Annotated in this window: 51 protein-coding genes and 1 tRNA gene (1 of these 52 running past the window's edge); 24 read left to right on the top strand and 28 right to left on the bottom strand. The window is 61.5% G+C overall.

The window, feature by feature from the left end:
* The first annotated feature begins 288 nt into the window (after positions 1-288).
* Complete coding sequence (locus F1609_RS26315) at positions 289-2,118, top strand: hypothetical protein (RefSeq protein ID WP_167079605.1); 1,830 nt, start codon at positions 289-291, stop codon at positions 2,116-2,118.
* Entirely contained in the window at positions 2,115-2,585 is a 471-nt protein-coding gene (locus tag F1609_RS26320) for a hypothetical protein (protein WP_167079606.1), read from the top strand. The genes F1609_RS26315 and F1609_RS26320 overlap by 4 nt, the downstream gene beginning before the upstream one ends.
* 56 nt (positions 2,586-2,641) lie before the next feature.
* Here F1609_RS26320 and F1609_RS26325 read toward each other — a convergent pair whose 3' ends face one another.
* The 4 genes from F1609_RS26325 to F1609_RS26340 form a co-directional block, all read right to left on the bottom strand.
* Entirely contained in the window at positions 2,642-3,157 is a 516-nt protein-coding gene (locus F1609_RS26325; RefSeq protein ID WP_167079607.1) for an HAD domain-containing protein, read from the bottom strand.
* A gap of 575 nt (positions 3,158-3,732) precedes the next feature.
* Positions 3,733-4,317 (bottom strand): RNA 2'-phosphotransferase, encoded by a 585-nt coding sequence (locus F1609_RS26330; protein WP_308609580.1) that lies wholly within the window; start codon positions 4,315-4,317, stop codon positions 3,733-3,735.
* Positions 4,318-5,073: 756 nt separating this feature from the next.
* A complete protein-coding gene (locus F1609_RS26335) occupies positions 5,074-5,649 on the bottom strand; it encodes a hypothetical protein (protein ID WP_167079608.1) in 576 nt (191 codons plus the stop codon).
* Positions 5,646-6,335: a hypothetical protein gene (locus tag F1609_RS26340; protein ID WP_167079609.1), complete on the bottom strand. Its 690-nt coding sequence runs from the start codon at positions 6,333-6,335 to the stop codon at positions 5,646-5,648. Before F1609_RS26340 ends, F1609_RS26335 begins: the two co-directional genes overlap by 4 nt.
* 226 nt (positions 6,336-6,561) lie before the next feature.
* Here F1609_RS26340 and F1609_RS35430 point away from each other — a divergent pair, with 226 nt between their 5' ends.
* From F1609_RS35430 to F1609_RS26370, 6 genes are all read left to right on the top strand, one after another.
* Positions 6,562-6,789, top strand: coding sequence for a helix-turn-helix domain-containing protein (locus F1609_RS35430; protein WP_167079610.1), 228 nt, complete (start codon positions 6,562-6,564; stop codon positions 6,787-6,789).
* Positions 6,790-8,257: 1,468 nt separating this feature from the next.
* Positions 8,258-8,587 carry a Mu transposase domain-containing protein gene (locus tag F1609_RS26350; protein ID WP_441294933.1) on the top strand — a complete coding sequence of 110 codons (330 nt, stop codon included), beginning with the start codon at positions 8,258-8,260 and terminating at the stop codon, positions 8,585-8,587.
* A 535-nt stretch (positions 8,588-9,122) separates the two neighbouring features.
* Positions 9,123-9,920: a hypothetical protein gene (locus F1609_RS26355; RefSeq protein ID WP_167079612.1), complete on the top strand. Its 798-nt coding sequence runs from the start codon at positions 9,123-9,125 to the stop codon at positions 9,918-9,920.
* A 344-nt stretch (positions 9,921-10,264) separates the two neighbouring features.
* Positions 10,265-11,272: a hypothetical protein gene (locus F1609_RS26360; protein ID WP_167079613.1), complete on the top strand. Its 1,008-nt coding sequence runs from the start codon at positions 10,265-10,267 to the stop codon at positions 11,270-11,272.
* 82 nt (positions 11,273-11,354) lie between these two features.
* The gene (locus F1609_RS26365; RefSeq protein WP_167079614.1) at positions 11,355-11,774 is read left to right on the top strand and encodes a hypothetical protein; all 420 of its coding nucleotides are present in this window, start codon (positions 11,355-11,357) and stop codon (positions 11,772-11,774) included.
* Positions 11,775-11,985: 211 nt separating this feature from the next.
* Positions 11,986-13,692 (top strand): hypothetical protein, encoded by a 1,707-nt coding sequence (locus F1609_RS26370; RefSeq protein ID WP_167079616.1) that lies wholly within the window; start codon positions 11,986-11,988, stop codon positions 13,690-13,692.
* 782 nt (positions 13,693-14,474) lie between these two features.
* Here the strand turns inward: F1609_RS26370 and F1609_RS35435 are convergent.
* Positions 14,475-15,005 carry an HAD domain-containing protein gene (locus F1609_RS35435; protein ID WP_370661678.1) on the bottom strand — a complete coding sequence of 177 codons (531 nt, stop codon included), beginning with the start codon at positions 15,003-15,005 and terminating at the stop codon, positions 14,475-14,477.
* Positions 15,006-15,406: 401 nt separating this feature from the next.
* Between F1609_RS35435 and F1609_RS26380 the strand changes: the two genes are divergently transcribed.
* On the top strand, positions 15,407-15,592 hold the full coding sequence (locus tag F1609_RS26380; RefSeq protein ID WP_167079620.1) for a helix-turn-helix transcriptional regulator: 186 nt from the start codon (positions 15,407-15,409) through the stop codon (positions 15,590-15,592).
* Between the two features lie 159 nt (positions 15,593-15,751).
* On the opposite strand, the gene F1609_RS26385 is transcribed toward F1609_RS26380, so the two are convergent.
* Positions 15,752-17,515: an ATP-dependent helicase gene (locus tag F1609_RS26385; protein WP_370661679.1), complete on the bottom strand. Its 1,764-nt coding sequence runs from the start codon at positions 17,513-17,515 to the stop codon at positions 15,752-15,754.
* Between the two features lie 470 nt (positions 17,516-17,985).
* Positions 17,986-18,213, bottom strand: coding sequence for a hypothetical protein (locus F1609_RS26390; RefSeq protein WP_229422083.1), 228 nt, complete (start codon positions 18,211-18,213; stop codon positions 17,986-17,988).
* 243 nt (positions 18,214-18,456) lie between these two features.
* On the opposite strand from F1609_RS26390, the gene F1609_RS26395 reads away from it, so the two are divergent.
* The 4 genes from F1609_RS26395 (at position 18,457) to fghA (ending at position 20,782) form a co-directional block, all read left to right on the top strand.
* Complete coding sequence (locus F1609_RS26395) at positions 18,457-18,648, top strand: hypothetical protein (RefSeq protein WP_167079622.1); 192 nt, start codon at positions 18,457-18,459, stop codon at positions 18,646-18,648.
* Between the two features lie 41 nt (positions 18,649-18,689).
* Positions 18,690-19,265 carry a chromate transporter gene (locus F1609_RS26400; protein WP_167079624.1) on the top strand — a complete coding sequence of 192 codons (576 nt, stop codon included), beginning with the start codon at positions 18,690-18,692 and terminating at the stop codon, positions 19,263-19,265.
* The gene (locus F1609_RS26405) at positions 19,262-19,855 is read left to right on the top strand and encodes a chromate transporter (protein WP_167079626.1); all 594 of its coding nucleotides are present in this window, start codon (positions 19,262-19,264) and stop codon (positions 19,853-19,855) included. Before F1609_RS26400 ends, F1609_RS26405 begins: the two co-directional genes overlap by 4 nt.
* Positions 19,856-19,942: 87 nt before the next feature.
* On the top strand, positions 19,943-20,782 hold the full coding sequence (gene fghA, locus F1609_RS26410; RefSeq protein ID WP_167079628.1) for an S-formylglutathione hydrolase: 840 nt from the start codon (positions 19,943-19,945) through the stop codon (positions 20,780-20,782).
* Between the two features lie 51 nt (positions 20,783-20,833).
* Here fghA and F1609_RS26415 read toward each other — a convergent pair whose 3' ends face one another.
* The gene (locus F1609_RS26415) at positions 20,834-21,412 is read right to left on the bottom strand and encodes an HdeD family acid-resistance protein (RefSeq protein ID WP_167079630.1); all 579 of its coding nucleotides are present in this window, start codon (positions 21,410-21,412) and stop codon (positions 20,834-20,836) included.
* Positions 21,413-21,608: 196 nt separating this feature from the next.
* Between F1609_RS26415 and F1609_RS26420 the strand changes: the two genes are divergently transcribed.
* Positions 21,609-22,349: a phosphoribosyltransferase gene (locus F1609_RS26420; protein ID WP_167079632.1), complete on the top strand. Its 741-nt coding sequence runs from the start codon at positions 21,609-21,611 to the stop codon at positions 22,347-22,349.
* Positions 22,312-23,301 (top strand): SRPBCC family protein, encoded by a 990-nt coding sequence (locus F1609_RS26425; RefSeq protein WP_167079634.1) that lies wholly within the window; start codon positions 22,312-22,314, stop codon positions 23,299-23,301. Before F1609_RS26420 ends, F1609_RS26425 begins: the two co-directional genes overlap by 38 nt.
* A 100-nt stretch (positions 23,302-23,401) precedes the next feature.
* Here F1609_RS26425 and F1609_RS26430 read toward each other — a convergent pair whose 3' ends face one another.
* The 3 genes from F1609_RS26430 to F1609_RS26440 form a co-directional block, all read right to left on the bottom strand.
* The gene (locus F1609_RS26430) at positions 23,402-23,758 is read right to left on the bottom strand and encodes a hypothetical protein (RefSeq protein WP_167079636.1); all 357 of its coding nucleotides are present in this window, start codon (positions 23,756-23,758) and stop codon (positions 23,402-23,404) included.
* Positions 23,759-23,814: 56 nt separating this feature from the next.
* Positions 23,815-26,787 (bottom strand): putative bifunctional diguanylate cyclase/phosphodiesterase, encoded by a 2,973-nt coding sequence (locus tag F1609_RS26435; RefSeq protein WP_229422084.1) that lies wholly within the window; start codon positions 26,785-26,787, stop codon positions 23,815-23,817.
* Positions 26,788-26,890: 103 nt separating this feature from the next.
* Positions 26,891-27,688, bottom strand: coding sequence for a hypothetical protein (locus F1609_RS26440; RefSeq protein WP_167079638.1), 798 nt, complete (start codon positions 27,686-27,688; stop codon positions 26,891-26,893).
* A gap of 201 nt (positions 27,689-27,889) precedes the next feature.
* Here F1609_RS26440 and F1609_RS26445 point away from each other — a divergent pair, with 201 nt between their 5' ends.
* Entirely contained in the window at positions 27,890-28,234 is a 345-nt protein-coding gene (locus F1609_RS26445; protein WP_166876897.1) for a zinc ribbon domain-containing protein YjdM, read from the top strand.
* 53 nt (positions 28,235-28,287) lie between these two features.
* On the opposite strand, the gene F1609_RS26450 is transcribed toward F1609_RS26445, so the two are convergent.
* From F1609_RS26450 to F1609_RS26490, 9 genes are all read right to left on the bottom strand, one after another.
* Positions 28,288-28,527, bottom strand: a complete 240-nt coding sequence (locus tag F1609_RS26450) for a hypothetical protein (RefSeq protein WP_167079640.1) — start codon at positions 28,525-28,527, stop codon at positions 28,288-28,290.
* Complete coding sequence (locus tag F1609_RS26455; protein WP_167079642.1) at positions 28,524-29,552, bottom strand: DUF3667 domain-containing protein; 1,029 nt, start codon at positions 29,550-29,552, stop codon at positions 28,524-28,526. Before F1609_RS26455 ends, F1609_RS26450 begins: the two co-directional genes overlap by 4 nt.
* Positions 29,553-29,626: 74 nt before the next feature.
* Complete coding sequence (locus tag F1609_RS26460; RefSeq protein ID WP_167079644.1) at positions 29,627-32,329, bottom strand: nitrate reductase; 2,703 nt, start codon at positions 32,327-32,329, stop codon at positions 29,627-29,629.
* 13 nt (positions 32,330-32,342) lie between these two features.
* Positions 32,343-33,584, bottom strand: coding sequence for an NAD(P)/FAD-dependent oxidoreductase (locus F1609_RS26465; RefSeq protein ID WP_195826141.1), 1,242 nt, complete (start codon positions 33,582-33,584; stop codon positions 32,343-32,345).
* On the bottom strand, positions 33,581-33,928 hold the full coding sequence (gene nirD, locus F1609_RS26470; RefSeq protein ID WP_167079648.1) for a nitrite reductase small subunit NirD: 348 nt from the start codon (positions 33,926-33,928) through the stop codon (positions 33,581-33,583). Before nirD ends, F1609_RS26465 begins: the two co-directional genes overlap by 4 nt.
* Before the next feature lie 10 nt (positions 33,929-33,938).
* Positions 33,939-36,473, bottom strand: coding sequence for a nitrite reductase large subunit NirB (gene nirB / locus F1609_RS26475; protein ID WP_167079650.1), 2,535 nt, complete (start codon positions 36,471-36,473; stop codon positions 33,939-33,941).
* A gap of 12 nt (positions 36,474-36,485) precedes the next feature.
* A complete protein-coding gene (locus F1609_RS26480) occupies positions 36,486-37,790 on the bottom strand; it encodes an MFS transporter (protein WP_167079652.1) in 1,305 nt (434 codons plus the stop codon).
* A 266-nt stretch (positions 37,791-38,056) separates the two neighbouring features.
* Complete coding sequence (locus tag F1609_RS26485) at positions 38,057-39,199, bottom strand: CmpA/NrtA family ABC transporter substrate-binding protein (RefSeq protein ID WP_167079654.1); 1,143 nt, start codon at positions 39,197-39,199, stop codon at positions 38,057-38,059.
* A gap of 30 nt (positions 39,200-39,229) precedes the next feature.
* Positions 39,230-39,877 carry an ANTAR domain-containing response regulator gene (locus tag F1609_RS26490; RefSeq protein WP_167079656.1) on the bottom strand — a complete coding sequence of 216 codons (648 nt, stop codon included), beginning with the start codon at positions 39,875-39,877 and terminating at the stop codon, positions 39,230-39,232.
* A gap of 178 nt (positions 39,878-40,055) precedes the next feature.
* Between F1609_RS26490 and F1609_RS26495 the strand changes: the two genes are divergently transcribed.
* The gene (locus F1609_RS26495) at positions 40,056-40,556 is read left to right on the top strand and encodes a SixA phosphatase family protein (protein WP_229422085.1); all 501 of its coding nucleotides are present in this window, start codon (positions 40,056-40,058) and stop codon (positions 40,554-40,556) included.
* Positions 40,557-40,584: 28 nt separating this feature from the next.
* On the opposite strand, the gene F1609_RS26500 is transcribed toward F1609_RS26495, so the two are convergent.
* The 4 genes from F1609_RS26500 to F1609_RS26515 all read right to left on the bottom strand — a co-directional run bounded on the left by F1609_RS26500 (position 40,585) and on the right by F1609_RS26515 (position 44,037).
* A complete protein-coding gene (locus F1609_RS26500) occupies positions 40,585-41,514 on the bottom strand; it encodes a hypothetical protein (protein ID WP_167079658.1) in 930 nt (309 codons plus the stop codon).
* Positions 41,511-42,035, bottom strand: a complete 525-nt coding sequence (locus tag F1609_RS26505; protein ID WP_167079660.1) for a DUF4365 domain-containing protein — start codon at positions 42,033-42,035, stop codon at positions 41,511-41,513. Before F1609_RS26505 ends, F1609_RS26500 begins: the two co-directional genes overlap by 4 nt.
* Before the next feature lie 73 nt (positions 42,036-42,108).
* Positions 42,109-43,041 (bottom strand): AraC family transcriptional regulator, encoded by a 933-nt coding sequence (locus F1609_RS26510; RefSeq protein ID WP_167079662.1) that lies wholly within the window; start codon positions 43,039-43,041, stop codon positions 42,109-42,111.
* A gap of 138 nt (positions 43,042-43,179) precedes the next feature.
* The gene (locus tag F1609_RS26515; RefSeq protein WP_167079664.1) at positions 43,180-44,037 is read right to left on the bottom strand and encodes a universal stress protein; all 858 of its coding nucleotides are present in this window, start codon (positions 44,035-44,037) and stop codon (positions 43,180-43,182) included.
* A 258-nt stretch (positions 44,038-44,295) separates the two neighbouring features.
* Between F1609_RS26515 and F1609_RS26520 the strand changes: the two genes are divergently transcribed.
* From F1609_RS26520 to eutC, 4 genes are all read left to right on the top strand, one after another.
* Entirely contained in the window at positions 44,296-45,003 is a 708-nt protein-coding gene (locus tag F1609_RS26520; RefSeq protein WP_167079665.1) for a DUF2059 domain-containing protein, read from the top strand.
* A 60-nt stretch (positions 45,004-45,063) separates the two neighbouring features.
* Positions 45,064-46,281, top strand: coding sequence for a metal-dependent hydrolase (locus F1609_RS26525; RefSeq protein WP_167079667.1), 1,218 nt, complete (start codon positions 45,064-45,066; stop codon positions 46,279-46,281).
* 182 nt (positions 46,282-46,463) lie between these two features.
* Positions 46,464-47,834 carry an ethanolamine ammonia-lyase subunit EutB gene (locus F1609_RS26530; RefSeq protein ID WP_167079763.1) on the top strand — a complete coding sequence of 457 codons (1,371 nt, stop codon included), beginning with the start codon at positions 46,464-46,466 and terminating at the stop codon, positions 47,832-47,834.
* Positions 47,831-48,637 carry an ethanolamine ammonia-lyase subunit EutC gene (gene eutC / locus F1609_RS26535; protein WP_167079669.1) on the top strand — a complete coding sequence of 269 codons (807 nt, stop codon included), beginning with the start codon at positions 47,831-47,833 and terminating at the stop codon, positions 48,635-48,637. Before F1609_RS26530 ends, eutC begins: the two co-directional genes overlap by 4 nt.
* Positions 48,638-48,748: 111 nt before the next feature.
* Here the strand turns inward: eutC and F1609_RS26540 are convergent, their stop codons facing one another.
* Together F1609_RS26540 and F1609_RS26545 are read right to left on the bottom strand one after the other, a co-directional pair.
* A complete protein-coding gene (locus tag F1609_RS26540; RefSeq protein ID WP_167079671.1) occupies positions 48,749-50,089 on the bottom strand; it encodes a trypsin-like peptidase domain-containing protein in 1,341 nt (446 codons plus the stop codon).
* Between the two features lie 126 nt (positions 50,090-50,215).
* Positions 50,216-52,639, bottom strand: coding sequence for a penicillin-binding protein 1A (locus F1609_RS26545; RefSeq protein ID WP_370661680.1), 2,424 nt, complete (start codon positions 52,637-52,639; stop codon positions 50,216-50,218).
* A gap of 270 nt (positions 52,640-52,909) precedes the next feature.
* On the opposite strand from F1609_RS26545, the gene F1609_RS26550 reads away from it, so the two are divergent.
* Together F1609_RS26550 and F1609_RS26555 are read left to right on the top strand one after the other, a co-directional pair.
* On the top strand, positions 52,910-53,410 hold the full coding sequence (locus F1609_RS26550) for a hemerythrin domain-containing protein (RefSeq protein WP_370661681.1): 501 nt from the start codon (positions 52,910-52,912) through the stop codon (positions 53,408-53,410).
* Between the two features lie 250 nt (positions 53,411-53,660).
* Positions 53,661-53,731, top strand: a tRNA-Glu gene (locus F1609_RS26555).
* A gap of 96 nt (positions 53,732-53,827) precedes the next feature.
* On the opposite strand, the gene F1609_RS26560 is transcribed toward F1609_RS26555, so the two are convergent.
* The gene (locus F1609_RS26560) at positions 53,828-55,924 is read right to left on the bottom strand and encodes a carbohydrate-binding protein (protein WP_229422086.1); all 2,097 of its coding nucleotides are present in this window, start codon (positions 55,922-55,924) and stop codon (positions 53,828-53,830) included.
* Positions 55,925-56,343: 419 nt separating this feature from the next.
* On the opposite strand from F1609_RS26560, the gene F1609_RS26565 reads away from it, so the two are divergent.
* Positions 56,344-56,871 (top strand): KGG domain-containing protein, encoded by a 528-nt coding sequence (locus tag F1609_RS26565; RefSeq protein WP_167079673.1) that lies wholly within the window; start codon positions 56,344-56,346, stop codon positions 56,869-56,871.
* 153 nt (positions 56,872-57,024) lie between these two features.
* Here F1609_RS26565 and F1609_RS26570 read toward each other — a convergent pair whose 3' ends face one another.
* Positions 57,025-57,671: the final stretch of a helicase-related protein gene (locus F1609_RS26570; RefSeq protein ID WP_167079676.1), read on the bottom strand. It continues 1,330 nt past the right edge of the window; only the last 647 of its 1,977 coding nucleotides appear in the window; its start codon lies off the right edge, out of view — the gene reads right to left on this strand; the stop codon is at positions 57,025-57,027.

A 57,671-nucleotide genomic window follows, 5' to 3' on the forward strand; every position in this document is an offset into this window, starting at 1 on the left:
ATCGTCGGCTTCTACAACTGCAAACGCATCAATTCAGCATTGGGCAATCTGTCGCCCGCCGTCTACGAACGGAAAATGGCAGTACGCGAACCTATCGTGGTGTCCGAAATTACTTGACCACAGCATGTCGATGGCATGGCTTCCCAAGAACATGCATGGGACCTGCGAAAACTGAACGGGCACCCCAAAAAACACGCGACATGGTTCAAGGACTTCAGCGTTGACCGAGAACTGCGCCAAGCAGCATTAGACCGGGGAGTGCCGGAGTCTAGGCTCCCGACGGCATCTATGATGACTTCCGCCTGGCGGGACTTTGCCAAGTGTGTGGTGGTGTACAAATGCAGGGTTGAGCAGCGTACGCCTGTCGCAGCGTCCGAGGTTCACCGGGCAGTCCGTGCGCTAGCAAGTATTACGTCCAAGGAGCCTTGGGACTTAACAGCAGATGAATTGCGCCTCGGGCTTTCACTAGCTCCGCAACGGTCTAGAAAGTTCAAAGCTATCTGCGGCTACTTCGATGAAAATTTTTTAGGAAAAGTGATTACGCTGCGCGACGGGGTGATGGCAACGCGGACGCAGCTGCCCAACATACTGCACACTCTTTCCGAACGAAAATCAGCGGAAAAATTGCCCGACCGTGAAGCTCTTTACGAGCTAACTCGAATCATTTGGCGTGAAGTGCCTCGAGGTCATTTCGATGCTATGCGGTTTTACGCGTTGAGGCTGTTGTTACTCACAGGTCTGCGCGTCTACGAGGTGACGAACCTGCCGGTGGACTGTCTGCGAGAAGAAGGGTTGACCCTCTCAACCAGCGCTGACTTGGTTGAGGAAATGGGCGGCGCCAAGACCGTCATGTACTTGCGCTATTTCGCGGAGAAGACGTCCAGCCGACTATCGGCAATGCACTTGCACGAAAAAAGACAATATATCCCGGTTAGGTTTCAGGGGATTGTTCGCGAAACCGTGGGGCTCATCCAGGCAGCGACAGATGAGCTGCGCCGTACGCTCCGCAACCAGTTTTCCGCAGGATGCCGCCATATTTGGCAGTACGCACCGAACGATGAAGTTCCACTCACTGAAGCATGCGAGCTCCTTGGCTTGAATTGGCCAAATGACCAGTCAATTTCCCCGCAAACCTTGCTCGGTAAGGCGTTGCACATCCCTGCAAGCGAGGTTTCCGCCACCCTTACGGCAGAACGCCTGGAACGCTATTTTAGTGAACAGCTCGGGAAAAAGTCGGATTTCCGCCAATTTCGCTTGCCCGATGACACCGATATGCCGGCCTCTGAGCTCTTGTTCCTCGTACCTGCAAAACGGTCAAACTATCGAGATGCTGACTTGAACATGTACGCAGCAATAAATACATTCAGCCCCCAACAGGTCAGCGTCGCCCTTGGACTGTTAGGCAGCGGCAAAAGCCTTTTCGGTCGATATGGCGCAACCGAAGCAGTACACGCTTACAGGCTGAATGCGCACATGTTTAGACATCTACTCAACACTGAGCTGTTTCGCCAAGCAGTCGCTGACACGATAATCACCCATCACTTCGGACGGGAAAGCGTAGCTCAATCCTATGAATATGACCATCGAAGCCTTCTAGAAAAACTAGACTTCATCGACTTACCTCAGGTAGGTCAAGACCTCTTGGGCGGTAGCCCGGCCGAGCTCATCGGTAAGATGGTGATTGGTGGTCTTGCGCCTGAGAGCCACATCGCCAGGTCATTCAAGAAGGTCCAGCGTGAACAGGGCGACATCACGGCTTTCGAGTACCTGAAGGCTAATGCTGATGGCTTCCACGTGACGCCGTATGGCTTCTGCGCTAACTCATTTTCGCTAAACCCATGCGCGCGTCATCTGAAGTGCTTCGACAACTGTGGTCACTTTGTTGCATCCGAGAAGAAGGAGCACCGATTCAGCCTGGAAGCCTTAAAGGCGAGCTTAGTCGCGACACGCGAACGAGCAAATGCTAAGCCCATCAAATCAGTGGGCCGTACCAATCAGATTGAACATGCCACCAAGCTAATCGCAGGCGTGGAGTCCGCATTGGCTGCCATGCCTGGAGCCGCAGTTTTCGTCAACGGGGTCGACCATTCGTCCCAACCTGTAGGAGTATTTGAATGAAATTGAGAACCGACCCGCACAACCACGAACTAATCGCAGTGCTTGAACGACTGCTTGCCGAGGACGAAACCATCTCCGTTAGAGCCGCAGCACGATTGCATCCCTCCTTGAAGAACGCCTCAGCATTCACGCGAGACCTAGAGCGCACGAGAGTTATAAACGGGTTTCAGGAAAAACAGCGTGAGTTCCGGTCTATACGGGCGGGGGTCATGGATAAAACCGAACTTGTGACAAAAGGCGCCCTCGCTACCGCGTTGCAGCGAGTGGAAGAACTTGAGGCATTCGTCAAAACGTTGGTAGCCGCGCATGTAGGGATGATTACTGCAGTTACTCGAGCCGGCGGCATGAGCGCCCTCGAGACGTTCTGGCGGGACTACCGTGACATCTCGCGGGCCACAGGCGCTCTGCAAGCTATTCCGCCAATGGGCCTGGTCATACCCTTAAGGCCTACCCCGGCGACCTCCTAACGCCCGATACCGCCCCTCGCTTAGGAGATGAACGGGGGCGCTTCGGCGATAGTTGGTCAGAGCGAAACTAGGAGCTTGCGAATAGCTTCCTGCACACTGTTATCGCTTAATCCAAGGTGGTCTTCAGTTTTGATGAGACGGTCCCGACACCAGCTCGGCCAGCCTCGCTCATCATTGTCAATCGCGAACCAATTTGCGGGCTTGCGACGCTCGACGTCCCTCCACACCTGAAGACCTCTGGGCATCAGGTCGAAATCTAGCTTTTGCGTAACGCGATTGTCAAAGGTCGCGCCAATCACCTTTGCCTGTAGCTTCGGCGGAAGCTGAGCCTTCGCAAATTCAAGATTTTTAAGGCGGACCCAGGACGTGCTCAGCACAATTTTAACTTCGGGAAAGGGTTGTAGCAGAAGTTCCAGAATTGGCGCCCATTCGAACAGTTTTGGGCCTGGTACCGCCATGTGAATCCCGCGATTAGGATTTACATAGACCGAGTCAAAATGGGTCACTCCATCGTAGTCGAGGTAGCAAAGTAGCGAACGCCTCTCATTGGTACTTAGCGACCTGTGTTGCATAGCGGTTCCTTGGTAACGCAACAATCGCGGCCAAGAGAGAAAGCAACGCACCTGGCCAACGAATGCACAGCTTCCCTATGACAGCTTCAGCAACGGTTAGCAATAACTACATAGTTCATCGAAATCACAGTAGCAGACCCAGAGCGCCTCGGGACCTACGTTTTCACTGTCGCGCATCTGTTGCATTTGGCAGCCCCGGTAATGCAGCACGAGCCCGGCATTTCAAAGCCAACGCCCTTGGCGGACGCGACGGTGTCTCCCTCTGCGACAAATGGAACGCTACGGTAATGCTGCATAGTCCGTCAAAATCACAATAGCAGACCCAGAGCGACCCTTGACCCATGCTTTCACTGTCACGCATCTGTTGCCCCTTGCGGCCCGGTAACGCAACAATAGTTCGTATTCCGGTTCTCGCCATGGTTGCAATTGTTCATTTCTCATTGGTACAGCTCTTTTGAGATGACTCGGTATGCCCTCGGAACTCGGTTGACTATTGCTGCCGCCTTTTCCGCTACAGGTCGCAGCCTGCCGCTCGAATCCTGTTGGACAGAACCATCCAAGAGCTCCCTCTGATTTCATGTATCTGGAAACCGAAGGTACTTCGAAGGGACGCTCGGAATCAGCCACACGCCGTTTTCCGAACGCCTAAACTGATATCCGTCTCGCAGCAGTGGGTGTGTCTCGACGACGAGTATGACTGCGGCACCCCTTCGTGCCCCGACCTCTGCTGCAGTCTCCTTCGTCGCAGACAGGTGTACGTCCCGACGCGTTCCTGGCAACAGTCCTTGCCGGTGAATCGAAGCAATGAACTTTTGTACTGTACCGTGAAAAAGTACTGGGGGTGGCGTTTTGACGGGAAGCTTCAGGTCGACGTCGACAGAGTGCCCCTGTGCCGCGCGGATACGCGTCCGGTCCACATTCAACGAGAACCGCTGTTTATCGTTGTCAACCACTATTTGCACTAGCTCGTCTTGAGTGAGTGCGATGCCGGCGCCCGCCGATTTCAAAAGCAATTCGGCAACGTCAACCCATCCGTGTTTATCGATTTCGAGTCCGATAGCGTCTGGCCGGTGTCTAAGCCAGCGAGACAGCAACTTACTCTTCTGTTCCAAAGTTGACATTTGATTTCTCGCTTTCAATTCAAAAAATGCAGCGTGCATTATTCAGAATTCACTTGACGCGCTGCGACTACCGCCCAGGAAACAGTCGTCCGTGCAGCGGTTGGCATCGGCTCCGCCGATAATAAACCGCGAACTGAGGTGCAAGGACGTGAGGCTCGAACTGCTGTGGCAGAGTACAAGACGGCGCTACCGGACGGCTAAATAACCTCGCCACGCCGTGCTCGAGCCTGTCGGAGTATCTCCTCGACTCTGGCATCCTCCTCAAGTGCGCGGAAGACCTCCTCCTCTGTGACGTTGGGCAAAGCAAAAAGGGAATCTACTGTCGAAGTTGACCCCATGACGCTTGTTACCGCATCAAGGCGAACTTCAGCGCACAGCGCTTCGAGCATTATCGCCAGGGTTGCGGTGACGCCAGGCTCAACGAGCGCCAAGTCTGGTTTGGTTGGCGCAACCAACTGATGCAGGCGCTCTACCGGCCACGCGAAGTGGTCGTCATTAAGTGCTAACTAATGCGTAAGCCCCCGTTGCTCCTCATCGAAAGATATGGTGCCAAACCGAGTTGGCGCTGGAAACGTCGCGGCACCAATCACGCGCTTTTGAAGTGCGGACGATAGCCGCTTTAACGCGTTTTCATACCCGAACACGCGTACCCAATCCCTGCGTTCGGATTGCAGCCGCACCGCTCCTGAAAGCTCGCTTAGAATGGGAGGCTGCTGCGTATCCACGGCTAGCATCCGTCCGGTTTCCAGTCCCATTTTCCACTGCTGGGGTCGTGGCAATATGGTGCTTTAAACCTCAGCGTGCAGCCGTTTTCAAACGTACGTACGCAGTCGCCGTTATTGCACTGGTAGATAGACCGAACTGTTCGCCCTGGTGGCGGCCCGCACTGCGGTTTGGCTCCCGTTTCGTGTCATTGCGCTGGCCATATCCAGCCTCGTCCCACCAACTAATGATGTCAGTAGTTCGACAATTCTCCATTTTTTGTTGCTCGCATTGGCGAAATGCCCGGTCCACGGCATCTTGTTGCGTATCGACGCCTGTGCTGAGATTGCTGCCCGCCGCGCCGCATACTATCGCGCCGCCCCCGAACCCTTTTTGCCTATGCATGACGGCGCACGTTGCCGCCTTTTTAGTGAGGCCGCGTTGTTTTGCTGCGGCTCTACATCCTTTTACAGCGGCTAAGTCAGCTTCTTTTTGAGTTTGGTAACTCCACGCCGCGTAAAGCGTACCGTGTGGTGTCCCGTCGACCTGCGCAATGGCGGTGTGAGCGTGACTGACCAGCGGCGTGAGGGCGGCAACTACTAGCAGCAGATGCCGCCACGCTCGCTTAACGAACGTGTAATTAGAGTGAGCTTCGTCATACAGTGTCATAGCTTTAACCTCAGTTTAGGTGCCCGCTTTCGGAACTCCTTTACAGCCAGTAGCACACGTTCAAGCACATGTTCGCGGTTTACGGCGCCACCGTGTCGCGCTGTAGCCGCTAGCATTTTTAACGGTGTCTGGTTGTCCAAGTCTGGGTGTTCGGTCGTAAAAAAGCGAAATTTACGAATTCCATCAATGCCAAGCAACGCTTCTGAGATAGCAGTAAGACAAGTCCAGTCGTAGTGCGATTCAGCGAAAAAAGCAGGGTAATAGTCCTCGCCAAAGACACCCTCAACCCAGTGCGGCATCGTGAAGATTTTTCGTTCACGTACCAACTTGAGTAAGTGACCTTCAGCGGTGCCGGTGCGAAGGCAAAGCTCACTTGCGGTGATTAAGGTTCCATCGTCGATTAACTCACGTCCACTTCTCGCCATGGCCCGGTCGAGACGGAATTCTGTGGCGTATGCCTGGGTTCGGTTACTTTCAACGCAATCTGGCTGCGCGGATATCCAATGTAAGTACTCGGTCACGTGCACCAAATCTGCCTGTGCCAGCCCCTTGGTGGCTTCCCTGAACGCTTTCGCCACGGCCTTGCTATCGGCATCGGTTCGGCCTGGGGACAGAAGCCCTCCGCGGAATGCGGCCACTGCAGCTGAAAAAATACAGTAGGAAGAAAGGAATTGGGCTGAAGTCATTTCGTAGTTAAAAATTGCGTTGGTCTAAACGCCATGTGGATGCGTTCTGCTAGTCAATGCGAAGGAGCAGAACCGCGCCAGGCTTCCTTACCCCTATTGATGGCAGTAAAAAACAGCGACTAGAGGTACGCGGAAGCACATGGCAAGCCATTTTTGCCGCATTGTGAAATATTGTATCGTATACTTTATAGACCGAGCAAGGTATATCACTCATGCTACGACTGTCATGAGCCGCCCTTATACAGTCAAAACAGCACGAGAACGACTCGCACATAATCTAAAGGATTGGCGTGCAAAAAGAGGTATGAGCCAGGATGTTCTGGCTGAGCATTCGGGTCTTTCCCGCGTGTTTCTTTCTCGCCTCGAGGGAGCTCTCGAGACCGTGTCTCTCGACAATATTGAGAAATTGGCCGACGTGCTGAGGGTTGATATCGTAGATTTGCTGCAGCATTAGCACCCTCACAAAAGCGCTTCTTCCCCCTATGCCGTCATTGCGGATGCACCTACAACAGCGGATTCAAGTTTTTGTGCCGGCACCGGCATCAGCTTAGCCGCGGCGTTTCGGTCATCACACTTCGAACTTCCGAATGTCATATAGGCTGTCCGGCGCGATGCTCGACGCCGAGAACGGTCCCCGATAGCTGCTCACTTTCTATTTGCCTTGCAATAGCGCAACTAAAAGAAAAATCCGTACACACGAACCTTGTCAGGTCGTCTTTGATACCCATGGGGCAGAGGTCAACAAGGGCCCGACTGTGTATTCCACGCCATCTGGACACATTGGGCGCAATGGCGCGGGGTTGAGGTTGTTTTTTACTCCGGAAGTTTCGAGCTTATCAATTTAGCCCGTTTTTACCGCAGCGAATCACCTTTCGATGTGAGGCGGTTTGCGTGGTCGACCACGGCCTTCCCCCAATCGTCCATCACGAGCACGCCTGTCGTGGCCAACTGCTTGAGCAGTTTCATGTAGCGCCCCCTCGGCTTTGTCCTTGGGCCGGTGCGTGCGCCGGCAGAGCTGCCGCGCCATAATGCGGGGCCGAGTCGTGGTAGATAGGGTTGATGTCTGGCTCGAAGCTCGAAGCCTTCGACACGTCGCTATGCAGGCTGTCGGGAACCTAGAACTCGGTACAGCATCCGAAGACCGCGAACGTGCGCACGTGGGTATACGTTCTACACGCGGGCCATCGCTCCCTGATGATGGCGTATCCGCCATTTCATTCGTACTTAGGACGACAGTGAACGTTGCCCCATTACCATGGAAATGCTGACCGACCTTGAGGACCTTGGTCTATGCCGGAATCACTCGCGCCCAAAAGCGAGTCATTATTGTTGGTGGCGGAGCTGTTGCCTAGGTGTATGGCATCCAAATGAATCGGGGGTTGGGCCGCAGCGTCCATATACACAACAGGGCTGGCGTCTAGTTTGTGCACAAATGCGGCTCGACAGCTCGCGAAATTGTGATGCCCCCCGCGTTATGCCAACCGAGGTTGCTTTTGGTTTTACAATGTTCTTCCTGAGTAATCTGAACCTGGAACCATCTAGCCTTGGTAACTAGGCAAACATTTGAGAACGTGCCTATACTGTTGAAGGGCGGCACCTGCCAACTCTTCGGACCTCGTGTGAGCCTCAGACACTCGCGGGGTTGACAAAGTGCCGATTGTTTGCCAATATGGGTGGTGAAGTTGTGGCGGAGAGACGACCCCACGTTAATAACATAAGCGCCTGAAGTACGAAAGTTTGTGGCGGAGAGACGACCCCACGTTAATAACATAAGCGCCTGAAGTACGAAAGTTTGTGGCGGAAGACGGCCCCACGTTAATAAGAAAGCGCGAAAAATTCTAAAAGCTCCTAAATGCAGGGGCTTTTTTTTGCTTAAAATTTTTACGCGGAGAGCATATGGAAATAAAAAATCTTAACGCTCCGTGCCGTGCCAGCACGCGCGCGCCCAAGTCAGGGTGCGCATGACGCGCACGACGGTCGAGGTGTTTCAGCGTGGCCAGCGCATTGCCAGTCACGTCCAGTGCGCCTTCAAGGGCCTCCAAACGACCATAGCCGTGCATATGCCGCCGGCGCACCGCGAGGTGGCAGGCTGGAATGCGCAGACGCTCACCGCGCGGGCCGAAACCATCGGTCCGCGCTGCGTGGTGCTCGTGGAGCGGCTACTGTGCCAGCGGCAGCATCCATACAAGGCCGGCACCGCGTCAAAGCTAAATTGCCGACGTGGATATTTTTCGACTAAGTTGGTCGATTGAGCGCTAGGGAATAGGCATTAAGGCTCGCCATTATTAAACGCAACATCTCTTCAGGAGGCACAGTCCCCTCCATACTTTCGAGCTCTTGTATACTCGCTTTCAACGAGGCGGAAAGTCTGGCGTCCGTCCGCGACGGTCCCATGCCCTTAGGCGTCGCCCACCACTTGTGCATATTATTGGCAACAAAATCAAGCTCCGTGCGCCGGAAAATTTACTTGCATTTGCTCGCGCGTCAGGTAGTTTGACCACGACGAACTGATGACATACTGCGGCCAGAATTCGCTATGCAGCGCCGCCAAGTTAGTGCGCGCCTCGGCAAACATTAGGCCTGCCCAAAGCTCTGGCCAATAGTCGAGGTCACTTGATTTGAGGTTGTCATGACCTGAGAGCTGGTGTACTCGCGACTGATTGCGAGCACGTCGTCGATGTCACATGCGCACCTTCTGTAGTGTTGCGTTTAAAACGAGGAACTATACAAGCGTAACTCCACTAACGTTGCGTTTCAATGCTCCTAACTCTACCCGCGCCACCTGGCTTGCTCATCGTCGAACCGCACCGAATGTTGCCCCGCTTTTGGGCTACGGTGTGGGCATTCAGCCTTGTAAATCAATCGGCCAGCCTGAACACCCGCAAGTTGAAGCTGCGGCACCTCGCCATCTTCTATGCATTTTGCGATGAGAAATACGGTCTGGACTCCCTCGACGACGCAATTAGTCGTCGGGACGCGGGAGCCGTTCAGTGCATGTTGGAGGCCTTCTATTTGCACGTGACCGCGACCGAAGACCGCACCACTGGCGACGTCCAACGATGGGATGTGGTGCGCCAGTTCCTTCAGGTGCACGCTAGGCACCTGGCTACGGGAAGTGACGAGTGGAGCCGGCTATCCTCGCTGCTGTACAGTATGGGTAAAATGCCGCGTCCCCGTCGCGGGAGTTTTCGTTTCAGGCGCGCGTTGCCCGCTGCGACATTGCGCGACCTGATGGAGGTAGCGAACCCTGCGAGCCCCAAGGCCGCTTTTCGAGTCGAAAGTGTGAGGTGGCGCAATTGGGTCATCGTGAATCTGTTGCTTCTCTGCGGACTCCGGCGCGGCGAGGCAATGCTGCTTCAGTGCTACTCGTTGAAGAGCGAGGTCGACCACGACACGGGAGAAGTCGTCAACTGGCTTGACGTGACCACTTGCTACGATTTTGACCTACGTTCAACCGCCCCCGGGATTAAGACTGAGTCTTCTCACAGGCAGGTACCCGTTTCTCAGGGCCTTGCCGACCTCTACCTTCTCTACCTTAGTGACCACCGAGTCGGGGGCGCCGACCATCCATACCTGCTGACGTAGCAGGCTGGTCGGCCGCTGTCTGCCGAATCCATCACAAAGCTCTTCGACAAGCTGTCGTGTGCTCTCTCCGATGATGCTCGGACCGCCTATTTTGACCGCTCGGGCGGGAAGGAGCACGTCTCGCCGCATGACATGCGACACACGTGTGCAACAGCTCGGTGGGTGCATTTTATGGCGGCGGACAAGAACCGCGAGCTGTCGCTGCAACGCGTGCGAGCCTTCTTCGGGTGGTCCGTTACGTCGAGCATGCCTGAGCACTATGCGCGAGCGGCAATTTAGGACGACTTGATGAAGGGCTGGGCCGACATATTCGACTCTCGCATGAACGTACTCTGGAGCGCAACTTGATGACCATCGCGTCGCACAATTTTGATAGCGTCTCCCCAAGCCCTGTCGCGCAACCGGCCTGGGGAGAACCAACGACCTGGCGCTGGCCAGTAGCTCCAGCTGTTCTGTCCATCTACGACAAGTACTCCAAGGTCGAATCCGTTTTCCGAGCGGACGCTGCCAGTTGGGTCATCGTCGCTGCGGGGGGCCGATATTTCATCGACTTTGCGCCAGGCTCAGTAGGCCAATTACAGCGGCAGTTGGCCCTTTCCCTTAAGAAGAATGGCTCCGCAAAGGAACTGAGGACGTTCGCGAATACTCTTGTTCTTCATTGGCCACTGGATATGCGACTACTATCTGCGGACGAAACGACACTACGCACCACGTGGCGCGACAGTGTCGTTGGCGGACGCAATGTCGTGTCCTCGATGAAGACATTGCTTCGATATGCGTGCACGGCGGAGGTTGGCCCTTGGCGTGCCAAACATTTGCCCGTCATCAACTCGTTGACGACCGGGTACAGCGAGCCCGCCAAGAAGAAGTTCGCAGAGATTGACTCGAGAACCCGTATTATCTCCGCTCAACAGCAGGCGCAACTTGTTCGAGTCCTTGACGCAGCAGCTAAGGCTGACGACTTATCAGTGGATGAGGTCGAAGGCGCGACAGCGCTGGCCCTGACGTTTCAACACGGCGTGCGCCTAGTTCAAGTCGTCTGCCTGGACCTCCATCATGTTCAGTTCTTTAACGATGCGAGTGGAGACTTGACCTGTGTCGTATCGTTTCACGCTGCGAAGCAAAAGGACGGGTACGAATTCGAACTTTTGAGACAGGTTAAACCGGAGTGGGTCTCCATTCTTGCTCGACAACATGCTATCGCAGCGTCGAAAGGCAGGACTCGTCTCTGCGTCTCTGTAGGGGCACAGCGAATTTGGCTCCTCGTCGCCCGACTTGCTAAGCGATTTGGCGTGGCCCCTCTGTGCCACGCGAAAAACCTTCGTCACACCGGTGCGCAGATGCTTGCCTGACGCGGGGCAGAGTCGGGCAAGTATTCAGAACTTTCTGGGGCACACATGCATAAGAACCGCTGCGGCCTATGTCGAGGCCAGCATGCAGCAAGCAGAGCTCATCAACACTGCCCTCGGCGCCTCCAAGCTTTATACGACACTCTTGTCGTTGGCTAACCGCGAATTTGTTTCGGTCGAGGATGTTGCCGCTGCGTCCGAGCATCAGCAGATTGGCGCCGTGGTGGGAGACCGTCTGGTTGCGGGCGTCGGAATCTGCAAGTCCGGCCAGGACAGTTGCACGTATAACCCGGTCACCTCCTGCTATGGGTGCCCCAAATTCATGCCTTCACTAGACAGCAATTCGCATAAAGATGCGGTCGAGGGCATGAGGTCGCAGGTAGCGGTCTATTTGCGTCGCGGTATCGGCAGTGAGAACGCGGCCTACCGGCAGTTAACCCGTGCGCTGGCCGGCGCTCAAGAGGCGTTGGCTTGCATTGATGCTGTTGAACGGAAACCTAAATGAAACTAGCTCAGCTCCCTCGCGAATCCTACGGACCTCCACCAGGCGCTTACACCGCCTTCATTGAGGAAAAGCAAAGCGTTGCCGCTCAGTGTGGTCTATCTTGGAATCTGGATGTAGAGATAAATGGCCGAATTCTTCGAAAGAACGACTGGGACCTACGGAATTGAACGGAAGTCACAGGTCTCATGGCGGGGGCTGCACCACCTTTGCCGTGGAAGTCGACACGCGCGAAAACATGCGTTCCTACGGAGTACCGGCTGCCGTACTCCCGCTAGGCGAGAAACTCTCAGATGCCTGCCAGGATTTCGTCAAAGCCGTGCTGGTCCACCGCTGTACGTCTGGTGTATCTCTCGCTACGGCTCAGGCATCCGCCAAGGCATGCCGACGGTTGTTTTCCTTGACGCGAAGGCCGCCTTGGGCACTCCGAGAAGATGATTTTGCCCAGCTCATCGCCGCGCATACGTGGACCAACAAGGCTCAGCGCGACTTACGCTGCATTGCGCAGATTCTCGACCAGCGTCTCATGTCCGTGAATTGTCCCGTTAGCCCCCAGTTGACGAAACAAAGGGCATCTGAACTGCCGACGGGCCTGAATGAGCGTGTTCGGAATGAAAAACTCCCTGAGCGCGATGCGCTTCTGGAACTGACGCGAATCGTCTTTCAGGAAGAGCCGCAGCACCACAACGACCGCATTTGGTTCTGTGCGGTTCGCCTTATGATTCTCACTGGACTGCGGCTGAACGAGATTTGCATGTTGCCATATGACTGCCTCGACTGGCATGAGCACATGGACGTCGTAACTGGGAAGTCGGCGGGCGACGTCGGCGGCATTGGAAAGTCCTTGCGGCTTCGCTACTTTGCGGAGAAGCATTCCGACGGAGGGCCCGACATGCTGGTTGAGGCATTTCAGTGGGTACCAGGGCGGTTTGAGGGGGCAGTTGTGAAGGCCGTCGAGGAAGCTCAACCTGCAACCACTCAGCTACGAACGACTCTAGCGGGTCAGTGGAGCGATAAAGCTTCTTTTCCGGAGTCTGATTTCCGTACGTTCAAGACTACGTCGGGCACGACAATTAAAGTGACCGATTTCTTGCTGCTGTGCACTCCGTTACGGAAGAAATTTCGGTTCGACGACGCCAGGCGGGCCCGAATAGCCGTTCGCCTGACAACTGACCAGTCAGTTGCAACCTGTCTCGGTCAACGCAAGGGAAACAGCTTTTTCACGAAGTACAGCCGAAGCCCGGAACTGAGGGCGCTAGCACTAAGGTCTCATTCGCTGAGGCACCTGATGAATACGGAATTCTTTCGTCAAAACGTACCAGACACGGCCATCACGCATCAGTTCGGTCGCAAAACTGTGGCCCAGAGCTACCAGTACGACCACCGCACCTTGGCTGAGCGTCTTCAATTCGTGAGCCTGCCGGAAGCTTCCCAGGGACTGGTACAAAAGGGAACCACACAAGAGCTTGTAGCGAAAATGGTCGTTTCCGGTATCGCCAGCACAAGCCATGTCGGGAAGTCGTTCGCCCGAATTCAACGAGAGCATGGCGACCGTGCAGCATTCAGCTACCTCGCGGCGAATTCAGACGGATTCCACGTCACACCCTATGGCTTCTGCACGAATAGCTTCTCCGTCAATCCGTGCGCGAGGCACTTGAAATGCTTCGATGAATGTAAACACTTTGCCCCCAGCGGTCAGGTCGAGCACATTGTAAAGCTTCAGGAGCTTCGCGAGAATTTGCTCGCCATGCGTAACTCTGCGGCTGCAAAGCCGGCTGTGACCGTTGGCAGACGGAATCAAATTTCGCACGCCGAGCGCTTGGTGCAAGGCGTAGACGCTGCCTTAGCAGCGCAGCCGGGCGTGCCTGTCCTCCCCCACGGAACTGACCACTCAACCCCGCGACCGGACCTTTTCAAATGAGACCTCTACTTGACCCTCAAAATGCCGAACTTTCAGCGGTTCTGGATTCGCTGATAGTGGAGAACATCGACGTGACTGTCAGAGAAGTTGCGCGTCGACACCAGACACTAAAAAACGCGTCAGCGTTCACACGGAGCGATGAGCGAATAGCGCTCATTTCCAGCGCACAACAGCGTCAGAGAATGCACGTCGCGTCTCGGTCGCGCCAATTTACCGAGAAGAACAACAAACTAGGTGAAAGGCTAGTCAAATCGCAAGGTGAAGTGGAACAATTGGAGCAAACGGTGCGAGTTGTGAACGGGCTTTGAAAAGCGCGTAAATTTGGGCTTTGCACGCGGTTTTTGTTAAATTCCCCGCCGTGCCCGGGACGGGGTAGCTTGACTATTTCGCGATGTGTGCATCAAGCCCGCTGGGGAACGCTCTTCCCCCAGTGGGAGCCCGCGGCAGGCGTCTACGGCCGCGCGCATGGCGAAAAGCCACGCGCAATGGCACCCAGATTTGCGCGCTTTTACAAGCCCGCTAACACGAGTTCTTGCCGCGGGCCATGCTAGCCTTATCCGGGCTGTTCAGCTGGCCGGGGGCATAGCGTCGTTGGAGAGATTTTGGAAGGAGTACAAGCAAGTCGCCGACGGCTTACATCGGGCAAATGCAACCCTAGCCGGAGCAAAAGTGTTGCACCTGGCGGACACCAGTAAAGAGGCCATTTGAATCGTCGATGGCGAGCGCTTTTGGCGCTGGACGTTATTACGCTTGACGTATGCCTTAATCAGAATTGGCGCTAGCTAGCGAAGAGCTGTTCCAAGTGCCCACCGGATGCGCTCTGAATGCGTAGGCAGCAGTCCAATGTCAATCTGGCACATCACAAGGCGTCCGGCACGGTCATGTTTTGAGCCAGCAAGCCCTGTTCCGCTCAGCGAGTCATCGAGGATGACGTATGGCTCTCCATTGTGATGGTTGGCTAGCCAATCATCTACCGCATCGAGCCTGGTCTTACCAGACGCTTGCAATGCCTCTCCGTTCGGATGAAAGCCATTGGCAAGCCATGGCACACCGGATGCGCGAAATAGTGCCTCTATGCTGGGCAGAAGCATTAGACGCAGCCACGATGACGTTATAACTATCTGAGGATTGAATTCGAGCACCAGGGGCTCAAGAACGTCTAGCGCTGGGCGATGCCAAAGTAGTGACAAAAGGTCGCTGGGCCACTCCTTTTGAGCCACGTCGTAGCCGCCATAAGGGCGGTTCAGACACAAGATATCGTCTATGTCCAATAGCAAAAGTGGGCGCATCGGGTTAGCGTATGTCATTGGCATAGCGCCTCTTGAAGAAATAGCTCGGCGGTTTTTTCAAAAGCAACACAGTGCTCGTCAGGTGCGCCTGTTCCTGTTGACGACCTTTGGTACAAGCGCAACACGGTGCACTTTTCAAACGCAACAGGTAGCCTGGGCCTTGCAGGTAACCCAAACGCAACGGGCGGGAGGGTGCACTTTCGAAGTCGAGAAACACTATGGTCTGCATGGTGCATAATTTCTAAGGTGGAAAGCTGGCATTGTCGGGCAGGATGCTAGTAGTGTCGGTCTGATGGGCCCTGACCTTTCAACTATCGCACATCATCTCTCGCAGCAAAAGGTCTTACCCCTGGAGTATAAGGACGAGGCTCATAAATACGTTTGCTATATCCCAGACTACAGACTAAAAGAACGGGAAGCAGGACGTGACGAAATATCTCGACATCGAAGAACTGGCAGCATTGATAGGACTCCCGCCCTCGACAATTCGCCGATACATGGCAAAACAACCATTTAACCTGCCGCCCAAGAAGCACATTCCGGGCTCAAAAATGATGCCGTGGCGTAAATTTGACGTCGAAAAATGGCTGTACGAACATGGCACGAGCTGAAGTCAGGCGTTTGAAACCCGGCTTTTCCCGCAGACGCTATCTGCACTGTGTGCCCGCTCGCTGCCCTATCGCACGCTGCAGCGCAGTTCTGGCTGTAGACAGTCCCTCGGAATATGTGCACAAGCCATTGACAACGAAAATCCGTCGCTATCAGCTTGTTCACATTCTGCGCACAGCATTCTCGTCAAGCCCCCTCACGGGGCCACAAACTCGTTGGAGAGGGATGGGATTACTGACACTGGTGCCACCGGCCGCGTACACAGCGAACTGGTTACTCCAGCACGAGGTAAGCCGGCCCTTTAGACTAAATTCTGACTGGCCAGCGGCTACTATCGCAGCTAGTGAACAAAGTCCGTGTCGCATAAGAATGGGCAGGTACCAGTTCTTGACCAGCTCGATATCGGCGGGCCAGCGCAGGCCGGGCGCGCGCAGGGCGCGAAACAGGGCAACGAACTGTTCCCAGTCGCCGCCGCTCCTGGCGGGCGCGGCAAATTGCTCGACCGCCAGGAGCGGCTCGGCCGACGCGGCCACCGCGTCCAGCAGGCGGGTGGCGGTGGCGGCGCCGATCCCCGGCACCAGTTGCAGCACGCGAAAACCGGCCACCCTGCCGCTCGGATTCTGGGCAAAGCGCAACACTGACAGTACATCCTTGATGTGGGACGCTTCGAGGAACTTGAGGCCGCCGAACTTGACGAAGGGTATGTTGCGGCGCATGAGTTCGAGTTCCAGCGCGGCGCTGTGGCTGGCGGTGCGGAACAGCACCGCCTGCGCCTTGAGCGCCATGCCCGTTTCGCGGTGCTCCAGGATGCGCTTGCAGACCCAGCGCGCCTGTTCGGCCTCGTCGGGAATGAGCACCAGTTGCGGCAGGACGGTCGAGACCTTGTCGGTCCACAAGGTTTTGGCGTGGCGTTCGAGGGCGGCGCCGATCACGGCGTTGGAGGCATCCAGGATCGGCTGGGTCGAGCGGTAGTTGCGGTCGAGGGTGACGATGCGCGCTTCCTGCGCGAACTGTTTAGGGAAATCGAGAATATTGCGCACCGTGGCGCCGCGGAAGGAATAGATCGACTGGGCATCGTCGCCAACCACCATCACACCCTCGCCGCCCGGCTTCATGCCCATCAGAATCGCCGCCTGCAGGCGGTTGGTATCCTGGTATTCATCGACCAGCACGTGGTCGAACAGGCCGCCGATGTGCTTGCCCAATTCCTCATCGGCCGCCATTTCCGCCCAAAACAGCAACAGATCATCGTAATCGAGCACGTTTTGCTCTTGCTTGGCGTCCACGTAGGCACCGAACAGGGTCTTGAGCTCGGCGTCCCACTCGCTGCACCACGGAAAGGTACTCTGGAGTACCAGCGCCAGCGTCTCGCGGCTGTTGACCACACGCGAGTAAATGGCCAGGCAGGTGCCCTTGAGGGGAAAGCGTTTCTCGGTCCGGGTCAGGCCGATCTCGTGGCGCACCATGCCCATCAGGTCTTCGGAATCGCCACGGTCGTGGATGGTGAACGATTCGTCCAGGCCGATGCGGCCGGCATAATCGCGCAGCAGGCGTGCGCCGATGCTGTGGAAGGTTCCCGCCCACGGCAGCGTGGCCGGCGCCTGGCCGCCACGCAGGCCCATGATCTTGTGCAGCACATTGCCGGCGCGCTGGGTCATCTCGTTGGCGGCGCGCCGTGAAAAGGTGAGCAGCAGGATGCGCTGGGGGTCGGCGCCGCTGGTGATCAGGCGCGCCACGCGGTGCGCCAGAGTATTGGTCTTGCCGGAACCGGCGCCGGCAATCACCAGCAAAGGCCGCGCATCGGCAGGCGCCACTCCGATATCATGCTCGACGGCGGCGCGCTGGGCGGGATTGAGACTGGCAAAGGGATCGTCGACGCCGTCGGCATGGGCGTCAAGGGGAACAGCGCTAGTCATATCGGACATTCAAACTGGAATTGACACGACTGTACATTTATACAGTATTATTACGCAAGTTAAACCGTCATCCCTTTTTTGCCTGAGCCGTCGCACGGCGCCCGCGCCCGGTGTGAAAGCGATGGTCAACAATCTCCATGCTTGCGCTAAGTAGCCGTTTCTAAAGTACTTTTTGGGATATCCACAATCGCTGTGGATAACTTTGTGGATAATCCCCCCTTGACAGTCCGCAAGCGTGTAACGATGCGGGTTTCAACAAAATGCTCATTCGTGAGGCAGAAATAATTCCTATATAAATCAAGCACTTGCAAAGTCAATGGAGAAGGCGGTAAAAAATAATAAGAAATTTCCTACAAGATTTTTTTGTGCATAACCGCCTGTTTTGCACGCAGCTGGAGAGGGGTGGTTCGATAACATTCTGATATGCGTACAGCATCCGGCGCGCGCCGCATTGCTCGCGCCGCCCCACCCTGCGCCGCTCAATGGTGGAGCGTGCTCCGCCGGCGCTGCGGTTCCAGCAAGACCCGCTCGATCACGTCGGGATGGATGTCCTGCGATTTCAGGTACTCGATGGCGGACATGGTATTGCTGCTTTCCTGCACCAGGATCGCATGGTTGACGATGTCGCGCTGGCGCAGGTCCTGGCGCTGGTAATCCGGTTCGGCCAGGGCGAGGCCGCCGCTGGCGTGGCTGTGCTGTCGATTCATGTTGTGATTTCCTTACAGGGCATGGCGAGAACGTCGAAGGGAACCCGATGTTGCCTAACGAGTATCCATCAATAAATATCAAAGTCAATGTCAAGGTTCCATCGAAACAGTAAAAAATATGCTGCCGGCATAGTTTTTTGCGCCATCGTGGCCTTCGGCAACGCAGCGCCTGAGCTTCTCGCGCGCTTTTAAAATGGCAGGTCGCGCCAGTGCGCATCCCCATCATTCATTGCCGAGGACGTCATGACAATCCCAACTGAAACGGTCACTACCGAACCCACCCTCAACCCCGGTGATGAAGCGGCACCCGGCACGCCCGGCGCCGCCGAGGACATTTGCGACGTCTGCAGCGGCAAGGGCAAGCTGGGCGACGGCCGCGCCTGCGCCGAATGCGGCGGCAGCGGACGCGTGATGCGCGGCATCGGCGGCGGCTGAGCTTGCATGGACAGGGGGACGGGCCGGCGCGATAATGCGGCATGACCGACCCGTCCTTTACCGCACGTCCGCGCCCGCAATCGCTGACCGACCTGTTCGTTTCCTTCACCCTGCTGGCGCTGCAAGGCTTCGGCGGCGTGCTGGCTGTCGTGCAACGCGAAATCGTTGAACGCAAGCAATGGCTGACCCATGAGGAATTCCTGGAAGACTGGGCCGTTGCCCAGATCCTGCCGGGGCCGAACGTGGTCAACCTGTCGCTGATGATCGGCGGACGCTATTTTGGCCTGGCCGGCGCCCTGGCGGCGCTGGCCGGCATGCTGGCCCTGCCGCTGGTGCTGGTACTGCTGCTGGCGCTGGTGCATGCGCGCTTTATCGACCATCCGGGCGTGGCCGGCGCCTTGCGCGGCATGGCGGCGGTGTCGGCCGGCATGATCGGCGCCACCGGCCTGAAGCTGTCGCTGGCGTTGTCCAAAAACCCGATGCCGCAACTGTGGTGCTGGACCCTGTGCGCCATCGGCTTCGTGCTGGTGGCGCTGCTGCGGGTGCCGCTGATGTATGTGCTGTCCGGCGTGGGCGGGCTGGCCTGTTTTCTGACCTATCGCCGGATCCGGCCATGAGCGCGCCGGAGATCGTGCCGCAGATCGTGCTCAGCTGGAGCGACTGGCTCAGCCTGTTCGGACACTACCTGATGCTCTCGCTGATGTCGGTCGGCGGCGCCATCTCGACCACGTCCGAAATGCATCGCTACCTGGTGGAACAGCATCACTGGCTGACCCAGGCGCAATTCAACAATGCCATTGCCCTGGCCCAGGCCGCGCCGGGACCGAACGTCCTGTTCGTCGCCCTGATGGGCTGGCAGGTCGGCATGAACGCCGGCAGCACCGGCGCCGCCTTCCTGGGGGTGGCGGTGACCATGTGCGGCATCTTGCTGCCCTCAACCGTGCTGACCTGGTACGCCGCCCAATGGGGCCACCGCAACCGCGAATTGCGGGCCGTGCGCGCCTTCAAGCAGGGCATGGCGCCGGTCGTCATCGCGCTGTTGCTGTCGACCAGCTGGATTCTCGGCAGCGCCAGCCAGCGCTTCGCCACCGACTGGCCGCTGTGGCTGCTCACGGTGGCAAGCGGACTGCTGATCTGGCGCACCAGGCTGCACTTGCTATGGATACTGGCAGGCGGGGCCGTGCTCGGCTGGCTGCAACTGGTGTAAAGACTTCCGGGAACGGGGGCCGCCGGGGCGACGGACTTGCCCGCAACAAGGCATACTTGCGCCATCATTCACCACTTGGACGGACCGATGCTCGAACTTTTATCAGAACACGCCTGTTTTGGCGGCGTACAACGCTTTTACCGCCACGAATCGACGGCGACCGGCCTGCCGATGCGCTTTTCCGCCTTCATTCCGGCGGCACCAAGCGGCCAGAAACTGCCGGCCCTGTTTTACCTGGCCGGCCTCACCTGCACCGAAGAGACCTTTGCGACCAAGGCCGGCGCCCAGCGCGTGGCCGCGCAGGAAGGCCTGATCCTGATCGGCCCCGACACCAGTCCGCGCGGCGCCAACATTGCCGGCGAAACCGAGGCATGGGACTTCGGGGCCGGCGCAGGCTTTTACCTTGACGCCACCGAAGCGCCGTGGAGCAAGCATTACCGCATGTTCAGCTACCTGCTCGAACTGCACGCGCTGGTGATCGCCGAACTGCCAGTCAACGCCGCCAAGATCGGCATCTTCGGGCATTCGATGGGCGGCCACGGCGCCCTGGTCACGGCGCTGAAACGCCCCGACCTGTTCCGTTCGGTCTCGGCATTCGCACCGATTGCCGCCCCCACCCTCTGCCCATGGGGCGAGAAAGCCTTCAGCGGCTACCTCGGCGCCGACCGCGACAGCTGGAAGCAGTACGACGCCAGCGAGCTGATGCTGGCGATGGACGCGCCCTTCCCCGGCGGCATTCTGATCGACCAGGGCCTGGCCGACAAATTCCTGGAACAGCAGCTGCACCCGGAAGCCTTTGAAGCAGCCTGCGCCAAGGCACGCCAGCCGCTCGACCTGCGCCGGCACGACGGCTACGACCATGGCTACTACTTCATTTCCACCTTCATGGAAGACCATCTGCGCTTCCATCGGGCGCAGTTGGGCTAAACGCCACCAGCAGCACAGGCATTGCGCGTCATGCCTGTGCTGCGCACTTCATTAAACCGTCCCCGCCGCCGGGCTGCTGCGTCCGGCATTGATGCGCGACCAGGTACGCACGCGCACCGACAGCGCGACCAGCAACACACCGGTAAAGATCGCATATACACCGATCATGGTGGCCAGCATGACGGCGCCGGCACCGAGCGGAAACAGCAAGACGATCAGGCCGAACACGATCGACACCACGCCGCTGAGCAGCAACAGCCACTCGCCGCGCATGTATTTGCGCACGCGGATGGCGATGACGATATCGATCACCCCGCTGATCACCGCATTCGCGCCCATCAGGAGGATCAGCGTGAGCAAGGTAATGGCCGGGTTGAACGTGGCCAGCACGCCGACGGCCAGGCTGACGACGCCAAGCAGCATCAGCATCCACCATTGCCGGTCGTCGCTGCGGTATCGGATGGCGGCAAATATCCAGACCGCGCCGCCCAGCAACGCAAATGCGGCGAACAGGGCTGCCAGGGTCAGCAACGTGAGCGCTGGCCACGCAATCGCAAGTACGCCGAACACAATGGCAATGGCGCCGCGCACAGCGAGCAGCCACCAGTTGCGCAGTAAGGTGTCGTTCATGAGATCTCTCCTCCCTGATCGTTCAGACAGCGGGTACGCGGTTTTGATCGACGCAAAATGGCATGCCTTGCGCCAGATCAATCGTGCGCCATAAAGACACGGGAAATACGCACGGCAGACGTCGCCGTCCTTAAAAAAAACATCCTCATTTGGCGAAATTCGTGCAACCGAAACGCCGGCCATCTGTCGAAGAGGTATGGCTACCTTCCAACGCTTCAAAAACCGCATGCAGGCCGGCAAGCTTCTGTCCCAGGCCTTGATCCGTCACGCCGCTTGCGACGACGCGCTGGTGCTGGCCTTGCCGCGCGGCGGGGTTCCGGTCGGCTTCGCCATCGCGCGAGCGCTCGGCCTGGCGCTCGACGTGCTGCTGGTGCGCAAGCTCGGCCTCCCCGGCCACGAAGAATATGCCATGGGGGCGGTCGCCAGCGGCGGCATCCGTGTCCTCAATATGGCGGCCATCCGCGCGCACCGGATCGGCGCCGCGCAGGTCGATGCCGCCTGCGAACGCGAACTGCGCGAGATTGCGCGGCGCGCCCGCCAATACCGTGGCGCGCGTGCCGAACCCGATCTGGCGGGCCGCACCGTCATCCTGGCCGACGATGGCCTGGCCACCGGCGCCACCATGTGCGCGGCGGCCCGGGCGGCGCGCCTGCGCGGGGCGCGCCGCATCGTGGCCGCCGTACCGGTCGGTGCGCCCGACAGCTGCGCCGCGCTCGCCGCCCAGGTCGATCAACTGGTCTGCCTGAGCCAGCCGCCCGATTTTGGCGCGGTCGGACGCTGGCACCGGGAGTTCGACCAGACCGGGAACGAGGAAGTGCAAGACCTGCTGGCCATCGCCTGGCGCGACCAGGCGCGCGAACGCAACCTTCATCCACCAACGCAAGCGAACGGAGAACACCATGAAACAGACGTCCGGACACGATCTTCACCTCGGTAAATGGGTGGGCGGCGCGGCGCTCGGCGCGCTCGCCATGTACATGCTGGACCCGGACCGGGGGGCGCCGCGGCGGGCGCTCTCGGGAGCGAAGCTGCGCGACCTGGGCCGGCAGGGCGGCGACATGCTCGAGAAAGTCGTGCACGACGTCAGCGAGCGCATGGGCGCCGCCGGCAATAGCGGCCCGGGCGGCGCGGATGGCGCAACCATGGCGGCTACCGGCCAGCACCGGACAGAGCCCGCCTCGGCAACGACGAGCGACGGCGACAGCGCCCGTTCATTCACCATGCAGTCGCCGTGGAGGCCGGCGCCGCGCAATGCCGCCATGCCGGGCGGCGGCACGCCCGGCCTGGCCGGCATGCTGATCGGGCGCATGCCGCTTGCCATGATCGTGGGCGTCGCCGGCGCGGCGCTGCTGTTGCGCTCCATGCGCAACGGCGCCTTGCCCGGGCTGTCGCGCCAGCAAGAGCGCAGCGGCATGGTCGATATCGAAAAAACCATCAGCATCGACGCCGCGCCCGAGCGGGTATACGAGCTGTGGACCAGCTACGACAACTTCCCGCGCTTCATGGCGAATGTGCTCGAGGTGCGCGATCTCGGCAACCGGCGCTCGCATTGGGTGGTCAAGGGTCCGGCCGGCAGCGAGTTCAGCTTTGATGCCGTGCTGACCGAACAGGTGCGGCCGCACCGCCTGGCCTGGCGCAGCGAGCCCGGCGCGCAAGTCGAGCAAACCGGATCGGTGCGGCTCGAACCATCGCGCGGCGGCACGCTGGCCACGGTAAGCCTGTCGTACCGGCCGCCGGCCGGGGCTGTTGGGCAGGCGGTGGCAACGCTGTTCGGCGGCGATCCGGAACGCGAGCTTGAAGAAGATCTCGGGCGCATGAAGATCCTGTTGGAAGGCACGCCGATGCCGCGCGCCGGCGATCAGCCGGGACAGACACCGATGGCGCAGTAGTGCCATCGATTGTCGCTGCGGCAGCGCTCCAGCTGCCGCCGCTGCAAGCGCCCTGCCCGCTTACTTGAGGCCAGCCCGGACGCCGGACTAGCGGCGCGCCCTAAAGACCAGGCTGATGTGGCCTGGCAGGACCGGTAGCGGACAAATGATTCGGGTCGCGTGCGCCAAACCCGGCCATGATGGCGCCCGCGCGCGCCGCCGTGGCCGCGTCGTTCGCATCGACCACCAGCATGCATTGCGCCCGCTGGACCGCGACGTAGTTGCTGTCGTAGACGTGCTGTTCGCTTTCGCCGGGCGTATTGCCAACGTAAAAATTGCCTTCCACCGGCCCCGCTTCGTCGTTATGTACCTTCAGTTCCAGCGCAGCGGCGTCGAAGCCGTCGGCCAGCAAGGCGGCGCGTGCCTCCTCCGCCTTGTCGAAGTCGTCAAATACTCCCAATACCGCATGTTCGATCATTGCCCGTTCCTCATTGTTGGATGTTTCAGGCGTCGACCCGCGCAGGGCCGCACAGTTCAATGCAAGCCCGCTACCGGCGCTTCATCGGCCACTGCCGCTTGCACAGGCGCCTTGTCTGGCGTGCCCAGCGAGCTCACCAGCAGATTCAGTTCCTCGTCGACGATAAAACCAGCGGCCGAGCTGACGGTCAGCAAGATATCCGGCGCCATCGACGATGCGATCACAAAACCTTGCACGTAGTCCACCCCAATATCGGCCAGGGTCTGCACCGTGGCGCGATCTTCGGCCCATTCGGCAATCGTCTTCATGCCCAGGTTGACCGCCAGCTTGACGATCGCCTCGACAATGGCCACGTCGGCCGGATGCGCATTCATATTGACGATAAAATTGCCGTCGATCTTGAGAATGTCTGCCGGCAGCTCCTTGAGGTAGGCGAAGGAAGTATAGCCCGCCCCGAAATCGTCGAGCGCCACCTTGACGCCGAAGTTACGCACCTGGTCGATGAAACGGCGCGTGTTGTTCAGGTCGTGCAAAGCGACGCTTTCGGTGATTTCCATGCACAGCCGGCTGGCCGCGTCGCGGTGGCGGCGCAGGATGTCGATGGTGTCCTGGATGAAGCGCTCATCGTTGAGCGAGGCGCCAGACAGGTTCATGCACACGAACTGGGTATTGACCAGCATGTCGGCATTGCGCTCGATCCAGCTCAAGGTGGTCGACAGCACCCAGCGGTCGATGATGCCCATGCGCCCGCTTTTCTCGGCGGCGGCGATGATGGGTCCTGCCGCCAGCAAGGTGCCGTCCGCTTCGCGCATGCGCAGCAAGACCTCGAAGTTCATGGAGTCGTACGGCATCTTGAGCGACATGATCGGCTGCATTTCGAGCACCATGCAGGCGGTCACGTCGTTGGCCGAGAGGCGCTCGACCAGGTTCAGCTCGGCTTCGCGCTCGACAAAGGCCGTCGAATTGCGCTCGTACACCACCAGGCCGTCGCGGTGGCCGCTCTTGGCTTCGCGGCAGGCGCGGTCGGCGGTCGAGACGGCATCTTTCATTTGCATGCCGGGCTGCACCTCGATCAGGCCGATCGAGCCACGCACATGAAAGGCCTTGTCGCCCACGCGATACGGCGTGTTGCCGATGCGCCCGACCAGACAGCGGCAGATCAGCGCCGCCACCCGGATCGAGGTTTCCGGCATGATGATCACGAATTCGTCGCCGCCCACGCGGCCGATGCGCTGGTCGCCGCTGAGCACGGCGGAGATGCGTTCGCACACTTGCTTGAGGACTTCATCGCCGGCCAGGTGACCGAACAGGTCGTTGATCAGCTTGAAGCGGTCGAGGTCGAGATACGCCAGGGTCATCGGCTTGAAGCAGGCTTGCTCGAACACGCGCTCGATGCCGCGCCGGTTGTAGACCTTGGTCAGCGCATCGTTGTTGGCCATGAAGCGCAATTGCTCGGTGGCTTTGTACTGCTCGGTCGTATCCTGCAGCACGCCTTCGATCTTGCCGCGCGCCAGGGTTGCGCGCACCAGGAAGCAATGCGCGCCCGTCCGGTCTTCGATGCGCAGTTCCGCATCGGGCTGATCCTGCACCAGGCCGGACAGGGTGCCCCAGACGCCGTCGGCGAAGAATTGCTGGAAGTTCTTGCCGGCGATGACGGCCGCGTCGGCGCCGAGCATGCGGTGCATGGTGGGGTTGGCGCTGAGGAAGTTTCCTTCCAGGTCGAGCGTGAACAGGCCGACCGGCATGGCTTCGTAGGTGTGCTGCAATTCGGCCTGGGCCGCGATGCGCTGTTCGGTTTCCTGGCGCATCTGTTCGGCCACCGCCAGCGCGGCCAGCAGGCTCGATGCGAGCGCGGCCGTGACGCTGTTGACCAGGCCGGTCAGGTCGCGCACGCCGAGCGCGGCGGCGACCACTTCCGCCAGGCCCGACAGCATGGTTACCGCGAACGAAGCGGCAAACCAGAACGCCACCCGCATGCGCGACTGCGACATGACGTTGACCAGCCCGAGCGTCATCAGCACCAGTCCATAGGCCACGAAGCCCCACATGACGGGCAGGAAAATATGGTACGGCAGCAAAACCGAGAGCGCCAGCAGCGGCAGGCAGCACCACTCGGCAAAGCGCAGCGGCGCGCGGTAGCGGGTGTTGGCCAGCCGCTCGCGGAACAGGGTCTGGTACAGGGTCAGGGTCGAGATCGCATACAGGGCGATGGTCAGGGCACGGCCCGGCAACAGCCAGCGGTCCGGCACGACCTGGCCCAGCCACTGGATATCCCAGCCGGCCGAGAGCGCGCCCATGCGCAGGTTCAGGATCAGCCAGCCGGCCAGCAGCACGTACAGGGCCTGGCGGTTGATCAGCGCGGTCGTGAGCACGAACAGGGTCAGCACGATCATGCCGCCGTCGAGCAGGCCCGACTTGCGGTGAAACTGCTGCACCGCCAGCGCCAGGTCGTCCACCTGCCATTGCGTCGCGCTCAAGCGGGCCGGGCCGATGAGCACGGCGCGGCACAGCACGCTGTACGGTCCCTGCGCCTGCGCAGCTTGTATGGCGCCCTGCCCTGAAGCCAAGGTCAGGGCAAACCCGGCCCGCAGTGGCGCCAGGGCACCGGTTGACACGGAACGGGTGGAACTTCCCAGCGAACGCATGGTCGCGCCATCCCAGCAAGCGATCTCGGTCATGTGACGTGAAGGAAATTCAATCACCATTCCCGCCTGCGCGTCGGCAAGCATGCTGAACCAGAGCGGATCGGGCGACATGCGCGTTTCGCGCGCGAGCACTTCCGGTAAACCGGTTACCTGCGCCAGCGCCTGGCGCGGCGCGAGCGTGGCATCGGGGTGCGCCATGACGCGCAAGGCCAGCGGCTGGCCCTCGACGGTGCGGTACTGGTTGCTCCAGAACACCAGCGCCAGCAGCGACAGCAGCGCGATGGCGAGCGGAACCAGATAGAAAGAGAGCAGGCGCAAGGACGCTTCGAGAGCGTGCTGGACGCGGTCGCGTGTTGCTTGGGACGAGGAAGTCGGCATTGACATGGGCGGCATCCGGCTGCACAACTGGCGCCGCCATGCGTTGCTCTTCGGCGGCAATTATGTCAAAGCATACATCGTTACTCTCGCGCCGTCACAGTTTGATTGACTACGCGGCGAGCCCAACAACAACGGCACCTGCGGCCTGCTGACTGCGCGGCAAGCCATGTTTCCAGGCAGCAGGAAGGTGGCGGCCGAGATCAATGTCCGGATGGCGCGTGTGGCAAAAGAAATCGAGCAAGGGATGGCGCGCCGCTTCCCAACGTTCCTGGCCGCTGGCGATGTCGAAGTACATGATCCGGTGCGGCATATTGCCGACGTGGCGCAGGATCACCGGGTCGCGGCTGGCGAACACATCGGTGAACAGCAGTTGCTCGTACTGGCGATCGATCGGGGCGCGGCCGCTGACCACCGCCGTATCCACGCCGTTGTGCTCGCAATGCTCGAAGCAAGCCTTGATCAGCGCCAACTTCACCTGGCGTCCAATGCGCCCCTCCACAATGCCGAGGCGGGTCACTTCGGCCAGCCGCTGCGACGCCAGCCACAGCGGCAGGTCGACCGATTCTTCCACATGCAGCGCCTGGCGAAAATTGGTCTGGATCCGCACGCTGCCCAGCGCGCTGCCATCTTCTTTCGATTCGGCCAGCAGGATCACCGTGTCGCCGTCATGGTCGGCCGCTTCGGGCTGCTCCAGCGACCTGGCAAACTCGGGCAGATGGCGCGCGTAGGCGGCCTGGCGAACGGCAACTGCTTTGCGCAGGTCGGCCTCGGTGCGGACCGGGCGCACGGTGAAAGGCAGCAATTCGATCTTCACCGGCGCGCCGACGCCGGCCCGGTCAGCCAGCACAGGTGCTGGACGGCGGCTGCTGCTCAGTTGCATGAAGCTAAGTGGGGTAGTCGGTGCCATGGTGATGCTCCTCGTTCTGTTTTGAATTTGTTGATGCTCTGAGGCAATTATCAGAGTTATCATCCAATTCGAAGGGCTAAGAAGAGCCATGTTTGCACCACTGTTTACCAAAAGCATTGTTTCTACTCAATATGCAACTGTTCGTACAGCTAGGTCAGGCTGTATACTCATCGCCTTTCAAGCAACTACAGGACAATTCCTATGAGCGCACTTCCTCCCTGCCCTAAATGCAATTCAGAATTTACTTATGAAGACGGCAGCAATCTCGTGTGCCCGGAGTGCGCCCACGAATGGAGCGCGCAGGAAGGTGCGGCGGCGGCCGATGAGGGGCCGAAGGTTTATCGCGATGCCGCCGGAAATGTGTTGCAGGATGGTGACACTGTCAGCGTAATCAAGGATTTGAAGCTCAAGGGATCGGGCGGCACGGTCAAGATGGGCACCAAGGTCAAGAATATCCGCCTGGTCGACAGCGACCACGACATCGACTGCAAGATCGACGGTTTCGGCGCCATGAGCCTGAAGTCGGAGTTCGTCAAGAAGGTGTAATCAAGCCGGCCGGATGTTGCAAAACCGGGGACAGACCCCGGAGCGCCCGGCAGCTAATCGCCATCCATGGCATCTGCGACATCATCGGCAATACTCAGGCCGCAGTCATCGGGATAGCCGTCGTCGCTGCGCCGACGGCGCTTTGAGCGGTAGATCAACAGCAAGCCAAGCAGAACCAGCACCGCTCCGCCCGCCGGCCATGCCCAGTCGGTGCGGTCGAAGGTCAGCAGCACGATCAGCAAACCCGCGATGCTGGCCAGATAGCCCGTCCATTCCATGATGGCGGTCTTCATGCGACGCTCAGCAGCAGAATCAAGGCCATGTAGAGCAAGAAGACCACGCCCGCCATGCACAACAGCGCCACGGTGCGCCACAAGGCCTCGCCACGGCTGAGCGCATACGCGCCACGCAGTTGCAGGAACATATGGACCGGTGGCACCAACAGCACCAGGGCGCCCGCCACAACGCCCAGACCGGCAGCCCCGATCGCAAACACCAGCGCAAACATGAGCGCCATGAACGACAGCGAGTACAGCGAAAACACCGCGTGGTCGTACATCGTCACGCCGCGCCGCCAGAAGAACAGCAGCCACAAGAAGGGCAGCGAAATCGGCACCAGCAAGAAGGAAAACTTGGCGCCGCTGCTTTTGAGCTTATAGAGCGTCAACGCCGGATTCTCGGCTGCATGCTTGATGGCGGCGTCCAGCGCCGGCCAAGGCGTTTTCATGGTGAACTTGTCTGATGAAAACCAGCGACGCTCGCTTCCGGCAGCGCCGGTTCGGTCGAATAGCTCCAGCACTTTCTCGGCGCCGGCCAACTCGGCTTTGGCTTCCGCCTGTCCGCCTTGGTCGGCAGCAAGCAGCGCCGCCTTCGCCTGCTCCACCTCGCGAACGAACTCCGCCCGCGCTTCGGCCTTCGAGGCGGGGTCCGAGATGTTCACGCGCGTCGGCCCGCTGCTGAGCGATGCCACAAAAAACAGGAAGAACACCAGGAACAAGAACAAGGCCAGCGGCGACACGAAGCGGGTGCGCTGGCCATCGATGTAGCGACGCGTCAGCTCGCCCGGCCTGGCGACCAGCATCGGCAGCGTGCGCCAGCCCTTGGCATCGAAGTGCAGAATGCCGTGCAACACCTCTTCACCCAGATGCAGCAAGGACTTGTGCACGTGCGCGTGCTGCCCGCACAGATGGCAGAACGGGCCGCTCAGCGCAGCGCCGCAGTTGGCGCACGTGCTCGCATGCGCGTCGTGTCCGCCGTGCCCGTGCTTGCCCGTTTCCGCCACTCCCAAGGCACTTGCCGCTTCCAGTTCCATCGCCATCGTGGTGTTCCCGCAGGTAAATTTGTTTTATGCGGGCAATAATATCATTCGCATCACAATTGCAGGCGACATTTTCAGGCTGCTTCGCGCGCCCGCGTCTGCATTAACAGCACTTTGATCTCAGGCACGCAGGAGCCGCAATTGCCGCCGGCTTTCAGGCAGGCCGTCACTTCCGGCACCGTTTTCAGGTCCTGCTTGACGATCGCGTCGCAAATCGTGTTGCGTCCGACGCCGAAGCAGGAACACACGGTCGGCCCGGTATCAAGCCGCATGCCGAGCGCCTGCCCGGCCAGCAGCCCGGCGCGGTCGAGCCGGGTGAGCGACTCGCTGGCGAACAGACTGGCCAGCCAGGCGCGCGCCGGCAGGTCGGTGCGCGGCGAGAGGAAGATGCACTGTTCGATGCGCTCGCCCACCACGTGCACGGCGCGGTACACGCCATCGCTGGCGTCTTCGTAATCGAGCCAGTCGGCATCGTCAGTCACGCCGAGCAGCGTACGCGCCCAGGCGGCGCGTTCGCGCAACTGGCCGCGCCCCGCCATTTCGTAGCGTGCAAAGCCGCGTCCCTGCACCCGCGTCCAGTGCGCGACCTGGTCCAGCGCCAGTTCGCTGCGGCTGAGCACAAAGGCGTGCCACGCCACCCCGAAACGCTCCACCTGGACCGGCGTATGCTTGAATTCCGGCTCGCCCGAGAGCGGATCGACCGCCGGATTGACCAGGGTGCCCACGCGCGCGTCGGACGCGGTCTGGCCGTTCCAGTGAATCGGCACGAACACCGATCCGCGCGCGATGCCGCCGCCGTGCTGCACGCGCGCCACCATTGCGCCCCACTGGCTCGACACGCGCGCCAGCTCCCCTTCGCGCACACCGTACAGCAGCGCGTCTTGCGGATGCATGTCGATGAAGGCTTCGGCCGTGTGGTCGGCCAGGCGCGGGGCGCGCCCGGTGCGGCTCATGGTGTGCCACTGGTCGCGCACGCGTCCCGTGTTGAGCACCAGCGGATACTCGGGATCGACCGCATTGACCGGCGCGCGCGGCGCCGTGGCGATGAAGCGCGCCTTGCCGTCGGCATGGGCGAAACGGCGGTCGGCGAACAGGCGCGCACTGCCTTGGAGGGCGCCATCGGCGCCGCGCCGCACCGGCCACTGCACCGGTTCGAGCGTGTCGTATTCGTGGGCCGTCAAGCCGCACAGGCCGGCCAGATTGAACACGCGCGCGCCCCCGTTGCGGAACACGCTCAAACGCGCATGTTCGTCGAAGACCGCATGCGAACTGTCGAAGTCAAAACCGTCGAAGCCCATGCGCCGCGCCACGTCGGCCAGAATGCGCCAGTCGGCGCGCGCTTCGCCGGGCGCCGGCAAAAAGGCGCGCTGGCGCGAAATCAGGCGCTCGGAGTTGGTGACCGTGCCATCCTTCTCGCCCCAGCCCAGGGCCGGCAGCAGCACGTCGGCAAAGGCGTTCGTGTCGGTGTTGGCGACGATGTCGGACACCACCACCAGCTCGCACTTTTCCAGTGCGCGCTGGACCTGGTTTGCGTCCGGCATGCTCACCATGGGGTTGGTGGCGATCACCCACACCGCCTTGACCGTGCCCGCCTCGATCGCCTTGAACAGGTCGACCGCCTTCAAGCCACCCTTCTCCGCAATGCACGGCGACGACCAGAAGGTTTGCACCGTGTCGCGGTGCTGCGGATTGTCCAGGTCCATGTGCGCGGCCAGCATATTGGCCAGCCCGCCCACTTCGCGCCCGCCCATGGCGTTCGGCTGGCCGGTGATCGAAAACGGACCCATGCCCGGCTGGCCGATGCGGCCCGTCAGCAGGTGGCAGTTGATGATGCTGTTGACTTTATCGGTGCCGGCCGAAGACTGGTTCACCCCTTGCGAAAAGGCGGTGATGACTTTCGTGGTCGCCGCGAAGCCGCCGTAGAAGGCCATCAGGTCACTTGGCTCGACGCGGCAGTGGCGCGCCACCGCCAGCGGATCGGCGCAATCGACCTGCGCCGCGTCCAGCGCCTGCGCCAGGCCGTTGGTGTGCGCGTCGATGAAGGCCGTATCCTGCACGCCGCTTTTCGCCAGGTAGCTGAGCAGGCCGTTGAACAGCCACACGTCGGTGCCGGGTTTCACCGGCAGGTGCAGGTCGGCCAGTTCGCAAGTGGCGGTGCGGCGCGGATCGATGACGACGATGCGCACTTCGGGGCGCGCGTCCTTCAGGCGCGCGATGCGCTGGAACAGGATCGGGTGGCACCACGCCGTGTTCGAGCCGACCAGCACCACCATGTCGGCCAGGTCGAAGTCTTCGTAACAGCCTGGCACCAGGTCGGCGCCGAAGGCGCGTTTGTGGCCCGCCACGGCCGACGACATGCACAGGCGCGAGTTGGTGTCGATATTGGCGCTGCCGATGTACCCTTTCATCAGCTTGTTGGCGACGTAATAGTCTTCGGTCAGCATCTGGCCCGATACATACAGCGCCACCGCATCCGGCCCGTGTTCGTCAATAATGGCGCGCAGGCCGCCGGCGACGCGCTCAAGCGCTTCCTCCCACGATGCCTCGCGCAGCGCGCCGTCCTCGCGCACGGCCGGGTGCAGCAGGCGGCCTTCGAGCCCGATGGTTTCGCCAAGCGCGGCTCCCTTGACGCACAGGCGGCCGCGATTGGCGGCGTGGCTGGCATCGCCCGCAATAGCGATGGCGCCGTCGGGCAAGGGCGTGGCGGTGACGCCGCAGCCCACGCCGCAGTAGGGACAGGTGCTGCGCACCGCGCAAGGGATTGGGGAGAGGTTCAATTGGGGCTCCGTGTCAGGCGGCTTGGGCGCACAGGGCTTCGCCGAACAGCAGGCGGCTGCGCATGGCCGATATGTCGGTGCGGTTCTGGATCAGGCCGAAGTACCACGGGCCGTCCTGCACGTCGCCGTACAGGACCGCGCCCGCGATGCGGTTACCGGCCAACACCAGGCGTTTGTAAATGCCGCGGCGCGGGTCGCGCAACACCAGATCTTCGCTGCCCTCGCCGCCGATAAAGTCGCCGACAGAGTACAGGTCGACACCGGTTACTTTCAGCTTGGTCGGCGTGGCTTGCTGGACGTAACGGCGATGGCCGTTGCGCGCCAGGTGCGCGCCGCAGACCTTGGCCTGGTCCCAGATCGGGGCCACCAGGCCAAACGTGGCGCTGCGGTGCTGCACGCATTCGCCCACGGCGTAGATGCGCGGATCGTAGGTCTGCAAGGTGTCGTCCACGACGATGGCGCGCTCGCAGTGCAGGCCGGCCGCCTTGGCCAGTTCGATGTTCGGGCGCACGCCGGCGGCCATGACCACCAGGTCGGCCGGGATTTCGCTGCCATCCTTGAAGCGCACCGCCTTGACGCGCACATCACCTGCGATCTCGCTGGTGTGTGTGTCGAGCCGGAAGTTCAGGCCCTTGAGTTCGAGCGCGGTTTTCAGGAGCAGTGCGGCCGGTTTATCGAGCTGCTGGTTCATCAGGCTGTCCATCACATGCACCACGGTGACCTGCATGCCGCGCCGCAGCAAGCCGTTGGCCGCTTCCAGCCCGAGCAGGCCGCCGCCGATGACGACCGCGTGGCCGCCGCTGCGGGCCGCTTCCAGCATGGTATCGACATCCTGGATGTCGCGAAAACCGATCACCCCCGCCAGCTTGTGGCCCGGTACCGGCACGATAAAGGGTTTGGAGCCGGTCGCCAGCAGCAGGCGGTCGTACCAGACTTCGCGCCCCGACGTTGACCTCACCATGCGCTTGCGGCGGTCGATGTGCACCACCGGGTCGCCCGCATGCAGGGTGATGCCATTGGCGGCGTACCATTCGCGCGTGTGCAGCATGATGTCGTCGATGTTCTTTTCGCCGGCCAGCAGCGGCGAGAGCAGGATGCGGTTGTAATTACCATGCGGCTCGGCGCCGAACACCGTGATGGCGTACAGCTCCGGCGCCAGCTTGAGCATTTCCTCGACCGTGCGCATGCCGGCCATGCCGTTGCCGATGACGACCAGCGATTGCCTGGCGACGGGGGCTGTCGTCGGGAGTGTCATGCGCAGACCCACACCTTGCCGTCTTCGACCCGCGCGCGGTAGCTCGGCACCGAGTGTTCCGGCGCTTCCAGGCATTCGCCGGTGAACAGGTCGAAGTGCTGTTTGTAGATGGGCGAGGCCACCACGGTCCGTTCGCCCAGGCTGCCCACCAGCCCGCGCGAGAGCACCGACACGCCGCTGTTCGGATCAACGTTCCCGATGGCGAAGACGCGTTCTTCGGCATCCTTCACATGGAACACGGCGACCTGTTCGCCGTTCAGGAGCGCGCACACGCCGGTGTTGGGGACGATCTCGTCGAGCGAGCAGACGGCGGTCCAGTTGGTCAGTTCGATATCGCGGTGCATGAGCTTCTCCTTAGGCGGTTTTGACGATGAGGGGGATGACGCGCTTGCGTTCTTCGATCGTGGCCGGGCGAATCTGGCCGCGTTCGGGCATGAAGACCACGTTCTGGTCGGCCAGGTCGCTGTTGACGAAATGGCGGAAACGCTGGCGCGTGGCCGGATCGTTGACGGCGTTCTTCCACTCGCAGGCGTAGGTGTCGACCACGTGCTGCATGTCCGCTTCGAGTTCGGCGGCCAGGTGCAGCTTGTCGTCGATGACGACCGACTTGAGGTAATCGAGGCCGCCTTCGAGGTTGTCGCGCCAGACGCTGGTGCGTTGCAGGCGGTCGGCGGTGCGCACGTAGAACATCAAGAAGCGGTCGATGTAGCGCACCACGGTTTCCTGGTCCAGGCTTGATGCGATGAGCTCCGCGTGGCGCGGCTTCATGCCGCCGTTGCCACACACGTACAGGTTCCAGCCTTTTTCGGTGGCGATCAGGCCCACGTCCTTGCCCTGCGCTTCGGCGCATTCGCGGGTGCAGCCGGAGACGCCGAACTTGATCTTGTGCGGCGTGCGCAAGCCCTTGTAGCGGTTTTCGAGTTCGATGGCGAAACCGACGCTGTCGGCCACGCCGTAGCGGCACCAGGTCGAGCCAACGCACGATTTGACGGTGCGCAGCGACTTGCCGTAGGCGTGGCCGGACTCAAAACCGGCCTCGATCAGCTCTTCCCAGATCAGCGGCAGCTGCTCGACGCGCGCGCCGAACAGGTCGACCCGCTGGCCGCCGGTGATCTTGGTGTACAAGCCATATTTTTTGGCGACCATGCCGACCGCGATCAGTCCATCGGCCGTCACTTCGCCGCCCGGCATGCGCGGCACCACCGAATAGGTACCGTCCTTCTGGATGTTACCGAGGAAGTAGTCGTTCGAATCCTGCAGGCTGGCGTGTTCGGGCTTCAAGACGAAGTCGTTCCAGGTCGAGGCCAGCACGTTGGCGGCCACAGGTTTACACACATCGCAGCCGCGCCCCTTGCCGTGCTGCGCCAGCAGGTCCTCGAAAGAGGTGATTTTGCCGACCTTGACCAGATGGTAGATCTCCTGGCGCGAGTACGGGAAGTGTTCGCAGACGTGGTTGTCGACGGCCATGCCCTGCTTTTTCATCTCGGCCTTCATCACCTGCGTGACCAGCGCCACGCAGCCGCCGCAGGTGGAACCGGCCTTGGTGCAGCTTTTCAGCGCGCCGATGGTGGTGGCCCCGCCGCACACGGCGGCGCACAGGTCGCCCTTCGATACGTCGTTGCAGGAGCAGATCTGGGCGGTGTCGGGCAGCGCATCCACGCCCAGGCCCGGCCGCGCCTTGCCATCGCTTTGCGGCAGGATCAGGAATTCGGGCGATTCGGGCAGTTCGATTTTATTCAACATCATCTGCAGCAGGGTGCCGTACTCGCTGGCGTCGCCCACCATCACGCCGCCCAGCAAAAATTTGCCGCAGTCGGAGACCACGATTTTCTTGTAGACCTGTTTGCGTTCATCGGTGAACTGGTACGAGCGGGAGCCGGGGCTGGCCGCGTGCGGGTCGCCAATGCTGGCCACGTCCACGCCCATCAGTTTGAGCTTGGTGCTCATGTCGGCGCCGGTGAAGGCTGCCGCTTGTTCGCCCAGCAGGTGGCGTGCCGCCACACGCGCCATGTCGTAGCCCGGCGCCACGAGGCCGAACAGCTGGCCGTTCCACAGCGCGCATTCGCCGATGGCGTAGACATCCGGATCGGACGTGAGGCAGCTGTTGTCGATGGCGATGCCGCCGCGCGGGCCGATCGCCAGCCCGCACAGGCGCGCCAGGTCGTCGCGCGGGCGAATGCCGGCCGAGAAGACGATCATGTCGGTATCCAGATGGCTGCCGTCGGCAAAATTCATGCGGTGCGTGCCGTCTTCGCCGTCAATGATTTCCAGCGTGTTCTTTTGCGTGTGGACGGTCACGCCGAGGTCTTCGATCTTGGCGCGCAGTACGCGCGCGCCGCCATCGTCCACCTGCACCGCCATCAGGCGCGGGGCGAATTCCACCACGTGGGTTTGCAGCTGCATGTCGCGCAGGGCCTTGGCGCATTCCAGACCAAGCAAGCCGCCACCGATCACCACCCCGGTTTTCGAGCGCTTGCCGCATTCGAGCATCGCTTCCAGGTCTTCGATGGTGCGGTAGACGAAGCAGTCCTTGCGGTCCCTGCCGGCCAGCGGCGGCACGAACGGGGTCGAACCGGTGGCGAATACCAGTTTGTCGTAGGCCAGCACGTCGCCGCTGCCCACGGTGACGGTTTTCGCTTCGCGGTCGACCGCGACCGCCTTCGCGTTCAGCTTGAGCAGCATATTGCCGCCCTCGAAGAAGCCGGCCGGCACCAGCGACAGGTCGGCGGCCGATTTACCGGAAAAGAATTCGGACAGATGCACGCGGTCGTAGGCGGCGCGCGGCTCTTCGCACAGGACCGTCACTTCCAGCCCAGGCGCTCCGGTGGCGCCGAGCGACTCGAGGAATTTGTGGCCTACCATGCCGTGGCCGATGACGATGATCTTCATGCTGATTCTCCCTTAAGCGACGGCGTTGTTGACGGCGACCGGACGGTCGTCCGCGGCGGCGCTGAGCCGGACCGCGATGGCGCACAGCGCCGACAGCAGCACCAGGCCACTGAGGATGGTGAGGGTCTGGGCGATGTCGCCCGTGCCCTTCATGAGGAAGCCCGCAGCGACCGCGCCCACGTTGCCGCCCGCGCCGATGATGCCGGCCACGCCGCCCAGCGCACGGCTGTCGATGAATGGCACCAGCGCGTAGGTGGCGCCGCAAGCCATGTGGGTGAACAGGCCGAAGACCAGCATGGCGATGACGGCAAAGGCGACGCCGTCGGCCTTGGCGAACCACAGCAGGCCCGCGCCTTCGCCGATCATCAGCACGAACAGCAAGGTGACGCGGCTGTTGATGGTGCCGCGAATGGCCATTTTGTCCGACACCCAGCCGCCCAGCGCACGGGCGAACAGCGCCAAGAGGCCAAAGCTGCCGGCTGCCATGCCGGCTTCTTTCAGGCTCAGTTTGAAGTGGTCGACGTAATAGACGGCGGCGATGTTATGGATGAAGATCTCGATGCCGAAGCAGGCGCCATAGGTGACGAACAGCAGCCATACGCGGTGATTGGCGCTGGCGGCCTTGAAGCTCTCCCAGCCACCTTTCTTTCCACCTTCGATCGGTATGCCGGCGGCGCGCATGGCGTCGTAGTTGCCTTGCGGGCAGTCCTGGGTAAATTTCCAGTACAGGCCGGCCATGACGATCATCAGCACGCCGGGGACCAAGAGGGCCACGCGCCAGCCGAGCGCGTCGCTCACGCCCAGCATCAGCAGCGCGCCGACCAGGAGGGGCATCAGCGCCTGGGCCGCGCCGCCGCCGGCGTTGCCCCAGCCAGCGGCGGCCGCGTTGGCGGTGCCCACCACTTTGGGGCCGAACATGACCGAGGTGTGGTACTGGGTGATGACGAAGCTGGCGCCCACGGCGCCGATGCCGAGGCGGAAGAACAGGAAGCTTTCGTAGCTTTGCGAGGCGGCCACCCCGAGGACCGGAATGGCCCCGAGCAGCAGCAGGCCGGTGTAGGCCTTGCGCGGGCCGAAGCGGTCGCACATGGGGCCGACGACCAGGCGGACCAGGATGGTGATGGCGACGGCGGCGATGTTGATGTTGGCTACCTGGGCCAGTGTCAGGCCGAATTCGCCTTTGATGATGGGCATCAGCGGCGCGCAGGCGAACCAGGCGAAGAAGCAGACGAAGAACGCCATCCAGGTCAGGTGGAAGGCGCGCATCTGCGGGGTGCCGATACTAAAGAGTGCGATGGTGTTTGCTTTGGTGGCCATTTTTTATCCCGTTAAAAACAAAAAGGCGTCCGACCAGACCCGGTTGTCAAAACCAGGTTGGACGGACGCCGTTGTCCTGCCGATCCGTCGTTAGATCAGCGCAAGTTGTTCAGGGGATCGCCATTGATCCGATACGTATTGATTAGCAAACGCCGTGCCAGCGGGGGCAAGGGGCGGTATGCGTCGTGGCAGGGTGGAATTGAAGCGGACGCTACATTGCGGTGCACAATGCCCGAAAATGATGCGTCCGTGCGTGCGTCGCCCGCTTATTGGCGAATCGGAAACGACCCGGCATAGCCGCGCGGATCGCTGCCATCCCAGCGCACGCCGTCGATCAGGGTCGAACTGCGCATGTTTGACGCCGGCAGCTCGGTGCCGGTCATCTCGGCCGCGCCCTTGTACAGGTCGATCCGGTTGACCGCCTGCGCCTGCGCCAGATAATCCGGCTCCCCGCGCAGCAGGCCCCAGCGTTGATGCTGGGTCATGAACCACATGCCATCCGACAGATACGGAAAATTGACCTCGCCGTCACCATGAAAACTCAGGGGGCGCTGATCGGTCCAGCGCTCGCCCGCGCCGTTGTCGTACTGCCCCATCAGGCGCGCCGCGATGGCTTCCCTGCCCGTGTTCAGGTACGCCGACCCGGCCAGCACCGTGGCCGTGCGCTCCTTGTTGGCGCTTGACGCCTCGATCCAGCGGGCCGCGTCGAGCAGCGCCGCGATCATGGCGCGGCAGGCGCCCGGCTCGCCCGCCGCAAACGCCGCCGTCGTCCCCAGCACCTTGCCCGGATGATCGGGCCAGATCTGCTGGCTGGTCACCGCCGTCACGCCCACGCCCTCGTCAATGGCGCGCTGGCCCCATGGCTCGCCTGCGCAGAAGCCGTCGATCATGCCGGCGCCCAGGCTGCCCACCATCTGGGCTGGCGGCACCGTCAGCGCGCGCGCCTGGCGCAGCGGGTCGATGCCGTGCGCCGCCAGCCAGTAATACAGCAGCATCGCGTGATTACCGGTCGGGAAAGTGTGGGCGAAGGTGGCGCTGCGCGGCAGGTCGCGCAGGTGCTGCGCCAGGCTGGGGCCATCGAGCGCGCCCTGCTCCGCCAGGGTGCGCGACAAGGTCACCGCCTGGCCGTTGCGGCTCAGGTTCATCAGCACCGCCATGGCCTGCTGCTGGCAGCCGATGCCCAGCTGCACGCCGTACATCAGGCCGTACAGCACGTGGGCGGCGTCGAGCGCGCCCGATTTCATCTTGTCGCGCACATTGGCCCATGAAGTCTCGCGGCTGAGCACGATCCGGATGCCGTACTGGCGGTCGAAGCCGCACTCGGCGGCCATGACCAGCGACGCGCAGTCGGTCAGGGGCATGAAGCCGATCCTGACCGTGCGCAATTGATTGTTGATTATCCCTGCCATACCACTCCTTGTGTTCCCGCCGGCGCCGATTCAACCGAGCAGATCCTCGACATCGAGGATGCGCTGGGCAATTTCGGCCAGCTTCAGATTCTTGTTCATCGCCATGCTGCGCAGCTTCTGGTAGGCCTGGTCTTCGGTCAGCCGGTGATGGGTCATCAAGATGCCCTTGGCGCGGTCGATTACCTTGCGCTCGGCCAGCTTGTGGCGCGTCTCGCTCAGTTCGGCCAGCAGCTTCTGCTCCTGGCGGAAACGGGCCAGCGCCACGTTCAGCACCGGTTTGATGCGCTCGGACTGCAAGCCGGCCACGATATAGGCCGACACGCCGGCGGCCATGGCCGCATCCATGCTGCTGGTGGTGTCGTCCTCGGTGAACAGGACGATCGGACGGCGCTCGTCGCGGGTGGCGATGACGATGTGTTCGAGCACGTCGCGCGCGTCGGATTCGGCATCGATGATGATCATGTCGGGCTGGAGTTGGGCAATCCTTTCGGGCAGGTAGATATCGGCGGGCAGCGATGCGACGATGTCGTAGCCCGATTCGAGCAGGCCGATGCGCAGCGCATTGCCGCGCAGGACCTGGACAGCCAGGGCGGCGTCGTGCTCGCCGCCGTCCGGCACGATCGTGTTGACGACGACAATGCGCAGCTTGCGTGGGGATTGCGCGGGAGTTCTGGACATTTTATTGGTTGAGAGTGTGGCCATGTACTTACCATACAAGCAAGATACGCGCCAACCACGGCTATGCCGGCCGATGGGATCAAACGGGCGGTGGCGCCGGGAACAGTTGCGTCCTCCACGCAGCCTGCGCTACATTGCTGTTCTTATTTCCCGACTATTCAGAAAGCCGAGCATGCGCATGCGTTCCTCCCTCTTCGGCGGCGTCCTTCTCGCCGCATCCCTGCTGGCGCCCGGCCTGGCGGCTGCCGATCCGTCCATCATCTACCTGGTCCGGCATGGCGAAAAGGCATCGGCCGAGAAAGATCCTGACCTGACGATGCGGGGCAAGGCCCGCGCCGGCAATATTGCCGCGATTCTCAGGTCGACCGGCATTACCCATATTTACAGCAGCACCACGCAGCGCACGCGCCAGACGGCGCAGCCGCTGGCCAGCGCGCTCGGCCTGGCGGTGCAGGTGTACGACCCGGCGCAGGGCGCCAGACTGGTCGGGCAGGTCAAGGCGGCGGGCGGGACGGCGCTGGTGGTGGGTCACTCGAATACGGTGCCCGATCTGGTACGCCTGTTCGGCGGGAAACCGGGCGCCGATATTGGCGACGATGAATTCGACCGGCTGTATCAGTTGATCGTCGACAAAGATGGCGCCGTGACGACCGTGTTGCTGCATTCGGTGGCGAACTGAGGGTGCAAGGATCCCATGTAGCCGCCCGCTAACTCTCCGTCGCCATGGCGGACACGTCGCAGGCGTGCTCCCCGGGGTCGCGCTGCAACTTGATTTCGCTTAGCAGGCGCGGGCTGATGAATTGACGAAAATCATGGACCCGTTGCCGTTTTTCGGGGGACAGGTAACCGGTAGACGAGTTGAGTAATTCGGTTCCCAACTCCATGAAAAAATCGATGCTCTCCATTTGCGGGCCGACCACCAGCCTGGTGATCGATTCGAGCAGTGCCGCGTCGAACAGGGCAATCGCACTGGACAAGGTTTCGGGTGCGTCGACAGGGTCGTCGTTTTCCAGGATGTTCCAATTGAGGAAACGAATCGCGGAGAAAAATGACGAACAAATTTCTGTTGAGGTCAGGGCGCGGCGGCCGGACGACTCGGCCGGCCTCAGCGTGGTGATCGGCACCTCGACTTTTGCGACGAAGCTGCCCTCGGCGGTCTGCAAAAACCTGCATTGGCGGACAAAACGCTCGGCACTTGCCTGGGACTCGCTGATATCGTCGCCCATCTTGAAGCGCGCGCACCGGTACAGGCCATCCTGCATGTTGGTCACGAAGGCGACCAGCTCTGCCAGGGGAATAGCGCCGTAGCGCGTGGCGTCACCGATGAAGCGGGTGACGAAGCGTGTCGGCACGGTCTGATCGGTGACCGCCGCAGCGCGGTTCAACAGGTCGCCCACGCTGCCGTATCCGTAAACGTCCACCAGCGCGTTTGCGCTACCGTGTAACAAACTCGCCGCGCTCGGCGCCGAGACGTCCTCCGGTAGCGCGACAGTATAGTTGCCTTGGATGCCGAGCGACTTCGGCGCCGCATAAAAAACCGCGCCGCGGACGCGACGCGTCTCATGCCAGCCGGCCTCAAGCAAAAACGCTGTTAGTTCGCCGGCGAGTAACAATAGGTCGTTGAGCTTGTCTTTCATAGGGCGATTCCGAGTTGGACGAATCGGTCACGAATAAATCCTACTCCAATTTTGTTCGTCTTTGGAATCGCAATCCTGACGCGCCGACGATTTGCGCTGGCCTGGGCATCTACTTCCGGAACAAACCAGTATGCGGTACTCGCCAAACAGAGTTTTCCACTATTCAATGTGACGCACTGTGGCGGCGCGGGATCGATAATGACGAGGACAAGATGAAGCGGAGGAAAACCGGCGCGGCGATAAATCAGATCGTTATAGTTTTTCACTTCCAGATCGAACTTGATAGCGTCTGCAGAATCAACGATGCCAGACAGGCCGGTTGCCTTGGTTTGAAACTCAAGCTTAAATCGAGAATCCATAAAACGGCCTTTACCGGATGGCTCCACGCGGCGTAAAACAGGACAAATGATGAGATCGACACCGTGATCCAAACCTGGATCGATCACTTTGAAACCGCTCCCGTACGCGAGAAGCCTGACAAACTCACGCGAAATGGCTTCCTTTATCTGCTGTTCAGTCATTGGCAATTCCCCTTAATCGAGCACCCCCAACTCAAGCGCGCTAACTCGGCAGGGGAACAACAATCCTACCCGATCAATGCGCCGTCACATAGCCCGGCGCCTCGCCGGGCGTCTGGCTGAGGACCGTTTTCATCACCGCCGCTTCCTGCACCGGACTGCGGCCGAAGAAGCGCTTGAATTCGCGGCTGAACTGCGAACTGCTTTCGTAGCCGACCCGGTTCGACGCGGTCGATGCGTTCAAGCCCTCCTGCACCATCAACAGCCGCGCCTTGTGCAAACGCGTGCTCTTGAGATACTGGATAGGCGACGTTTGCGTGACCGCCTTGAAGTTGGCGTGAAAGGCGGCCACGCTCATCCCCGCTTCATGCGCCAGGGTCGGCACGTCCAGCTCGCCGCTGAAACCGGCGTGAATGCGGCGCAGCGCCTTGCCGATCTTGCCGAACTGGCTGTGCTGGGCCAAGGCCGCGCGCACGGCGCCGCCCTGCTCGCCGGTCAGCACGCGATACAAAATCTCGCGCAGGATGCCCTTCGCCAGCACCTGCGCCTCCACTGGGCACAGCAAGGCTCCGAGCAAGCGCAGCACGGCGTCGCCCAGCGTGTCGTCCATGGCCGTCGAACACATGCTCACCGGGGCGTTGTTGGCCGGCGCCGCCGGACCGAGCACCAGCGCCAGTTCGGCCGCCACCGCCAGGTCAATGTCGATTTTGACGGCCAGTAAGGGTTCGGCTTCGCTGGCCTCGGTCTCGCTTTCGAACGGCAAGGGCACCGACAGCACCAGATACTGCTGGGCATCGTAGATAAAGCGCCGTTCGCCCAGATACCCCCGCTTGCGCCCCTGGCAAACGATCACGATGCACGGCTCGTACAGCACCGGCGTACGCGGCACGCTCTGATTGACGCGCATGAAACCCACACCATCAAGGGGCGAGAAGGTGTACCCCTGCGCGGGCGCCAGCCTGTCCATCAAGGCGATCATCTTGTCTTGTCTGCTTGGCGGCGTCGGCATCGGTTCCTCTGGTGGCGGGTTCGTCGACCGCCAGTGTATGCCGCAACCGCCCTGTGCGCCAAGACCGAAACCTCGCGCAAGCTTGCCTGATTCTCTTGCCGCGTCACTGGAGCACCAGCGTGCCGCCGGGCCGGGCCGCTAATGCATCATCCAGAGCGGCAAGGTCGACGACCTGAGCACGGTTCTGGTCGCCCCGCCAAGCAGGACCTCGCGAAAACGCGAACGCCCGTAGGCGCCCATGACGATCAGGTCGGCGCCAGCCTCATCCGCCGCCGCCAGCAAAGCCCGCCCTGGGTCGGCCCGGCCAGGAATGGCGTGACTGTCGATGTCGCGCACATTGACGCGAATATCGTGCCGCGCCAGATACAAGGCCAGGTCCGCCCCCGGCATGGCGCCGTGCAGGTCGCCCTGCGCGCGCGCATCGACCACCACGATGTCGACCTGGCGCGCGCGCTGCATGAGCCCAATCGCACTGGCAATCGCGCGGCCGGCCGGGGCGCTGCCGTTCCATCCGACCACGATCCGCTGCCCCAGCGTCGGCGCCTGCGAGGCCGTGGCGGGAACCAGCAGCACCGGCTTGGCCGAATTGAGCAGGACATACTCGGGAAAATCGGCCCGCACACCCGGCAAGGGATGGGCGGCATTGTGCTGGCCGATCACGACCAGGTCGCAATAGCGCGCCTGCAGGCTCATGCCCAGCCCCATCTCTTCTTCCAGCCGGCGCCGCTCGAACGACAGCACGCCAAGCGCCGCCGCGCGCTGGTCGAAGGCGTCGAGCGCACTGTCGGCCAGGCGCCGCAATTCCAGTAGCGGCGCCTGCATCGGCGGCAAACTGGGGTCGAGGCCGCTCAGCGCCAGCAAGCGCGGCGGCAGATTGGTCAAGGCCGTGCCGATCAGATGTGCGTTATGCTCGATGGCAAGTTGCGCCGCCATATCAATCCGCGCAGCGGCCTGCGCCGACTCGTCGACATGCACGAGTATCGTTTTGTATGCCATGTTAGCCTCCTCAATCATTGCAACGCGCTGGCAGCGCGACAAGCAGAACCGCCCTGCCCGCTCGCACGTGCGCCCGCTCAAACGCGCAGCAGCAAACTGGTCGGCGTGAACAACGCCGGCGCGGTAAGATCGCCGTCATGGATAATGCAGATTAATCAATCGTTTGACTGGCCTTGGGCGAACTGGTTCACCGAATTTTTCCGATCGATGAAAATCGCGCCCCCTGTCATGTCAACCTGGTGCTAACAGGAGTCAGCCATGTTGAAACCGATCCGCATCCTTGCCCTGGCTTTGGTGTGCCTCTGCTCGACGACGCACGCGGCCGAGCCGGGCGGCGAAACGATGCGGGCGCTGCAAACGATCGTGACAGCGCAAGACATTGAAGAAAAATACCGGGCCTACCTCGACAGCTCCGCAGCACGTCATGCCGCGACCTTGCAAAAGATGCTGGAGGAAAAATTGAATGCCCAACCAACGCTGAGTCAAGCGCAACGCAAGCGAGCGCTGGCCATGCTTCCCGCATGGTCTGCCGCGCTGGCCGCGGACTTGAAAATACGCGACAAGTCGATGAACCTGCCAGCGCTGATCAGCGACATGGCGCAAACGATCTATCCACGCTATTTCACCGACGCCGAGCTCAAGGAGCTGGCGGCGTTTTACGCCAGCAGCGCCTATCAAAAGACCATCGATGTCAGTGCCAGAATCAAGGAGAACGAGCGCCGCACCGGCGTAGCCGATCCGGCGGCATGGGACAAAGTCGAACACCTGTTTACAGAGGCGGAAAACGAGGTCATTCTTGCCAACGGCGAATCTGCTCTCGGCAAGAAACTGGCGCGCGTAACCCCAGCCTTGAACAGGGAGATCCTGATGTATCTCGGCGCCAAAACCAGCAGCAACATCGAAGCCATCGCCGGACGCCACATGGCGGAATTTGTCGCCACCGTGAACGCCGATACATCCAGATAGGACATCCGGCGCCGTTTGCCAGCTCGGCAGGAATACGGCCGGCACGGTAAGATCGCCGCCATGGATAATTTAAGTCATTCGTTAGTTGGACTGGCCGCCGGCGAACTGGTTCACCGCATCTTGCCGGCCGAAGCCGATCCGGCCCGCCAGCGCACCCGGCGCCGCCTGATGCTGGTGTCGTGCTGGGCCGCCAGCAATTTCCCCGACCTCGATCTGGTGCTCAGCGGTCTTCTGCCCAGTCCGCTGGGCTACCTGCTGCATCACCGCGGCCACACCCACACCTTGCTCCTCGAAATCCCGCAGGCGCTGCTGCTGATCGCCCTGCTGTGGCTGCTGTGGCCGGGAGCGCGCGCCGTGCTGCGCGCCAGCAAGCCGGCCCGCGCCGGGCTGTTGGCGGCCGTCGGCGCCGGTTTCCTGCTGCACATCGGCATGGATGCGTTGAACTCTTACGGCGTGCATCCGTTTTACCCGTTCGACACACGCTGGGTGTACGGCGACATGGTGTTCATCCTGGAACCGGTGTTCTGGGTGGCCGGCGCGGTCCCGCTGGCAATGATGCTGGGCAACCGCTTCTGGCGTGCGCTGCCGCTTGTCGCGCTGGCCGGCATGCTGGCCTACTTCACCGTGCGCGGTTTCCTGCACTGGGGTTCGCTGGCCGCCCTGCTCGCCTTCGGCGCCGGCCTGGCCATGCTGCAACAGCGCGCCGGCCAGGCCGGAAAGCAAGCCTTGTCCGTGGCGCTGCTGGGCGCGCTCGGCTTCGTGGCGCTCCAGGGCGCCGCCATGCGGCACGGCAAAACCCTCGTGGCCGACCACCTGCGCCAGCTCGATCCGGCCAGCACCCTGCTCGATACGTCGATGACGGCGTTTCCCGCCAATCCGCTGTGCTGGATCTTCGTCTCGGCCGAACGCGACAAGGTGGCCGGCAGCTACCGCTTGCGGCGCGGCATGCTCAGCATCGCACCGAAACAGCTCCCACTCGACGCCTGCCCGGCCGCCCTGTCCGAAGGCGCGCCCGGGCCAGGCACGCAGCTGGTCATCAACTGGAGCCAGGAAGCATCGCTGGCCCGCTTGCGCGAGTTACAGTCGAGCAACTGCCGCTTCGATGCCTGGATGCGCTTTGCGCGCATGCCTGCGCTGGGCGCCGACAACGCCTCCGACGCGCGCTTCAGCACCACGCCACGCGGCAACTTCACCACCTTGCCGCTGGACGACGACAACGGCCATCCCTGCCCCGCCGGCGTCCCCGGCTGGGGCTATCCGCGCGCCGACCTGCTGTAAGCGGGTCCGTGCTATGCTGGCTCCACGCAAAGCAAGTGTGCCGAAATTATTGTCATTTATAGCGAACAGAAGCGGTTGCATTGCAAGGCGCCGCCTATGGAAGCTGGAAATGACAAGAATTCAGGCGCACTTACTCAACCACCGCCCCTGGAGCCCCCGTGACAACACCGCGGTTTTCGCACATGGTCGGGCCGCGCACCTACGGGTTTCGCGACCTCAAGGACTTGATGGCGCGCGCCTCGCCGCCCCGCTCGGGCGACCTGCTGGCCGGCGTGGCCGCGGCCAGCGCCGAAGAACGGGTGGCGGCCCAGATGGCGCTGGCCGATTTACCGCTGCGCACCATTCTCGACAATCCCCCGATTCCCTATGAAGACGATGAAGTCACGCGCCTGATCGTCGACCATCACGACGCCGCCGCCTTCGCCCCCATTGCGCACCTGACCGTGGGCGACCTGCGCAACTGGCTGCTGGGAGACGCCGCCGACAGCGCGCTGCTGGCCTTTGCCGCGCCCGGCATCACGCCCGAGATGGCGGCCGCCGTGTCGAAAATCATGCGCATCCAGGACCTGGTGCTGGTGGCGCGCAAATGCCGCGTGGTCACGGCCTTTCGCAACACGCTCGGGCTGGAGGGCCGCATGGCCACGCGCCTCCAGCCGAATCACCCGACCGACGACGCCACCGGCATCGCGGCCAGCATGCTCGATGGCCTCATGTACGGCAGCGGCGACGCCGTGATCGGCATCAATCCGGCCACCGACAACGTGGCCCAGGTCGTCAACCTGGTCGGCATGCTCGACGCCGTCATTGCCCAGTACCAGATTCCGACCCAGTCGTGCGTACTGACCCACGTCACCAACACCATCGAAGCGATCAACCGGGGCGCCCCGGTCGACCTGGTGTTCCAGTCGGTGGCCGGGACCGAGGCCGCCAACCGCAGCTTCGGCATCGATCTGGCGCTGCTGGCCGAAGCGCGCAGCGCCGCCCTGTCGCTCGGGCGCGGCACGGTGGGCGAGAACGTCATGTACTTCGAAACCGGCCAGGGCAGCGCGCTGTCGGCCAACGCCCATCACGGGCTCGACCAGCAGACCTGCGAAGCGCGCGCCTATGCGGTGGCGCGCGCCTTCAAGCCGCTGCTGGTGAACTCGGTGGTCGGCTTCATCGGGCCGGAATACCTGTACGACGGCAAGCAGATCATCCGCGCCGGGCTGGAAGACCACTTCTGCGCCAAGCTGCTCGGTTTGCCGATGGGATGCGACGTTTGCTACACCAACCATGCCGAAGCCGACCAGGACGATATGGACGTGCTGCTGACTATGCTCGGCACGGCCGGCTGCAACTTCGTGATGGGCGTGCCGGGCTCGGACGACATCATGCTCAATTACCAGAGCACCTCCTTTCACGACGCCCTGTACGCGCGCCGCGTGCTGGGCTTGCGCGCCGCGCCCGAATTCGAAGCCTGGCTGCAGCGCATGCAGATTTTTTGCGGCGATGGCGCCGCGCAACTGGCGGACGCGCTTCCACCGGTTTTCCAACCAGCCTTGCAGCGCTTATGAACCAATCGAAGCAGGTACTGTCCAACCCCTGGCAAGCCTTGCGTGGGCTGACCCAGGCCCGCATTGCGCTCGGACGCAGCGGCGTGAGCGTGCCGACAGCCGCCCAGCTCGACTTCCAGCTGGCGCATGCGCGCGCGCGCGACGCGGTCCACATGGCGCTCGACGCCGAGGCGCTGGCGGCGGCACTGTCCAGGGACGGGCACGCCTGCATCACGGTGCGCAGCGCCTGTCCGGACCGCGCCAGCTACCTGCAACGGCCGGACCTGGGCCGCGTGCTTGATGCGCCCTCGCGCGCGGCGCTGCTGGCGGCCGCGCCGGCCGCATGCGACCTGGCGCTGGTCATTGGCGACGGCTTGTCGGCCCTGGCCATCGAGCAGAATGCGCAAGCCTTCGTGGCGCTGCTGCTGGCGCGCTTGCGCAAGGAAACCGGGGCCGCACAGTGGCGCCTGGGGCCGATCGTCATCGCCAGCCAGGCGCGCGTGGCGATCGGCGACCAGATCGGCGCCTTGCTCAATGCACGCGCGGTGGCGGTGCTGATCGGCGAGCGGCCCGGGCTCAGTTCGCCGGACAGCATGGGCGTGTACCTGAGCTGGGCGCCGAGGGTGGGCTTGACCGATGCTGACCGGAACTGCATTTCGAATGTGCGGCCGGCCGGCTTGCGCTACGACGAGGCAGCCTACCGCCTGCATTATCTGTTGACGCAGGCACGGCAGCGCGGACTATCGGGGGTGTTGCTCAAGGACAATACGGTGGCGGAAGGGGGATTGCTGGAGCCAGGGAAAGGAAACTTTTTGCTGCGCTGAGGAGCCGCAAGCGATGGATCGCATGGTTTACCATGACCGTGTTGAATGCGGCGGTAAAAACGGCTTTTACCGCCCACTCAAACACCTGAGCCATGCCGGCCAGCGCTCCGCTTAATTCCGTGCGCACACCAGTCGCTGGCCAACATTGAGCTTAAGAATCATCTTGTCGCGCGACAGTTCCTCCACCCGCAAGGTGTCGTTTACGTTCGAAAACTGGATCGACAGCTGGCTCTCGCGATACATCCAGCGCCCTGGCGACACGCGGTTCGCATAACGCATCTGCAAGGTGCGGTCGTCGCTGAACGAAATCCTGATCGAGGTCCCGCCGATCGGATCGTTGCAATGCCACTCGCCCACCACCAGGTCGCCATTCTGCGCGCTCTGGGCCGGGTTGTCCTGGGCCCGTTCGGCGCTCATCTTGGCGATCAGGCCGCCGCCGCGGCGCGTGCGCATGCTGCCGATCCATTCGGCCGGCGCGGCAAAGTTCAGGTTCTGCCCGGTGCGCATCTGGAACGTCACGATGCCCACCAGCCGGCCCGCACTGTCGAACAGGCCGCCGCCGCTCGACCCGGGCGAGACCGGCGCCGTGGTCTGGATCAGGGTGCCGCCGTCGAGCGGGCGCAGCGACGAGACGATGCCGTCGCTGATGGTCAAATCGAGCCCGTGCGGAGCGCCGATGGCAATCACGCGCTGGCCGGTACGCAACTCGCCCGAGGAACCGATCACCGCGGCCGGGGCATTGAGGCCCTTGACCGCCAGCCGGCACAGGTCGCGTTCTTCGTCGGCCACCGAGACCGTCGCATCGTAGCTGTCCTGCCCCAGCTTGACCTGGAGGCGCGAGCCGGCCAGCGCAACGTGGCAGTTGGTAATGATTTCGTTGCCGCCAAGAGCGACGCCGCTGCCGGTGCCGACCATGCTGGCGCCGTTATACATATTAATACGGGCCACGAACGGCGACAGCTTGGCGAACAGGTCTTCCATGCCCATGGCGCCGGACGCGTTGCCGCTTGCGGGGGCGGAGATCGCCTGGTTCTGTGACTGGGAGGGAACGTCACTGTTCCGCACGCCGCTTTCCTGCATCATCACCGGGGTCGCGCCTTGCCCTGCGACCACAGGCGGCACGGCCGGCGCGCGGCCCTTGGACCAGTACACCAGCCCGGCCACCAGCAGGCCGGCGGCCAACCCGTAGCGCCAGTCGAGGTTGAAACCTCCCTGCGCCGCGGGTCCGTTGTCGACGCTGCGCGTGAGCGGCGGCGCGACCTGGCTGCGGTCGTAGTGGCCGCGCTTGTCCTTGTTCGACAGCACGGCATAGGCTTCACGCACCAGCACCCAGTCGTTGCGGTCGTACGATCCGCTCTGGAATGCGGCATGCAAACGCGCGTACGCTGCGGCAATCTCTTCAGAAGTGGCGAGGGGATCGACACCCAGAATGGTGTACAGCGTTCGTTTCATTTGCAGCGTCTCCGGTGGGAAACGTCGATGATAGCGTAAATATCATGACTTATCATAGCCTGTCGGAAATATTGCTTTTTCTTAGTGACAGGCGTGATACAGCCGCAGCACTGATAACGGCGCTGCTTACTGTTCGGACGGCACCGGCGCCGCGTTCTGCTCCGGCTCCGGCGGCGGCGCTGGCGGTTCGCCGCGCTCGCCCTCCATCGGCATCTCTTCCTCGCTCTCCATGTCGTCCGGGCCAGGTTCCGGCGGAGGGGGCGGCGTCACGCCTTCTTGCTGCAACTCGCCAGCTTCTTCGCTGATATCGCCCGGATTGTCTTCTTCACGCACCGGTTCCGGACGGCGTCCGCCCGGGAACAGCGCGGCCGTATCGACCTTGCCTTCGGCAATCGCCGCCTTGAAGAAGTCGCCTACCACCAACAGCGCGTTGTGCCCGCCCTGCCCCCAGTAGTTGCTGCGCATGGTAACGCGGTTGTCGTTAAAGCCGACCCACGCGCCAGCCACCAGTTTCGGATGCATCATGATGAACCAGCCATCCGTGTTGTTCTGGGTGGTGCCGGTCTTGCCGGCCACGTCGCCGGTGACGCCGAAGCGGTAGCGGATGGCGGTGCCGGTGCCGCGGTTGATCACGCCACGCATCATGTCGATCAGGTCGGCCGCATTTTGCGCGGACATGGCACGCTCGGGCGCGGGGGCGCCGAATTCGGCCACGATCTTGCCGGTGCGATCGGTGATGCGCGTGACGAACACCGGTTTGCGGTACGCGCCCTGGGCCGCGATACTGCTGTAGGCGTTAACCATTTCCAGCAACGTGACCGGACTGGTGCCCAGCGCCAGCGAGGGCACCGATTCGAGCTTGCTGGTGCGAATGCCGAGGTCGCGCGCCAGGTCGATGATGCTGGGCAAGCCCACATCCTGCATCACCTGGGCGGTAATCGTGTTTTTGGAAAACACCAGGCCATCGCGCATGCTGATCATGTTGCCGCTCGATCCGCTCATGTCGGTCGGGCGCCAGATGGTGCCGTCACCGGCCTTGATGTTGGTCACCGCATCGAGGTACTGACGATTTGGTGCAAACCCTTTTTCCAGCGCGGCGCCATACACGATCGGCTTGAAGGTCGAGCCGGGCTGGCGCGCAGCCTGCACCACGTGGTCGTACTGTTCCTTATGAAAATCGCGGCTGCCGACCCACGCCTTGATGTGGCCGGTCTCCGGATCCATGGCGACGAAGCCGGTTTCCAGGCGCGTCTTGGCGGCGCGCAAGCGGGCGATGAAGCTGCGGTCGGCGCGCAGGCGCTTGAGCGCAAGCGGCCCGGTGTCGCCGCTCTCGATGGCTTTCTTGTACTCGGGTGTTTCGCGAATAAAACTGTTGACCAGCGCCCCTTTCGAGCGCCAGAAATACTCGAACGGCGTGATCGAGCCGTGCATCCCTGCATAGCCGGCGGCCGAACCGGAGCCGCTGTCGCTCTGCGCCCATTCGACGTCGGCGATGATCTGCAAGGCCTTGCCCTGGCGCTCGACCGCCTTCTCGGCCGCCTCCTGCATGGCCGAGTCGAGCGTGGTGTGCACCACCAGGCCATCGCGCTCGACGTTGTAGTCGTTTTCATCGGCCCATTCGATCAGCCACTTGCGCACATAGGCGGTGAAATGGGTGTCGGTCGGGTTGCGCTCGGTCTGGCGCGAGAACAACACGCGCAGCGGCTTCTTGCGCAAGCTGTCGTAACGCTTGTCGTCGAGCATGCCGTGCTTGCGCATTTGCGACAGGACCACGTTGCGGCGCTGTACCGAGCGCTGGGGATTCGTGACCGGATTATAGTAATTCGTGCCTTTGAGCATGCCCACCAGGGTGGCGCTTTCCAGGATGTCGAGCTTGGCGGCTGTCGTATTGAAATACGTGCGCGCCGCCATCTCGACGCCGAAGGTGTTGTACAGGAAAGGGACCGTATTCAGGTAGGATTCCAGGATCTCATCCTTGGTATAGGCCGATTCGATCTTGACAGCCGTAATCATTTCCTTGAGCTTGCGGTTGATGGTGCGCGAACGGCCTATTTCTTCCGGAAACATATTGCGCGCCAGCTGCTGGCTGATGGTCGAGCCGCCCTGCGGATCGCCGAGAAGGGTGTGCAGCACCGAGCCGAAGGTACGCGTGAAATCGATGCCGTGATGGTTCCGGAAGCGGTGGTCTTCGGTGGCGATCAGCGCGGCGATCATGTGCGGCGAAATCTGCGCCAGGGTCACGCGCTCCTGCAAGCCCTCTTCGAAACTGGCCAGTTCCTTGCCGTCGGCCGACACCAGGACCGAGGCCTTGGCCGCACGCGTTTGCTTAAGATCGGCAACGCCTGGCGTGAACGGCAGCAAGACCAGCACCCAGACCAGCAGTATCGCGAACGGCAGGCCGACGCACCACAGCAGCGGCAGGCCGAAGCGTTTGTACGGCGGTTGCGCCATCAGGTAAGCATGTACGCGGCGCATGCGCTCGCCCGCAGCCGCGCCTGCCATGCGCAAGCCTTGTCCCAGTCGTCCCATCAGATTGCGGTCGTCGCCCACGTTTGCTTCCTTGCTTAAAAGTCATTAACTTGCCATACAGTATATCCGAGGGTGTGCACGCGCATGCGCGCATCGGCGTGCACCGAACAGACTAGCGTGCTTCCTGATAGACGCACGTGGTTTTGTCCTACGCAGGTGTTGCCAGTGCGCCTACTCCCTGTACGAACGAGTCCGCCTATGATGACATTTCTGCTACAAGACAGGCAGCCAGGAAATATCCCAGCCACCCGGTAGCGCAATAGTTACCATAGAAAATATCAGGAGCACACCATGAGAACCGCACCGTCGACCACTCGTAACACGCCAAAAACCATGCCAGGCGGCCAGAAAGCGCAGGACGCAATCGCGCTGCTGATCGAGGACCACGAGAACGTGAAGCAGATGTTCGAACAGTACGAAGGCTTGGGCGACCGCGCGCATGCGACCAAGAAAAAACTGTCGATGCAGATTTGCATCGAACTGACCAAGCACGCGACGGCCGAGGAAGAAATTTTCTACCCAGCAGTACGCGCAGCAACCAAGAAGAACGAAGACCTGGTCGATGAAGCTACCGTCGAGCACGCATCGGCCAAAGATCTGATCGCCCAAATCATGGAGATGGAAGCGACCGACGACCTGTTCGATGCCAAGGTCAAAGTGCTGTCCGAGATGATCGAGCACCACGTCGAGGAAGAAGAAAACGAAATGTTTCCGAAGGCGCGAGACGCCGGCCTGGATCTGGAAGCGCTGGGGCAGCAAATTGCCGAGCGTAAAGCACAGATCACAGTGTAATTGGCAGCAAGGTCCCGCCACGGCGGGATGGCAAACGGTTCCTCCTCAGCCCGCTGATATCTGACGCGGGTTGACGGGGAACCGTTTGCCTTGGGACTTTGATTGATAGCCGCTCTCATGAGCGTTATGTGCGTGAATGCGGCGCCTTCCATCAGGCAATACTGCCCGGGATAATACGATACCGGGCAGACCTTGGCGTTTCAGTGAAATTCTTTGCAGTTCCAGCTGCGCCCCACTTATAATCGTCGCGGGAACGATGGTGTAATGGAAGCACAGCCCCACTTCATGGGTCCGGCGTTGGTTCGACCCCAACTCGTTTCCAATGACTTATTAATGCGGGCGAAAGCAACGCAGGTGTACGCGGCGTTGTTGAGCGACGATGGAGCCAGGTGCAAGGATCCATCGTCTTCCCTGCCGCTACTGCGGGTTGATCTGCCACCAGTTCATATTCCAACCACCCACGCGCGCATAGATCGCCAGGTCCTGCTGTCCGGCTTCCAGGTAGGCGCTCGCCGTCACCGTCTGCCAGTTCTGCCATCCACCTGTGTTGGGCACGGCCACCGTCGCCAGGTCGGCGCCATTCTTGCTCAACGCGAATTGTCCGCCGTTATGGATGGTGGCGACCCGGAATTGCAGGCTGTACCAGCCGGCCTTCGGCACAGTGACCGGATAGCTCATCCAGTCGTTATTGTCGACATTGCTGACGTTAAAGCCGCCACCCGCATCGCTGGTCGTTTCCATGCGCATGCCGCTGTGCGTGGTGAACATTTCCGCTTCGATTTTCGCGCCCACCGCCGGCTTCCAGTTCATCCAGTAGGCGATGCTTTCGTTGCGCACCAGTGGCTGCGTGGCGAAGCCGCGGAAGTAGCTTTCGATCTGCGCGCTCGATGCCGTGCTGACGTTCAAACTGCCCAGAGCGCCCCCATTGCTGCTGTTGCTCGCCATGCCCCAGCCCCAGGAGTTGGTGTCGCCATTCGAGCCGCCATAGCTGACGGTCTTGTAGGCCCAGTTGGTCGCCGCCCAGCCGAACATATTGTAGGCGTCGTAAGTCTTGCGGGTCATCTGCCCGCCATAGCTTCCCAGCAAAGTCCACGGCTGGAATTCGCCGATCAGAAATGGCGTATTCAATCCGGTCAGCCTGGCGTTCCAGTCGCAGCTCTCGCCGCTGCCGTTGACGTTGCAGTGCAGCCAGTTGGCGTGCATATTGGCCTGGTTGGCCGCGCCCTGCACTTCGTTCCAGCCCCACAGTCCCGGATAGAAATGCATCCAGAACGCTACGTTGGTCAAGCCACGCGTGTTCGGGTTGCCGTAGGCATCGATGCCGCTGTTGTGGCCCGGCAGCAGGATCACGTGCTCCGGATCCTTGGCCCGCACCACGTTGAACAGTTCATAGGCGTAATTGGCCAGGGTGGTCGCGTCCGTCCCCCATGGCTCGTTCAGCAAGTCGTAGGCGGCCACGGCGGTGCGGCCACGGTAGCGCTCGGCAATCTTGTCCCATAGCCACTTGGTACGGTCGCGGTAGGCCGCGTTCGACCACAGCTGCGCCGGTCCCACGCAGCCATCGTGCTGCTCGGTCGCGGCTGCCTGCCCGCCCACGGTGCCGTGCAGGTCGAGAATCACGTACATGCCGCGCTTTTCCGCTTCGTTAATGGCGAAGTCCAGGTGCTTCCACGCATCGGCGCGCAGGTTGTAGGGGCTGTACTCGTTTTCCACCAGGCTGAAATAGAAAGGCACGCGCACCACGTTCATGCCCATGCCCTTGATCAGGTCGAAGTCGCGCGTGGTGATCCAGCTGTCGCGGTACACGCCCATCAGGCGCTCTTTCTCGGCGTTGCCGAAACGCTGCGCCAGGGTGGCTTCGAGCGTGCACTGGTCGTTGACCAGGCCGTTGCTGTTGGACATGCTGTTGTTCATCATCCAGAACTCCAGCTGCAACCAGTTGCCCAGGTTGACGCCGCGCAGGTTGACGCGCTTGCCGCTGCTGTCGACCCAGTAGCGTCCGTTCTGGCGGATCGCCGGCAGTCTGGCCGACGTGCCCTCCGCACTGAAGTTGATCCAGTTCAGGTTGAAGCCGCCGCCTTTGGCGAACACGGCCAGGCTCTGCGGCCCGGCGTTGAGGAACACGCGCGAGCTGATCGTCTGCCAGGTCTGCCAGCCGCCGGTGTTGGGCACGCCGACGGCCTCGCTGATGTCTTTGGCGTTCTGGCTCAGCACCAGCTGGCCGCTGGTGCCGGCGGACGCCACCCGGTATTGCACCGTGTACCAGCCGGCGGTCGATGGATTGACCGAATAGCTCATCCAGTCGTTACTCTCGATCCAGCCGACATTGGCACCGCCGCCCGCGTCCGCCGTCGCCTCGGTGGCCACGCCCTGCATCGACGCATACGACTCGGCTTCGAGCTTGCCCGGCAAGGCGGTCTGCGCGGCGCAGGCGAGGCTGAACAGGCTGCCCGCCAGCGCCCACATCAACTGCGGCACGGCACGCCTCGGTTCCCTGTAAAGGGTCAGTTTCATGGAAAGTCTCCTGTGGTGATGAGGAGCAGCTGGCCAGTGCCGCGCTGCGGGAAGACACGGATGCGGTGACGTTCTTGGAAACGCTCCCAGTTCCGTGTAATTGATGGTATTGATTTCGCATGGCGGCGTCAACGACAATATAAAAAGCCGTCGGGAAATTAGCCTTGATGCGCCAACAGGTGGATGATCCTGCGGGAAGTTTGCGGGGGTATACAACCCTTTCCGACTGCAAATTTCGTCAGTGATTTTCGGCGGACTCGGCCTACGTTTGTCCTACATGACGGTTGCGAGTGATCCTACTCAAAGGCTCGGCCCGCTGACTTAAGATGTCTCTACTCGCTTCCGAACGAGAAGTTTGAAAGTGAAAACCAGGAAGTTCCTGCAGTACATTTCGATTAAAAACATTAGGAGAAATTATCATGGCATCGAACAACAATCAAGGCGGTAACAAAGACAATAACGCATCGAACAGCGGCTCGGGCAGCAGCGCGAAATCCGGTTCGCAAAGCGGCAGCAAAGGCAGCCAGGGCAACAACCAGAGCGATACCAGCAACCGCGGTTTCGCTTCGATGGACCCTGAGCAGCAGCGCGAGATTGCAGCCGAAGGCGGCCGTGCAGCCCACGCCTCCGGCAATGCCCATGAGTTCACCTCCGAAGAAGCACGCGAAGCAGGCAAGCTGAGCCATAGCGGCGGCGGCAACCAGCAAAGCGGTTCGGGCAACAGCAAGCAAAGCGATTCGGACAGCGGTTCGTCGCGCGGCTCGTCGGCCAGCAACAAGAGCGATTCCGACAGCGGGACCTCGCGCGGCGGCAACAAGCAGAGCGGCTCCTCGGATGACGATTCTTCGTCCGGCGGCAAATCCGGCGGTTCGACCAACGCCAGCTCGGGCGGTTCCAAGTCGGGCTCCGGTTCGGGTTCCAGCTCGGGCAGCAAAAGCGCCAAATAAGCCAGCCTGACCCCTGCCCCGCTGTTGCGGGGCAGCCAGATGCGACAAGAGCCTGCTATACGCAGGCTGTTGTCGTTTATCGTTTGTCGGATACGATTGCAATTGCGCCCGGCGCCAACGCCGGCAGGCGGGCCGTGCGGCGCCCCGCCCCGATTAACGGAACTTTTTCGGGTGACGCTGGCGCGCCGCCGCATTCTGCGACTGCAGCATCGAATCGACCCGTTCCGACGCGCTGCGCGCCAGTTCCTGCGCCAGCGCCACGCTCGGAAAGAATTCCGGCTCGCGGTACGCCAGCCAGGCGTAGGCCGAATACAGGCGGCAACTATCCTCCACTTCCTGCAGGTTCTGCCACGCCAGCTGGCTTATATCCTCATGCAACTTGCACACCTTTTTCTTGGCCAGCGACTGCGCCCACATTTCCCAGGCGCGGTGCAGGGACGGCACCTTGGTCGAGACAGGCACCAGCGAGAGCATGAATTTCTCCGCCACCGACAAGGGCAAGGTATCGAGCCACTCGGCGCGCTCGGACTGCTCCTCGGTAATACGCGGATAGAAAAAGCCATCCGGCACATCGATATTGTGGACAAAGCGCTTGAGCAGGCGCACCAGCGAGGTTTCGTCGGTCACCGCCGCGATGCGGTGCAGGTGTTCGAGCGACGGCGCGACCGGAAAGCCGGTGGCGTTGAGCGGCGCCAGCTTTTCCTTGAGCAAGGCGCGCATGACTTCATGCGTCTCGTCATCGTAACCGGCCACCTTGCCCTCCTCGTGCACGCCGTAGCGCCCGGCGCGGCCGGCGATCT

The organism is Massilia aquatica, from assembly GCF_011682045.1.
In the GTDB taxonomy this organism is placed as follows: domain Bacteria; phylum Pseudomonadota; class Gammaproteobacteria; order Burkholderiales; family Burkholderiaceae_D; genus Telluria_A; species Telluria_A aquatica.

Excerpts from the sequence above, each read along its gene's own strand:
- F1609_RS26560 (WP_229422086.1), bottom strand. The coding sequence starts at position 55,924 with ATGAAACTGACCCTTTACAGGGAACCGAGGCGTGCCGTGCCGCAGTTG.
- F1609_RS26390 (WP_229422083.1), bottom strand. The coding sequence starts at position 18,213 with ATGAATCGACAGCACAGCCACGCCAGCGGCGGCCTCGCCCTGGCCGAA.
- F1609_RS26445 (WP_166876897.1), top strand. The coding sequence starts at position 27,890 with ATGAGCGCACTTCCTCCCTGCCCTAAATGCAATTCAGAATTTACTTAT.
- F1609_RS26465 (WP_195826141.1), bottom strand. The coding sequence starts at position 33,584 with ATGACACTCCCGACGACAGCCCCCGTCGCCAGGCAATCGCTGGTCGTC.
- F1609_RS26415 (WP_167079630.1), bottom strand. The coding sequence starts at position 21,412 with ATGAACGACACCTTACTGCGCAACTGGTGGCTGCTCGCTGTGCGCGGC.
- F1609_RS26565 (WP_167079673.1), top strand. The coding sequence starts at position 56,344 with ATGGCATCGAACAACAATCAAGGCGGTAACAAAGACAATAACGCATCG.
- fghA (WP_167079628.1), top strand. The coding sequence starts at position 19,943 with ATGCTCGAACTTTTATCAGAACACGCCTGTTTTGGCGGCGTACAACGC.
- F1609_RS26430 (WP_167079636.1), bottom strand. The coding sequence starts at position 23,758 with ATGATCGAACATGCGGTATTGGGAGTATTTGACGACTTCGACAAGGCG.
- F1609_RS26400 (WP_167079624.1), top strand. The coding sequence starts at position 18,690 with ATGACCGACCCGTCCTTTACCGCACGTCCGCGCCCGCAATCGCTGACC.
- F1609_RS35430 (WP_167079610.1), top strand. The coding sequence starts at position 6,562 with ATGAGCCGCCCTTATACAGTCAAAACAGCACGAGAACGACTCGCACAT.
- F1609_RS26505 (WP_167079660.1), bottom strand. The coding sequence starts at position 42,035 with ATGACTGAACAGCAGATAAAGGAAGCCATTTCGCGTGAGTTTGTCAGG.
- F1609_RS26385 (WP_370661679.1), bottom strand. The coding sequence starts at position 17,515 with ATGTCCGATATGACTAGCGCTGTTCCCCTTGACGCCCATGCCGACGGC.
- F1609_RS26495 (WP_229422085.1), top strand. The coding sequence starts at position 40,056 with ATGCGTTCCTCCCTCTTCGGCGGCGTCCTTCTCGCCGCATCCCTGCTG.
- F1609_RS26440 (WP_167079638.1), bottom strand. The coding sequence starts at position 27,688 with ATGGCACCGACTACCCCACTTAGCTTCATGCAACTGAGCAGCAGCCGC.
- F1609_RS26455 (WP_167079642.1), bottom strand. The coding sequence starts at position 29,552 with ATGGCGATGGAACTGGAAGCGGCAAGTGCCTTGGGAGTGGCGGAAACG.
- eutC (WP_167079669.1), top strand. The coding sequence starts at position 47,831 with ATGAACCAATCGAAGCAGGTACTGTCCAACCCCTGGCAAGCCTTGCGT.
- F1609_RS26500 (WP_167079658.1), bottom strand. The coding sequence starts at position 41,514 with ATGAAAGACAAGCTCAACGACCTATTGTTACTCGCCGGCGAACTAACA.
- F1609_RS26335 (WP_167079608.1), bottom strand. The coding sequence starts at position 5,649 with ATGACACTGTATGACGAAGCTCACTCTAATTACACGTTCGTTAAGCGA.
- F1609_RS26510 (WP_167079662.1), bottom strand. The coding sequence starts at position 43,041 with ATGCCGACGCCGCCAAGCAGACAAGACAAGATGATCGCCTTGATGGAC.
- F1609_RS26320 (WP_167079606.1), top strand. The coding sequence starts at position 2,115 with ATGAAATTGAGAACCGACCCGCACAACCACGAACTAATCGCAGTGCTT.
- F1609_RS26315 (WP_167079605.1), top strand. The coding sequence starts at position 289 with ATGATGACTTCCGCCTGGCGGGACTTTGCCAAGTGTGTGGTGGTGTAC.
- F1609_RS26395 (WP_167079622.1), top strand. The coding sequence starts at position 18,457 with ATGACAATCCCAACTGAAACGGTCACTACCGAACCCACCCTCAACCCC.
- F1609_RS26490 (WP_167079656.1), bottom strand. The coding sequence starts at position 39,877 with ATGTCCAGAACTCCCGCGCAATCCCCACGCAAGCTGCGCATTGTCGTC.
- F1609_RS26365 (WP_167079614.1), top strand. The coding sequence starts at position 11,355 with ATGCAGCAAGCAGAGCTCATCAACACTGCCCTCGGCGCCTCCAAGCTT.
- nirD (WP_167079648.1), bottom strand. The coding sequence starts at position 33,928 with ATGCACCGCGATATCGAACTGACCAACTGGACCGCCGTCTGCTCGCTC.
- F1609_RS26525 (WP_167079667.1), top strand. The coding sequence starts at position 45,064 with ATGGATAATTTAAGTCATTCGTTAGTTGGACTGGCCGCCGGCGAACTG.
- F1609_RS26330 (WP_308609580.1), bottom strand. The coding sequence starts at position 4,317 with ATGCACGCTGCATTTTTTGAATTGAAAGCGAGAAATCAAATGTCAACT.
- F1609_RS26425 (WP_167079634.1), top strand. The coding sequence starts at position 22,312 with ATGAAACAGACGTCCGGACACGATCTTCACCTCGGTAAATGGGTGGGC.
- F1609_RS26520 (WP_167079665.1), top strand. The coding sequence starts at position 44,296 with ATGTTGAAACCGATCCGCATCCTTGCCCTGGCTTTGGTGTGCCTCTGC.
- F1609_RS26420 (WP_167079632.1), top strand. The coding sequence starts at position 21,609 with ATGGCTACCTTCCAACGCTTCAAAAACCGCATGCAGGCCGGCAAGCTT.
- F1609_RS26515 (WP_167079664.1), bottom strand. The coding sequence starts at position 44,037 with ATGGCATACAAAACGATACTCGTGCATGTCGACGAGTCGGCGCAGGCC.
- F1609_RS26450 (WP_167079640.1), bottom strand. The coding sequence starts at position 28,527 with ATGAAGACCGCCATCATGGAATGGACGGGCTATCTGGCCAGCATCGCG.
- F1609_RS26325 (WP_167079607.1), bottom strand. The coding sequence starts at position 3,157 with ATGCAACACAGGTCGCTAAGTACCAATGAGAGGCGTTCGCTACTTTGC.
- F1609_RS26550 (WP_370661681.1), top strand. The coding sequence starts at position 52,910 with ATGAGAACCGCACCGTCGACCACTCGTAACACGCCAAAAACCATGCCA.
- F1609_RS35435 (WP_370661678.1), bottom strand. The coding sequence starts at position 15,005 with ATGCCAATGACATACGCTAACCCGATGCGCCCACTTTTGCTATTGGAC.
- F1609_RS26530 (WP_167079763.1), top strand. The coding sequence starts at position 46,464 with ATGGTCGGGCCGCGCACCTACGGGTTTCGCGACCTCAAGGACTTGATG.
- F1609_RS26540 (WP_167079671.1), bottom strand. The coding sequence starts at position 50,089 with ATGAAACGAACGCTGTACACCATTCTGGGTGTCGATCCCCTCGCCACT.
- F1609_RS26435 (WP_229422084.1), bottom strand. The coding sequence starts at position 26,787 with ATGTCAATGCCGACTTCCTCGTCCCAAGCAACACGCGACCGCGTCCAG.
- F1609_RS26405 (WP_167079626.1), top strand. The coding sequence starts at position 19,262 with ATGAGCGCGCCGGAGATCGTGCCGCAGATCGTGCTCAGCTGGAGCGAC.
- nirB (WP_167079650.1), bottom strand. The coding sequence starts at position 36,473 with ATGAAGATCATCGTCATCGGCCACGGCATGGTAGGCCACAAATTCCTC.
- F1609_RS26485 (WP_167079654.1), bottom strand. The coding sequence starts at position 39,199 with ATGGCAGGGATAATCAACAATCAATTGCGCACGGTCAGGATCGGCTTC.
- F1609_RS26480 (WP_167079652.1), bottom strand. The coding sequence starts at position 37,790 with ATGGCCACCAAAGCAAACACCATCGCACTCTTTAGTATCGGCACCCCG.
- F1609_RS26340 (WP_167079609.1), bottom strand. The coding sequence starts at position 6,335 with ATGACTTCAGCCCAATTCCTTTCTTCCTACTGTATTTTTTCAGCTGCA.